Source organism: Stenotrophomonas sp. STEN030 (assembly GCF_056759995.1).
The window spans coordinates 1-41261 of the sequence record NZ_JBRREB010000042.1; the positions used below are offsets into that span (position 1 = coordinate 1).

Consider the following 41261-nt stretch of genomic DNA (forward strand, 5'->3'; position numbering starts at 1 on the left):
ATGCTCGGCATGGGCATTACCGGGAAAGCCTCTGCCGAGCATGGCTCGGCACTACGGTTGGGATTGCTTGTAGTGCCCCTGCCGAGCATGGCTCGGCACTACCGGTGCGTTGCAATGCCGACGGATCAGTACACGTCGCGGCGATAACGTCCGGCGATGCGCAGCGCTTGATGCGCTTCGGCGCCAATCGCGTCGATGATGACCTTGTCCACGGCCGGGGCCATGCCTTGCAGGCTGCCGCAGACCAGGATGGTGGCGCCGTCGTCCAGCCATTGCCGCAGTACATCGCTGTGTGCGGAAAGTGCGTCCTGCACGTAGTGGAACTGGCCATCATCGCGGCTGAAAACCGTGTCCAGTCGCTCGATCGCGCCTTCACGCTGCCACTGCTGCAGCTCGGCACCGAAATGGAAATCGTGGGCTGCGTTGCGTTCGCCGAACAGCAGCCAATTGCGTCTCGCACCGGCATCGATGCGGGCGCGCAGATGCGCGCGCAGGCCGGCGATGCCGGTGCCGTTGCCGATCAGGATCAGTGGTGCGTCATTGCCCGGCGGATGGAAGTTACTGTTGCTGCGCAGGCGCAGGTCAATGCTGTCGCCGATAGCGGTGTAGTCGCAGAGCCAGCCGCTGGCCAGGCCGGGTGTTCCGTCCGGGCGCAGTTGTCGACGCAGCATCAGTTGCAGGCTGCCTTCGCCCGACATTGAAGCAATGGAGTATTCGCGGTGCGGCAGTGGTTTGAGGCTGGCGGCCAATGCGTTGGCGTCGCGGCTGTCGGTGCTGTCAGGAAGATGGGACTGGGCGAGGGCGTCAACCAGCTTGCGGCCGTCAGCGAGCACGCTTGCAGCATCGAAACTGTTTGCCTGCAGCCACTTTGTCACCGCATCAGCAGACTGGCGTGGGCCGATCTCGGCAATATCACCGGCTTGCCAGGTCGGCAGCTTTCCATCCGCGGGCTGCAGCTGCAGGTGGAACACCTTGCCGCCCACGCTGTCGGGATTGAGCACTTCGCGCCTGCGTAGCAGCCATGATTGATAGGCCGGCGCGCTCCAGTCGGTGGTATTGGCCGCTTCGCCGCCAAGCTGGCTGAGCAGCTGCTGCCAATGGCGCAGTGCGTCGGCATCGGCGTTGTCTACTTCCACCGTATCGAACAGCGGTTGTGCGCCGTGCGTGCGCAGCCACTCATCGAGTTGATGGCCGAACGCGCAGTAGTGTTCATAGGTTTTGTCGCCCAGTGCCAGTACCGCGTATTGCAGCTGCGGCAGCTTCAGCGGCTGCGGCATCACCCGGCTGAGGAAGGCGAGTGCATGGTCGGGCGGATCGCCTTCGCCGGTGGTAGCAGCGATGAACAAGGCCTGGCGGCTGCTGCCGAGCAGGGCCGCATCGACCTGGTCGATTGCGCGCAGTTTGGTCTTGTGACCGGCGGCGCGCAGATGCGCGGCGGTGCGTTGTGCCAGCTGCTGGGCAAAGCCGGTCTGGCTGGACCAGACCACCAGAATCGGCGGCTCCTTGCTGTCGCCGCTATCGTCATCGCGCTGGCGGGTGCACCACCACAATGCGAAGCAGGCCGCCGCATAGATCGCCAACGCTGCCAATGCCATCCACCACTGCGGTGCCAACGGCGCGGCCGGCCACCAGCTCTCGCCCAGATGCAGGCGCAGCAGCAACAGCGCGATCAGCAGCAGGCCGAGGCCAACGGCGAGATTGCCGAGCAGGGAGCGGGTGGAGCGATTGGGGGTCATTGCGTGCTGGCGTCCAGGTAACGCTGGAAGGCGGGCGTCATGGTTTCGACCAGGCCATTGCTGCTGCGGGTGATGAAGCGTGCAGCCAAGTCATGGTCGTTGGCAAAGGCCAGGCCTTCATCGGCACCCATGACCGTGAGCGCAGTCGCCCAGGCATCGGCGAGCGTGGCGTCGCGCGCGATCACGGTGACTGCTGCAGCGGCACGGCTGACCGGCGCATGGCTGCGTGGGTCCAACGTGTGGCTATAGGAGACACCATCGCGTTCGAACTGGTGCCAACGGTCGCCGGAGGTGGCTACTGCCAGATCATCGAGTGCGAGCACGCGCGGTGGGTAGTCCGCGCCGGCATCTTCTTCGGGCGCGGATTCGACTAGTACGCGCCAGGGTTGGCCGTCGGGTTTCAAACCGTAGCCATGCAGTTCGCCGCCGACTTCGACCAAGGCAGCGCTGATGCCGATGCGGCGCAGCCAGCGACTGACCAGATCCACGCCGTAGCCTTTGGCGATGGCAGATAGATCCAGTTGCAGGCCGCCGGGTTGCAGCGCGCTTTGCATTTGTGGGTCCAGCTGCAGTTTGTTCCAGCCGCAGCGTACGGCGACCTCGGCCAGCTGAGTGGGATCGGGGACGCCTTGTGCGGCGGCATCTGCACCAAAGCCCCACAGTGCGACCAAGGGGCCGATAGTGGGATCGAAGGCGCCAGCGCTGCGCTCGGCGATGTCGCGCGCGGTGACCAGCACGTTCCAGAAATCATCGGGCAGTGCATGCCAGCTGTTGGCGGCGGCACGGTTGTAGCGGCTGATGTCCGAGTCGGCTTCCCAGGTGCTCATCTGCGCGACCACGCGGTCCAGTTCGGCCTGGATACCGGCGTGCAGCGGATGCAGGTCGCGGCTGCGCGAAGCTACCAGCTTGACGCTCCAGCTGGTGCCCATGGTGTGGCCGCCAAGGGCGGCGATGTCGGAGTTGGAGGACATCGGTATCAAAAAGCCGGCTGGGGCAGGTGTGTCTTCTCCCGTTTACGGGAGAAGGTGCCCCGAAGGGGCGGATGAGGGGAGCTTTTGCTTTTTCATGCCGTCAGCGAATTTCAGCAATGCGGCTCCGGCCTTGCCCTCACCCCAACCCCTCTCCCGCTCGCGGGAGAGGGGCTTTGAGCATTACTGCGGCAGCACTTCCAGCGTGCCTACGTAGCTCAGGCGGCGGACGCTGGCTTGCGGGATCGAGGTCTTGTTGTCCTCGGTGCCGGTTTCCAGCCAGTACATGCCAGCCTGCGGCCAGGTCACCGAGAACTCGCCGTTGGCGTCGGTGGTGACCTTGATCTCTTCCTGGGCGTTGCGGTAACGGGTGCCGCCGCGGGTGATCTCGACTTCCAGACCAGCGTGCGGCTTGCCGTCGACCAGCAGCTTGAACTTGGCCTGCTCACCGGCGAACAGATCGTTCGGGTGGCCCAGGGCAACCAGCTCCATGCCCTTGCCGGTCGGCTGCAGCGCGGTGTCGTTCGGCTTGCCGTTGGTGACGAAGGTTTCGATGCGGCCGGCGGTCTCGGAGACCTTCAGGTCCTTGGCGTCCTTCGGCACTTCGGTGGCGAAGGTGGCGGCGTTACCGCGCCAGCGCTTGGGCTTGCCATCTTCCTGCCAATTGGCCGACAGGCCGGCATTGACGGTGGCCAGGCGGTAGGTGCCCTGCTGGGTCAGCTCGACGTCGAACACGCTGCGGTACTTGCCGGTGGCTGCGTTCTGCGGCTGCACGGTGCTGCCGTCCGGTGCGGTGATCACCAGGTTGTCCAGGCGCAACGGCACGTGGTTGAAGTAGAACAGGTCGTTGGACACGGCCGCGTCCACGGTGATCCACGGGTTGGTGCCGGCAATCACGGTCTGCGAGGGCTGCAGCCAGGCCTTGTGGGCGGCGGCGGAGAACGGCAGTACGGCGGCGATGGTGGCAGCAAGCAGGAGGGAACGCTTCATCGGTTGGCTCCGTTGGTAATGGGGATCAGGGCTTGACGGCAAGGGTGACGGTGCCGAGTTCGGAGGTGCCTTGGGCACGGCCGTTCTGCGCGGCACGGGCCGGCCAGGTGAAGGGAATCTTGACCAGTTCGCGGCCACCGACTTCGCGTGCGGCTTCCACCACCAGCGAGTACTGGCCGGCGGGCAGGGCGCGCAGCTGCGGCTGGCGGTCGCTGAAGCTGAGCTGGTGCTTGCCGACCGGGCGGGTCGGGCCGGTCACGCCATCGACCGGCACCTGCAGGGTGCGGCCGCTCTTGCGCCACCACTGGCGCAGGTCCGGCAACCACTTGGTGCCATGGCCTTCGGCGGTGTCCTTGAGTTGGTACCAGACCGACAGGTTGGCGGCGACCTGCTGGTCGGCACCTTCGATCCACACCGCGACATACGGGCGGTGGTACTCGGCAACGTTGAGCTTGGGTACTTCGACGTTGACGTCGAGGCTGGCGGCGTAGGCAGCGGGAGCGGTGGCAATCAAACCGCTCAGGGCGATGGTCAGGGTGACGCGCATGGTGCGACTCCGGAGAGAAAGACGGTCAATGGATGAGGAGCAGGGCGATCAGCAGCGGAATCAGCAAACCCAGGCCGACCAGCGGCCAGGTCATGCGCCGCTGCCGCGCATGCAGATGCAACAGGAACAGGCCGGTGATGCAGAACACCAGGCAGGCCACCGCGAACACGTCGAGGAACCAGCCCCAGCCCGGGCCCGCATTGCGGCCCTTGTGCAGGTCATTGAAGTACGAGACCCAGCCGCGACGGGTTTTTTCAAACTCCACCGCACCGGTTTCGCGGTCGATGCTCAGCCAGGCATCACTGCCGGGGCCAGGCATGGACAGATAGATTTCTTCCGGCGACCACTCGGCCTCGCGGCTGCCGATGGACACTTCCAGACGATTGGACAACCAGTCGGCGACGCGCGCTGGCAGCGGCGCATTGCCGTCTTCGCGCTCACCCAGTGCCTTGAGCACGGGCGCTGGCAATTCCAGCTGTTGGTTCTGAACCTGTGGCTTGGCTTCGATCTTGGACGCGTGGTTCAAGGTGATGCCGGTGAGGGAGAACAACAGCATGCCGATCAGGCAGACAGCCGAGCTGATCCAGTGCCACTGATGCAGGGTGCGCAACCAGAAACCACGGCTGGCCTGTTGTTGCACGGTGGTGGCGGTGCTGCGGTCTGCGAACACGGGAATCGGGATTATTGAAGGATGACGATTAGAGCACTAATGAGAATGATTCGCAATTTGTGAAGATGCTTCGCCCCCTCCCTTTGCCGTAGGCAAGGGGAGGGGGCGAGGAGGGGTAGCTGTTGATCTGGCTGTTGCTCTGGTTCCTTGGCTTCAAGCCAGAAGCGAGATCAAAAGCTACCCCTCCCCAACCCTCCCCTTCACTGCGTGAAAGGGAGGGGGCGGTGCTGCTTGTGCTGGTAACGCTTCACTACGTTCGGCGTTGACACGGGGACGCAGAAGCTGAGAGCTACCCCTCCCCAACCCTCCCCTGTGCTGCGCACAAGGGAGGGAGCGCAGCGCTTAGAAGCTCAGGTTCACGCTCAGCCAGAAGCTACGTGCCTTGTCCTTGTTGTTGTAATCGTCCTCGAACAGCACTTCGTTGGTGGCGTCACCGTAGATGCCGCTGCCGTCCAGATCGTTGAACACGGTCTGGTAGGTGGTGAAGTCGCGGTCCAGCAGATTGTTGATGCGGGCGTTGATCTTCATCCACTGGGTGGCCTGGAACGAGGCACCGAGATGGAACACGGTGTAGTCCTTGTAGTACAGCTCCTGGCCGGTGATCGCACTGACACCGCGGTAGCGCTTGGAGCGTGCTTCGCTGGTCACGAACAGGTTGAAGCGATCGCTTACCTGCCAGTCGAAGGTGGCATTGGCCATGTGCTTGGCGCTCAGGCCAAGCGGACGGCCCTTGTCGGCACCGCTCTTCTGCTCGCTGTCGGTATAGGTGTAGTTGGCGCGCAGGCCGAAGCGGTCGCTGATTTCCCAGCGGCCGGCGACTTCCGCACCCTGGATCACCACTTCATCGATGTTCACCGTCTTGGTGCTGGTGGCGTAACCCAGATCGGCGTATTCGCCGGTGCTGGTGCAGGCCAGCGACAGGCCTGTGCCGCAGGGCTGGGTGGAGATCTTGTCGTCGAACTTGTTGTGGAACAGGGTGGCATTGAAGTTATGGCCATCCGGGTGCTGCCAATACACCGCCAGCTCGGTGCTGGTGCTGGTTTCCGGCTTCAGGTTCGGGTTGCCGAACATCGGCGAGGTGCCCTGGCCGCCAAAGCCGGTGACGCCGTCATACAGCTGGGTGGTCTTGGGGGTCTTAAAGCCGGTGCTGACACCGCCCTTGACCGTCCACTGCGGATTGACGGTGTACACGCCATACAGGCGTGGGCTCAGGTGGTCGCCGAATACTTCATGGTCGTCGAAGCGCAGGCCGTAGGTGATGGCCAGCGGCTCGATCACGGTCCAGGTGTCCTCGGCGAACAGCGAGTACATGTTGTGCTCCTGCTTGCGGCCCGGGTCACCGACTTCGGTACCGAACACGCCGTCGGTCAGCTCGCCGCGGATGATCTGGGTACCGAACACGGCGATGTGCTCACCGGCTGCCTGGAACGGCATGTCGATCTTGGCGTCGAAGGTGTACTGCGCACTTTCCAGCACGCGCTTGGGGCGCGGCAGGAAGGTGGAGCCGGCCAAAGCGCGGCGATCGGCCAGGCTCATGCCTGCATAAGGACCGGTGCCATCGACCATCTGCAGCAGGTGCTCGCGCTCGGCCACGGTGAATGGCATGGTGCGGCCTTCGTTGTTGGTAGCCACGTGTGCCAGCGAAACGAAGCTGTTGCCGAAGCCCCACTTGCCTTCGTGGGTCAGCGCCCAGGCGTCGCGGGTGAATTCCTGGGTGGGGCCGTAACCGGCGCGCGGGTTGGCGCGGCGCGACCAGGTGCCACCATTGTTGCGGCATGCGTTGGCATTGGCGCCGGCGGCGCCCAGACAGAAGTTGCCAGCGGTGAAGATGCTGCTGATGCTGTCAACGGTGCCGACCGGGTATTCCTCTTCGCCGTTGTCGTTGATCTTGATCGAGTTGTCGTATTCCTGGCGCGAGGTGTCGTAGTCCAGGGTGATGGTCTGCGCCTCGGTCGGGGTCCACGACAAGGTGATGCCGCCGGCCTTGTTGGTGTTGTCCACGGTCTTGCCGCCGGCACCAAAGCCCAGTGCTCGGTTGTGCTGGTTGCCGGCCGGGTCGGTCACCGAGGAGTACACGGGATTGGAGGCATCTCGGTCATACCAGCTGGCGCGCGCGCTGAGGTTGAGCTTGCCCGGCAGCAGCGGGCCAGTGACAAACAGGTCGGCGGTACGGTCATCGCCGAACTGGTCATCGGTCTCAAAGCTGCGCGCCAAGGTGGCCGAGCCGTGCCAGCTGTCCAGGGTGCGCTTGGTGATGACGTTGATCACGCCGCCCATCGCATCGGCGCCATACAGGGTGGAGGCGGGGCCGCGGATCACTTCGATGCGCTCGATCGCATCCAGCGGCGGGATGTGGTTGAATTGGTTGCCGCCGAAGTTGTTCGGGTAGATGTCGCCGTGGTTGTTCTGGCGGCGACCGTTGATCAGGATCAGGGTGTAGTCCGAGCCCATGCCGCGCATCGAGATGCTGCCCTGGCCGGTCTTGTCGCGGGTTTCGCCCACGTCCACGCCTTCCAGGTCACGCACGGCATCGAGCAGGGTGATGTACGGGCGCTTGGCCAGTTCTTCCTGGGTGATGACCGAGATGCTGGCCGGTGCATCGGTGATCTTCTGCTCGAAGCCGCTGGCGGTGACGACGACCTTGTCCAGCGTGGTCGGCGCATCGTTGGCATGGGCGCTGGCGCTGATGGCGCCGAGCACGGCGAGGCTGAGCAGGTGGCGGGAAACGGACACACGGTGACGCTGGCGCAGGGCCATGGGAATACCTCGATCAAGGAATGCAGGTTGCAGCCGTCATCACCGCAGGCGCTCACGCGTGCAGGGACGAGCTGGGAAGAAGAGAGGGGTGAAGCGGAAACGACTACGCGCGGAGCGTCAGCTCAACGGTGGCGCTTGCCCACGCTGTTGGCGCGGACTGGCCAGTGCATGGCCGATAACCGGCTCGGATGCAGGGAAGACCGTGCGGATGGGGCTGAAGTCGTCCGCTGCAAACAGCAGCTGCTGGATGCTGGGCAGGGGCTGGACTGTGCGCGGTGCACGCAGCTGTACTACCCGGCGAAGCTTGGCCGGGCTTTCTTCTTCCAGGTGGCGTTCGCCGCCTTGACGTTCTTCAGCCGGCGCCGAAGCATGGCCGTTCTGGGCCAGACCGAGCCGAGAAAACTGGGTGCCGCTCTGGCATAAGGCAGCCAGCAGCGACAACAGCAACAGCATGCACAAAGCCAGCGGACGCAGGCTGACAGCGCCGGAAACGGCGTTGTTCTGTGCGTGCTGGCGCTGTGGTTGCTGCATTCGTATCCCCGGATTGCGGACGCGGCGACAGGGGCCGGCGTTCGCGGTGCGGCATTGTAGATACGATTCGTTAACTTTTGCAAATGAGAATTGATACCAACTTGACGTTTATCAAGTCCTTTTCGGCATGCGCTTCTCCAGGGGAGCTGCTGTAGCCCGGGTAAGGGCAGCGCCCCCCGGAGCGTGAATCTCCCGGACTTTCAGACTTTCGCCAACAGCCCCGGGTGCGCTGCGGTTACCCTCGCTACGGCTCTGTTCGCCCTTTCAGCTGAGTCCGGTGCTGTGCCGGCCCTGACCTTCAGGTCTCAGCCCATTGCCGCAGCAGGTTGTGATAGATCCCGGTCAGGCTGACCAAGGACGGGTGTTGCGGGCAATCCTGGGTCAGCTGCTGGATGGAGGTATCCATTTCCCACAGCAGGCGCCGGTGCGCATCGTCGCGGACCATGCTCTGCACCCAGAAGAACGAGGCCAAGCGCGCGCCGCGCGTTACCGGCTGCACCTTGTGCAGGCTGCTGGACGGATAGACCACCAGGTCACCGGCCGGCAGCTTCACTTCGTGTTCGCCGTAGGTGTCGCTGATGATCAGCTCGCCACCGTCGTAATCCTCGGGCTCGCACAGGAACAGGGTGCAGGAGATGTCCGAACGGATATGCGTGCGTTGTGCGCCGAGGCCGACGCTCATTACCGAGCCGTCGACATGGAAGCCGTACTCGCCACCGCCGGTGTAACGATTGAAGCGAGGCGGCAGGATGCGCAGCGGCAACGCCGCAGCGAAGAACAGGGGATTGCGTTCCAGCGCTGCCACTACATGCGAGCCTAGCTCTGCCTTCAGCGGTGAAGCATCGGGCAGCTGCAGGTTGCGTTTGACCTGCGCACCTTGATGGCCAACGGTCTCGCGGCCATCAGCCCAGTCGGCCGTTTCCAGTGCACGGCGGAAACCGGCGACTTCCTCGGCGCTGAGTACATTGGGTATGTGCAGCAACATGGCGGTCTTTCCGAAAAGGGCGCAGGGGAGTGTAAGCCCCTGCGCCCATCTGATCAGAAGCGGAAGTCCGCGCTGAACATGAAGGTACGCGGGGTACCCGGGGTGTAGCGGTAACCGCTCTTGTTGATCGCGGCGACGTACTGCTTGTCGAACAGGTTGTAGGCGTTCAAGCGCAGCACCAGGTTGTCGTTGACTGCATAGGACGCCACGGCGTCATACACGGTGTAGGACTTGACGAAGGCCGGCGTGCCCTTGGCACCGTCGGTGCCGCGAAGCATCTCGCCGGAGTAACGCACGCCGCCGCCGATGGTCAGGCCGAACGGGAACACGTAGCTGGTCCAACCGGTGAAGGCATCATCCGGAGTGTAGGTCAGGTTGTTGCTGCCATTGGCAGTCACCAGGCTGCCGGTGTCGACCTGGGTGTTCATGTGGGTATAACCAGCAGAGACCGACCAGTTGTCGGTGATCTTGCCGACGGTGGAGACTTCAATGCCTTCCACGGTCTTCTGGCCGTTCTGGAAGTAACCATCGGCGGCGCTGCCGGTGATCTCGTTGGTGACTTCGGTACGGAACAGGGCAACGTTCAATGCCAGTGCGTCATCCAGGAACGCCCACTTGGTGCCCACTTCGATGGTGCGGGCTTCCTGCGGATCCATGTTGATGTTGTTGACGTTGCCAGCGGTTTCGTTGAGCTGGAAGTTGTTGCCGCCCGGGGGCTGCTGCGAAATGGCGTAGTTCGCGTACACGCTGACGGCGTCGTTGGGCTTGTACAGCGCACCGACCTTCCAGTTGATCAAGGTGTCCGAATCATCGAACGACGGCATCGCGATCAGGGTGCCGACCGGGCGACCGGCGCAGTTGGCGGCGGTGCACAGCGCCGTGCTGCTGTACTCGGTCTTGTAGTGATCGGCACGCAGGCCAGCGGTCAGCATGAAGCTCTCGCTGAACTTCAGGGTGTCGAACACGTACAGCGAGGATGTGGTGGTCTTGCCGTCGGTGTGGACGCCGGTGCGGCGGGTGGTCAGGCCGGTTGCATTCCAGTCCGGGTTGTACAGGTTTGCCGGGCCCCAGCCAGCGCCAACGGTGCCGGCCTTGCCCCAAGACTTCTGCTGTTCCTGGGTGAACTCCACGCCGGTGCTGACGTTGTGCTGCACGCGGCCGGTGACGAAGTCGATGCGCAGGTTCAACTGATCGGTCAGGATCGTGTTTTCCTGATCCTTGTAGGTCAGGTTGCTGCGATTCATCGTGTAGGTGGACAGGTCATTGATGTCTGTCCACTTGATGTTGCCGGCCTGCTGGTTGGCAGCGGTACCGCCGGTGGACATGAATGCCGTCAGCAGATAGTCCTGTTCGGTCTTGCCCCAACGCGCGGTGTTGGTCAGCTTGAACGTGTCGGAGAAGTCATGTTCGAAGCGGAAGGTCGCCTGCTGCGAGGTCACGTCATCGTGGTCGTAGCGGGTGCCGTAGAAGTTTTCCGGGTTCACCGGATGGCCGGCCAGCTGCTCCAGGCCCGGCTGCGGGGTCCAGCCCGGCAGGCCGATGGTCGGCACGAAACCGTCGGGGATGTTGTCCTGCTTCAGGTACTGCAGGTTGAGGAAGTAGCGGGTGTCGGTACCCAGGCCGAAGCCGAACGACGGCGCAAAGCCCCAGCGCTTGTTGTTGACGTGGTCACGGCCGGCCACATCGCTGTCCTGCCACATGGCGTTCAGGCGCAACGCAGCAGTGGCGCCCAGGGTCTGGTTCCAGTCGGCGGTAGCGCGCTGCTGGCCATCGGTGCCGGCGGTGAGGCTGCCTGCGATCGCATCGCGCAGGTTGGCCTGCTTGCTGATCATGTTGATCGCGCCGGTGGGCGCGGTGCGGCCGATATCGGTACCGGCCGGGCCTTTCAGTACTTCGACCTGCTCGGTATTGAACACGTCGCGCGAGATCGAGCCCAGGTCGCGGATGCCGTCGACCAGGATGCTGCTGGAGCTGTCGAAGCCGCGCATGTAGACGGTATCACCGGTGCTGGTGTTGCCGTTCTCACCTGCATAGAAGGTGCCCACGCCGGCGCTGTTGCGCAGTGCTTCGGTCAGGGTGGTGGCACCCTGCTGATTGAACAGGTCGCTGGTGATCACCTGGATGGTCTGCGGGGTGTTCTGCAGGGTCTGGGTGTACTTGTTGGAGGCGGACTTCTCGGCCTTGAAGCCGTTCATTGCATGCACCTCGACCTGGTCCAGGGTCTTGGCTTCCTGGGCGCTGGCCAGGCCCGGCAGGGTTGCCAGGCTGAGGCCGGTGATCAGGCTGGCAGTGGTCGAGGCCAAGGCGCTGATACGTGGCGCGGTGCTGCTGTGCTTGCGGCTTTTGATATGGGTCATGGTGATGATCGGTAGTGAAAAGGGAGAAGTAAGACGACCGCCGCGGCCTGTTGGCGCGGAGGTAGGGGAACGGATAGGTGGGGCGAGCCATGCGGCACGGCGCAGGCCTGGAACGATGAGCAACAGAACGACGGAACGCAGAGCGCGTCCGTTTCAGCTGGTCAGGCGCGCGGCGGGGCGTGGCCGGGATTGAGCAGCAGATAGGGCGCCAACGGATAGCGTTGGGCGCGTTCAACCGCGTGCTGCAGCAGCGTGTCGCTGGCGGCAGTCACGAAGACGCGGCTGGGGGTAAACATAGCGAGCGGAACCGGGCTGGACAGCATTGCTGCCGGGCGCGGCCGGGTCAGGCGGGAGGACTCGCCGCCGGATTCGCTGATGGCGGCCATCTCCAGCGGCTGCTGCGGATGACCGGGTTCAGGCGAAACCAGTACCTGATCGAACGCTTCCATAGCCAGCGGCGCGATGACCACGGCCTTGGCCTGGAATGCCACGGCCCAGACCAACAACATGCCGAACACCAGCATCAACCAAGGCAGGCGCTGCCGCACGGTGGCGACAGTCAGCGTTTGAGCCTTGGTGGACGGGTAGGACATGGGGAAAAGCGCAGACCGTTAATTTCGCGTTATCGCGGCAGATGCGCATCTTATTGAGAATTGTTTGCGTTTGCAATGCCGATATGCTTGGTACAGCGAGGTCTTGCCAGGGTACAGGTGCAAGGCCGTTGCCCGGGAGGGATGACCGCTGAAGGCGGTGCCAGCTGAGTTGTCGCAGGAGCGCGGCCGGGTCTGGAAGCCCCGGGGCGTGTGGGCAAACGCAGGGGAGTCGCGGTGCGGACTCCCCGGATTCGGGGCGGGCGGTCGGCTGGCTCAGTCGCGGTCGTCGCGTGACCAGATGCCGCCGTGTTCGCGCTTGACCGGGAACTTGGGCACGGCCGTATAGGCCGGAGCGCACAGGGCGCGGCCGTCGCGGATGTCGAAGCGGGCACCGTGCAGGATGCACTCGATGCTGCCTTCGTCCGGGTCCAGGGTGCCGGAGGACAGCTCGAACTCCTCATGTGTGCACTGGTCTTCCAGCGCGTACAGCTCGCCGTCGAGGTTGAACACCACGATCGGTGAACCGGTGACTTCATCGAAGCCGGTCTTCAGTTCGCCCGGCAGCAGCTCTTCGCTGGCGCAGATGAAGGTCCAGGTCTCGCTCATGCGGTGGCCCCGAGCGGCTTTTCCAGGATCTCGAACTGTAGGTCATCGCGCTTGGGAATGCCGAAGCGTTCATCGCCATACGGGAACGGCTTCTTGATGCCGGTACGCACGTAGCCGCGGCGTTCGTAGAAGGCGATCAGTTCGTCGCGGCAGTCGATCACCGTCATCTGCATGCTCGGTAGCTGCCACTGTTCGGCCACATGCTGTTCCGCGCGCTGCATCAATTGCTTGCCGATGCCGCCGCCCTGGGCGTTCGGGCTGACCGAGAACATGCCGAAGTAGCCGTGGCCGTTCTCATCGGCGACATGGCAGCAGGCCTGCAGCTGGCCGTCCTGCTCGGCGAGCAGGATCACGCTGCGCGGGCGGTCGAGATCACCCTGGATACCGGCGGCGTCGATGCGCTGGCCATCAAGGATATCGGCTTCGGTGGTCCAGCCGACGCGGGAAGCATCGCCACGGTAGGCGGAGGTGACCAGATCGATCAGGGCCGGGATGTCGGCGGCGGTAGCATTGCGGAAAGTAAGTGCGTCCATGCTCACATTCTAGTCCCGGCGTCTGCAGCCGAACAGTTCAGCCGCTTCTGCCGGGGGCTGAAGCTACTGTCTGGTGGACTGGTCCAGGAACTCGCCAACGCGCTTCCACAACGCGGTGCGGTTGGCCGGGTCGACCACCCCATGGCCCTCCTCATCAAAATATAGTTCGACCGGTGGACGCCCGGCCAGGCGCAACATGCGTGAAATGCGCCGGCTGTGCTCGAAGTCCACGCGTTGGTCCTCCCTGCCATGGGCAAGCATCACCGGAATGGACAGCTCGGTATAGCGATAGAGTGGGGAGGTGTCGCGGATCGCAGCGGCATCCTCGTCCGGGTTGCCCATCATTTTCTCGGCCAACTGCCGTCCCTTCTCGCTGCGTGCAGTATCACTGGCGGTGAAGAACAACGCGCGGTCGCTGATGCCGGCGATGGAGACCGCACAACGGAAACGCTGCGGCCAGCGGACGGCAGAGACCAGCGCCGAGTAGCCACCATAACTGCTGCCGACCACGCACATCCGGGAGGCATCAAGCGGGTAGCTGGCCAGCGCAAGATTGATTGCCGCATCGATGTCGTCCTCGATGCGGGTGCCGTAGTTGCGGTGTCCTGCTTCACGGAAGGCGCGTCCATATCCTTCTGAGCCGCGGAAGTTGACGCGCAACACGGCATAGCCGCGGGAGGCGAGGAACTGCACTTCAGGATCGAAGTGCAGGCTGTCGGCAACCCCGATTGGGCCGCCATGGGGCAGAACTACCAGCGGGCGTGGTTGCTGCCCTGGCGGCAAGGTAAGGAATGCCTCTACGTCCAGGCCATCGCTGGATTTGAATTTCAGTACCTGGGTGGGCGCGAAAGTACGGTCCGCCAACCAGGGATAGGCTTGCGCCAGCAATGAGGCACGGCTCTGGCGCGTGTCCAGGTGGTACAGCTGAGACGGCGCGTCGGCACCGTCGACTTCCACGACCATGCTGCTGCCGTCGCGGCTGCGTCCGACCAGCTGCACGGCCTGGCCCGGGAAAGCGTTGCCCAGCTGCCTGCCAATGCGGGCATCGTTGTCCTGGAAATAATCCGAGAGCAATTGGCCATCACGATAGAACTCAACGCCAATGGGGTTGCGCTTGTCGTCGAAGATCGCCGCTTGCACGTCGGTGCCCTGCTGCGAATACAGGGTGCGCGTGATCGAGCGTGTGGCCACGTCATATTCAACAAGATCCCGCTGGCTGCGCTTCTCGTCGGTCAGCGCGTAGATCTTGCTGGCATCCGCGGAGATCGCGATCGGGTCGAAGTCGAGTTCGTCCGACAGCACCATGACATCGCGGAACCCATCTGCTTGGCGCTGTACCAGCACGTAGTCTTCGCCGCGCTGGACAATGCCCAGACGCAGCTCGCCGGCACCATCGGCAAACCACCAGGTGTCATCGTTGAGGCCTGTGTTCAGGCGGGTGCGCATCAGCGGGCGGAAGTCCTCGACGGCTACCTGGCTGGCGGCCTGGAGTGGGTGGACCATCAACCTGCCATCGCGCGCCCTGCTTGCGAACAGGATGTAGCCGGGCTTGCCGGGCAACAGATCCAATACCTTGCCTTCGCCAGGAACCATATAGCTGGCATAGCGCGGTTTGCCGTCGGCAGCGGTAGTGATATGCAGCACGGAGACCCGGTTCAAGCCGTTGGACAGGCGCACCGAGGTCAGCAGTGTTTCATCGTCGGCCCAGCGGAATGAGGCCAGCGGCATGTCGCTGCTTCCCAGCCGGGTCTGGATGCTGGACTTGAGGTCGATGATGTCCACCGCCCAATGCTTGTCGTCCTGGCGCACCTGCATGGCGAACAAGGTGCCTGCAGGGTTGAGGCTGGAGGCCAGTATCTGTGGGTCCTGCCAGTAGGGATCAATCGCGGGCTTGTCCTTGTCTTTGTCCGCTGCCGGCTTCTTGGTTGCCGCTGCGGTATCGACTTCGGCCGGGAAGGTCCTGGCTCCCGCCTGTTCTTTGTAGAAGGCCGGGAACGGGTCCGAGTAGTGACCGGCATAGGTGAAAGCAAAGCGTGCATACAGCGCAGGATGGGTGCGCTGCAGCCAGTCCATCGCTGCCAGGCTGCGGTTGGAGCGGTGAACGTCCGCACGCCACATCGAAGTGGGGCGGAACACCAGGTCGCCCGGATAAACAATGGTGCCGGCATCGACCTGGAACGCCAGCTCTTCTTCATCCTTCAGCAGGTAGCGGAAGCCATTGAAGGGCTGCAGCTCACGCCACACATAGCGCCCAGCGCTGGCGACATAAAGACGGTAGTTGTGGCCGGCCTGCAGGCGCGACATGACACCATCGCCCCAAACTTTGCCATCGCGATTCAGGCGAACCGAATCCAGCTCGATATTGGTGTCCACGGCGGCCAGAATCAGTGCCTCACCAGGTTTGAGCACGGGGATTTCGCCGGGTTTCACCGGATCAATAGCGGCCCAGCTGGCCGTGGGCCAGCACAGGCAGGCGAGTAGCAGCCAAAGGCCAGCTCGTGACAATGACAAGGTGCGTCCGTGCTTCATTCCAACCCCCCGTTTTCGGCTTGCAAGGCTGGCATGGCATGCAGCTGGAGACAAGTGTTGTCGGGAGGTCTGCTTGAGCCGGAGATGTGCTCCCTACCTGTCGGCAAAAGGGATGAAGAAGGTCTGTTTGCATGCCACTGGCGTGCGGCCTGATTGAAGGGATTGGGGAAAGGCAGAGCTTTGGGCGGTTGGATTTTCAGCTTCGCGGCTTGTGCCGTTCCTGCAAGCGCAAGGCCGGTTGTAGTGCCGAGCCATGCTCGGCAGAGGCATCACCGATGGCAAGGATGCAATGCAACGCACGCTCTACGAGCTTCGCGGCTTACGCCGCTCCCACAAATGCGGGCTTCGCGGGAGCCCTCAGCGCATGAAGAACTCCACCGGGAACGACAGCTCCAGCGGTGCTTTGCGTGCTTCCGGCACCGCGGGCAACGGCGTGGCGCGGCGGAAGGTATCCAGTGCGGCCTGGTCGAGCATGGCCGAGCCGGAAGTCTGTTCCAAGGCCAGGGACAGCACCGAGCCATCGCGGGCCAAGCTGACGCGGATGTGGGCGACGCCTTGTTCGCGGCGCGCGCGGGCGGCATTCGGATAGCGCCGATGGCGCTCCAGCTTGGCCATGACCCGGCCTTCCCAGCTGTCCTTGCCGGGGTTTGCTGCGCTCGGCCCGGGCGGTAGCGGCGGGGTCAGCGGGGCGGCGGCGATCGATGCTTCCTGTTGTTGCGGGGCCAGCGCCTGCTGCACCGGTTGTGGTGGCGCGGGCGGTGGAACTACCCAGTTGGCGTTGGCACGCGGTGGCGAGGGCGGCAGCGGGCGCGGCGGTTCCGGCTTCTGTTTCTCCGCCGAGGCCGCAGCGGAAGGTGCTGGCGCGACGATTTCTTCCAGCGGCTGCTCCGGTGCGCGCGGTGGCAGCATCACCAGTTGCGTGCGTTCGGCCGGCTCCATGAAAGGGGGATCGATTGATGGCGCGCGACTCCACAGCAGCAGCGCGAACAGACCGATGTGCAGCAACACGGTGACGGTTGCAGCGATCGAGCGGATACCGCGCTCTTCCGATTCCGGGGACGGGACGTCGGCCACGCCACGCGGCAGCGGCCGGGTCAGCAGATACAGCGCACAGCCCCCCATGCCGACCGCAACCGCCAGCCACAGCAGCAGCGATGGATGCGCGAAGTACCAGAACATCACAAAGCCCAGTGCCATGCCACCGCAGGCAAAGGCTTTGGCGCGCTTGGACATCGCGCCCTGCTCGCGCCACAGCCGCAAAGGCGGGCCGAATTGCGGGTGCTGCAGCAACCAGCGCTCGAAGCGCGGCGAAGAGCGGCCAAAACATGCTGCGGCCAGGATCATGAAAATGGTGGTGGGCATCACCGGCAGCAATGCGCCGATGATGCCCAGTGCCACCATCAACATGCCCAGCAACAGATAGCCCACGCGCACGGCGCGGTTGCGCCGTGGCGGGGTTGGTGCGGTGCTCAGCGTTGCCTCCATCTCAGTCGGCAAAGCCCTGCTCGACATAGCCATGCACGCGCTGGAACGCGGCAGTGGCACCAGCCACCAGACGTTGTTCCTGCTCGGCATCCAGGGCATTGCCATCCAGCGCCTCGGTGAAACGCCGCCAATGACGCGCGCGCCCGTCCGGGTGGCCGGCCAGGTGGCGCGCGCCGTGATCGGCATCCAGGCCGATCTTCGCAGCCAGCTTGAACAGGATGGCTGCGCCGAGGTTGGAGCCTTCGACCACGTACAGCCAACCCAGTGCGGTGGCCGGGTCGATATCGCTGCTCAAGGCTGAATGATCATCGGCAGGCAGGGCTTCACCCAGATCCAGCAGGTCCTGCTGCAGTTCCTGCAGGCGCTGGCGCTCGGCCAGATCCGGTAACAGGCCCTGCAACGCTGGCAGCGAGTACAGCACCGCGAGGTCACGATGGAAGCGGTACTGCACGCGCAGGAAGCGCCGGTAGTTGTCCAGCGAGGCGAACGGTTCGCCGCGCATGATGCGTTGGTCCAGCCGCTCGTGGGTGCCATGGGTGGCGGCCTTCAAGCGTTGGCTGCGGCTGATTTCCAGCAGCATTGGGGAAGCGGACATATGCTGTTCCTCAGAAATTGACGGTGAAGCCCATGCGCACGGTGCGACCCGGTGAGGGCATCAGGCCCAGCGTCATCGCGTCCATGTAGTAACGGTCAGTAAGGTTGTCCACACTCAGGTCGAGCGCGACGTGGTCGTTGATTCGGTAGTTGGCGAACACGTTGACCAGCACGTAGGAGCCCCAATCCACCACCGGAATGATGCTGCTGGCACGTGGCAGGGTCGGGCGGTTGCCGGTGTAGCTGACCCGGCTGCCGGCGGTCAGTCGCTGGTCCAGCTGATGCGTGCCCAGCGTCAATGCACCGGAGGCACGCGGCGGGACGTGGTTGCTGGCATAGCTGTCGGTGACGCCGCCCGGATAGCAGGCCGGTGACTTGGTCGGATAGGCACGGTCGCTGTGGCAGAAGTTGGTGTGGGTGTAATAACTGCCAGACAGTTCACTGAAGAAGCGCGGCGTGCGGTACTCGGCGGTGATCTCGTAGCCCTTGAAGTCGGCGTTGTCGATATTTTCGATCACCGGTGCCGATACCCAGCCCTGCAATTGCACGGTGGTCCGTGTCAGGTAATCCTTCACGTGGTTGTCGAAGTACGCCAGCTTCAGGCGTGCCTGGTCGCCTTCGGTGAACAGACCATCGCGCAGCAGATTGATGCCGTACTCGCGGTTCTTGGCGTGCTCAGGGCGCAGGTCCATCGCAAACATGCTGGGAACCGGGCCGGAGCTGGTCTCGAACAGACCGGGCATGCGCAGTGCTTCGGCATAGCGGGCGTAAACCTGCACGCCCTCGAGCGGGGTGAAGGTGATCGCCGCGATCGGCGTATTGCCGCTGGCCTTGCCCTGCAGATGCACGTCGGTATAAGTGATGGGGCGGGTCTGTGACGGCACCCGGGTGACCTCGCGGTCGTAGCTTTTGTAGCGGGTGTGGCGCACCGCGGCGTCGAGCTTCAACCAATCGGTCGGCACCCATTCGGCGCTGGCGAACAGGCTGCTCTCCTCGCGCTTGGCATTGTTGCTGCTGAAGCTCTGCTTGGCGCTGATCGGATGCACGTCTTCCTTGCCGTGGGTGAAGCCGTATTGCAGGGCGACGTCGCCCCAGGCGGTGATGAAACGCGAGGTATTGGTGGCGTCGACGCCCCAACGCTCGGCCTGGCGATAGGTGGTCTCGATATAGGTGTACTCGGGTGGCAGCGTCGGGAACGAGTAGACGTTACGGATGGTGTTGTCCAGGGCGGTCCGCCAGGCATTGGCCTTGAAGTCGATCAACTCGTTGGCCGGCTGCCAGCGGTAGCGCGCGGTCCAGGTGTCGGCATCGACGTCGCTGAGCGCGGATTGCAGTGCGCCTTCACCGCGCAGGATGGCCGACGGCATCAGCTCGCCGTAGCGGCTCTGGTATTTCATGCGGCCCACTTCCAGCGCCTGGTCGGGGCTGGGCTTCCAGGTCGCCTTGAACAGCCAGGATTGGTTGTCCACCGAGGTGTTGAGCACTTCTTCGCCGGCACGGAAACGGTTGAGGCCGCTGAAGCTGATGTTGGTGTAATCAGTCCACCAGCCGAAGATGTTGGTCACGCGCTCGTTGCTGAAGATCGGCTGCGGGGCGTCCGGACCGCCTTCGCCGGCGAAGTAGTTGCCGGTCTTGCGGCGTGCGAATACACCTACCACTTCAAAGTGCTCCCAGCGTTTGGCGGCGGCAACGCTGCCGCTGCCGCCGGTCGGCTTGCCGGTGGAGGGGCGGTCCATGCCGGTGTCGTCGGCAAATTCGGTGGGCAGGGGCTTGGGTGTGCAGATTTCACCACCACCGCAGTCGGTGACGAAGCGACCACCATTGCGCAGGCCGCCGGTGGTGAAGGCCGGTGGCGGTGAAGTGGAGTTGTCGCTGAAGCTGCCTTTCAGGCGGATGCCCCAGTCCTTGTCGCCGGTGATGATGTCCTCGGCATTCAAGGTGCGCATGCTGACCACGCCACCGATCGCGCCGACGCCTTCGGCACCGCCGGTCGGGCCTTTCTGGATGTCGATGCCGCCAATCATGTCCGGGTCGATGTAGCTGCGCCCGGCCACGCCGGCATAGCCGCGGTAAACGGTGACCTGCTGCTGGCTGCCGTCGATCAGCACCGGCACGCGGTTGAAGCCCTGCATGCCGCGGATGTTCAGGTCCAGCGCGCCGGAGTTGCGGTTGTCGCCGTTGATGACGCCGGCCACGCCCTTGAAGATGTCGCCAGCCTGGGTGCCGCGCGAACGCTCGATCTGCTGCAGCGACAAATGCGCACCGGACTGCGCGGAGGTGTAAGGCGTGTCGGCCGGGTTGCGGCTGTCATCGCCCAGCTGGGTTCGGTTTCCCTGGTCACCCTGCACCCGCAGCGTGCCGATGCGTTCCACGCCGTTGGCCGGCGCGCGCTGTACGGTCAGCGCGCCGCTGGCGGTGGTGGCCAGCTGCAGGCCGCTGCCCTGCAGCGCCTGTGCAGCGGCCTGTTCGACCGAGTACTGGCCATTCACGGCCTTGGCCTGCTTGCCCTGCAGCAGTGCCGGGTCCACCGACAAGGTGCGGCCGGCGCTGGCGGCGATGCGGTTGAGGCTGGCGCCTAGCGGGCCGGCGGCGATCTGGTAGTCGAGCACTGCCGCATCAGCGGCTGTGGTTTGCGCGTGGGCCAGCGGAACGGCGCAGGCCAGCGACAAGGCCAGGGCAAGGCAGGAAGGGCGAAGCAGGGGGGAGGCGGACATCGATACGGCTTCCGAAAGAGGGTTTCGGATAGGGATGTGTATCGAGGGCGAAAAACCGGACACGCTCACGCTATTTTTTTTCGATCAGAGTGACCGGGCCGTAGGAGCGGATCAGCAAGGGCAGGGTTTCGGCCAGCGCGGCCAAGGTGCGGTCACTGTCATCCAGCCCGAATACGCCCTGCACGCGCAGTGCCGCCGCCTCCGGCGACACCCGCAGGAAACCACTGCGGTAGGAGCGCAGACGCTCCACCAGTTCCAGCAGAGGCGCGTTGTCCAGGCTGACCCTGCCGTGCAGCCAGTCGGTCAGCTGCAGTGGATTGCTGCCGAGTGCGGTGATGCCGCTGGCATCGATGCGTGCGCCTTCCCCGGCGAGCAGGCGCTGGCTGTGGCCGTGCTGGTCTTCGATCAGTACGTGATCGCTGAGTACCGCAACCTGGGTGGATGCCTCGTAGCGCTCGACCATGAGCTTGCCGCGAAGCAGGCTGAGCTTGGTGTGCAGGCTGTGCAGCAGCAAAGGGCGAGGATCGGCGGCGATGTCCAGCAGTGCCCGCCCGCGCCGCAGCCACAGTTGGCGCTGGTTGGCAGCGAAATCCAGATCCATCGCGCTGCGTGCGTCGAGGGTGAGGGTGCTGCCGTCATCCAGTGCAAAGCGGCTGCGCTGCCCGGTGGCGGTGCGCAGGTCAGCGCTGAGTTCGCGCAGCGGGAACTCGCGGTCGGCCAGCAGCGCTGCACCGCCAGCGGTGAGTGCGAAGGCGGCCAAGGAGCGTAGCGCGACGCGCCGCGAAGGGCGGAGCAGCAGTTCGCGCGCCTGTTGATCCTGGCCCGGATGGCGCTGGGCAACCTCGCGCAGGCGCTGGAAGCGCCCCTGGATTTCCTGCAGCTGCTGCCAGGCTTGGCGGTGCTCGGCCGAGGCGTCCAGCCAACGTTGGAGTTGCTGCTCACTGTCGGCATCGGCGCTGCCGGACTGCAGCAGCACCATCCAGTCGATGGCGGCTTGCATCGCCGCTTGCTCGCTCATCGGCCCAGGTCCGTGTGCTGCAGATCCTGCAGGCAGCAGGTCCAGGCTTGGCGCAGATAGCGGCCTACCGTACGCACCGATACGCCGAGCTGCCGCGCGATCTGCTCGTGGCCCATGTCATCGAGCTGGCTGTAGAGGAAGGCGGCGCGTGCCGGTGCTGGCAGCGATTGCATGCTGCGGTCGACCAGCAGCACCGTCTCCAGCAGCAACGCCCGCTCTTCGGGGGAAGGCGAGAACGCCTCGGGGCTGTGTCGCAGTTGTTCCAGCCAGGCTTGTTCCAGATCACGGCGCCGGCGCAGATGGAACAGCAGGCGCTTGGCGATGGTGGTCAGGAACGCGCGCGGCTCATCGATGCTGGTCAGCGGCGTGCGCGAAGCTGCGACCTGGCTGAAGGTCTCGGCGGTGAGGTCTTCTGCATCCCAGCGGCAGCGAACCTGCCTGCACAGCCGTGCCAGCAACCAGCGGTGATGGTCGCGGAACAAGGTGGCAAGAAGGGAGGACGACGCGGGGTTCATCGTTTGTGCAAATGCGAATTGTTCGCATTATTGCATGTGTGAGCAGTGCTGTGCAGCGGTGATTTTCTGCTGGGTTGCGGGAGCGGCGTAAGCCGCGAAGCTGACAAATTGTCAGATTGCGGTATCAACGAGAGCTGCAGCCACGCCTGCTTCGCGGCTTACGCCGCTCCCACAATCATTCCGCCACTCAGTGTTGCGTCGTAGCCCCTCTCCCGTTTACGGGAGAGGGGTTGGGGTGAGGGCGCTTCTGCTGTTGGGATTTTGATCCGAGGTGTTATCGGCTTCACGGCTTACGCCGTTCCCACAAACACAAAGCCGCAGCTCAACCCAGCAGGGTGCGCACTTTCTTCAACGCCGTCATGAAGGATTCGATCTCTTCATGCGTGTTGTAGAACGCCAGCGAGGCGCGGCAGGTGGCCGCTACGCCGTAGTACTGCAGCAGCGGGTGTGCGCAGTGCTGGCCGGAGCGCACGGCAACGCCTTGCAGGTCGAGCAGGGTCGCCAGGTCGTGCGCATGCGCGCCTTCGATCTGGAACGACACCACCGCAGCCTTGTTCGGGGCGGTGCCGAAGATGCGCAGGCCTTCAACACGCTGCAGTTCTTCGGTGAAGTGAGCCAGCAGTTCCTGTTCGCGGGCTTCGATATGTTCGCGACCCAGCGCCTCCAGGTAATCCACCGCCACACCCAGACCGATGAAACCGGCGATGTTTGGGGTGCCGGCTTCGAATTTGTGCGGGGCATCGTTGAACACGGTGCCGTCGAAGCTGACTTCCTTGATCATCTCGCCACCGCCGAGGAACGGCGGCATGTCCTGCAGGTGCTCACGGCGAGCCCACAGCGCGCCGGTGCCGGTCGGGCCGCACATCTTGTGGCCGGTAACGGCATAGAAGTCGCAGCCGATCGCTGCCACGTCCACGCTAAGGTGCGGCGCGGCCTGCGAGCCGTCGATCACGGTGACGATGCCGCGCTTGCGGGCTTCGCGGCAGATCTCGCGCACCGGGTTGATCGTGCCTAGTACGTTGGATACATGGGTCAGCGCCAGCAGTTTCACTTCCGGGGTCATCGCTGCATGCAGCGCGTCCAGATCGAGGCTGCCATCGGGGCTGATCTCGGCCACGCGGATGCTGGCGCCGGTACGCTCGGCGACCAGCTGCCACGGCACGATGTTGGCGTGGTGCTCCATGCGCGATACCAGGATCACATCGCCAGCCTTCAAACGCGGCAATGCCCACGAGTACGCGACCAGATTGATCGCAAAGGTGGTGCCGCTGCACAACACCAGCTCATCGCTGCGCACGTTGAGGAAGCGTGCCAGCTTGGTGCGTGCGCCTTCGTAGGCGTCGGTGGCTTCGGTGCCAAGCGCGTGCACAGCACGGCTGACGTTGGCGTTGTAACGGCGGTAGAACTCGTCCACCGCGCCGATCACCGACAGCGGCTTCTGCGCGGTGTTGGCATTGTCGAAATACACCAGCGGCTTGCCGTTGACTTCGCGCATCAGCAGCGGGAAGTCGGCGCGCACGCGCTCCCAGTCGGGGGCGGTGGCCGGGTGGTGGATCGGACGCGGGGAACTGAGATTCATGCCATGCCTGCCTGTTGCAGTGCCTGGTCCAAGTGGCGGGCCAGCTTTTCGGTGAGGACGCCTTCCACGGCTGCCAGCGGTTCGTGGCAGAACGCCGCGCTGAGCATGGCGCGCGCCTGTTCGGCTGGCACGCCGCGCGTGCGCAGGTAGAACAGCGCATTGGCGTCGAGCTGGCCAACGGTAGCGCCGTGCGCTGCCTTGACCTCGTCGGCATCGATCACCAGCGTCGGCTGGGTGTCGATCTCGGCATCGGCCGACAGCAGCAGGTTCTTGTTGGACAGGTTGGCGTCGGTGCCATCGGCGCCCTCGCGGATACCGATGCCGCCATGGAAGACCACGCGGCTGCGGTTCGCGGCAACGCCGCGCCAGACCAGTTCGGCGCTGGTGTTCTTGGCGATGTGCTCGATGCCCAGACGGGTATCGATATGGCGACGACCGGTACCCAGCAGCACGCCATTGGCGGTCAGCTTGGCGTTGTCACCCTCCAGACGCACGTTGAGCTCATGACGGCTCAATGCAGCACCCAGTTCCAGGTCGATGCGGCGGTACTGCGCATCGCGCGCCAGCACCGCATCGGTGCGCAGCAGCGAGGTGGCACGTGCACTGTCGGCCTGTACGCGGGCATGTGACAGCACCGCATCCTGGGCGACGTGGACGTGCACCAGAGTGTTGTCCAGGTGCGCGCTGTCGCCAGCCTGCAGGTGATGCTCGACCAGACCGAACACGGCGCCACGGCGCAGCTCGATCAGGTGGCGGTGATGCCAGGCGTGATCGCTGGAATCAGCGGCGCTGATGAACACCAGATGTAGCGGCGTTTCGCTGATGATGCCGTCGGCGACCTGTACAAGCACGCCCTCATCGGCGAGTGCGGCATTGAGTTGGGCGAACACCTCATCGGCGCGCTCGAAGCGACGGCCGAGGAAACGCAGTGCCTCGGGCTCTTCGGCCTGCACGGCAGACAGCGTACGCACCTGCACGCCTGCATCCAGCGACGACAGATCGCTCAACGCAGCGCTATGTCGACCATTGACGAAGACCAGGCGCGGCGACGGGATGTCAGCCAGCAGCGCGGTATCGATGTCCGGGGCCTGCAGCGGTGCAGCGGTGAAGCTGCGGCGCTCAAGCTGGCGCAGCGAGGTGTACTTCCAGGCCTCGTTGCGGGCGGCGGGCAGGCCGGTCTTGAGCGCGGCCTCAAGAATCGACTCCCGTTCGGCGATTTTCGTTGAATCCCCGCACATGGATGTGCGGGCTGTTGCGAAGGATTCGCGCAACGACTCCAGAAGAGCGCTCATTACTTGGCCGCCTCGCGGACCACGCGGTCCTTCAGGAAGTCATAACCGTGCGCTTCCAGCTCCAGCGCCAGTTCCGGGCCACCGGTCTTGACGATGCGGCCGTCGGCCAGCACATGCACCACGTCCGGCTTGATGTAGTCGAGCAGACGCTGGTAATGGGTGATGACCAGGAACGAACGCTCCGGCGAACGCAGCGCGTTGACGCCATCGGCGACGCTCTTCAGTGCATCGATGTCCAGGCCGGAGTCGGTTTCGTCCAGGATCGCCAGCTTCGGCTCGAGCACGGCCAGCTGGAAGATCTCGTTGCGCTTCTTCTCACCACCGGAGAAGCCTTCGTTGACGCCACGGTGCAGCAACTCGTCTTTCAGGTGCAGCACGGCCAGCTTCTGCCGGACCAGCTTGAGGAACTGCATCGAGTCCAGTTCTTCTTCGCCGCGTGCCTTGCGCTGTGCATTGAGTGCGGCACGCAGGAAGTAGGTGTTGTTGACGCCGGGGATTTCCACCGGGTACTGGAAGGCCAGGAACAGGCCGGCAGCGGCGCGTTCTTCCGGGGCCAGTTCCAGCAGGTCGCCATCTTCGAACTGCACGCTGCCAGCGGTGACGTCATAGCCGTCGCGGCCGGACAGGACATTGCCGAGGGTGGACTTGCCGGCGCCGTTCGGGCCCATGATGGCGTGCACTTCGCCCGGCTTCACTTGCAGCGACAGACCCTTGAGGATTTCCTTGTCGCCGATGCTTGCGTGGAGGTTTTCGATCTTCAGCATGAGGGTGCGTTCTTCAATATGTGGGGTGCGGGGCGATCAGAGCTCGCCTTCGGCGCGATCGAGGAAGGTGGCGCGCAGCCACTGGGTGCGCTTGCGGGTCAGTTCAGCCTTGTTGGCCGAATACAGCATCGGGTACATCGAGCCGTACAGGACACGCGGGTTCTCGTCCTTGCCAACCGGGTAGCGCGCTTCGATGTCCGCATCGCGCAGTGGGATCCACAGGCGCTGGGCGGCGCGCAGCTTGTCGATGGCGACCTGCTGGCCCTGCAGCTTCTGCATCACCTGCCGGTACACGGCGTTGAGCTCGGCGTCGGCGGCGGTGGCTTCCGCCGCCGCACACTCGTTGATATCCAGCTGGGTGCGGGCATCGTCGCAGGCCTTGCCCGGTGACGCGGCAGAGGCTGCGAACGGCAGCACGGCCAGCAGGAGCAGCGGCAGGCGGCTCATCCGACCGATCCTTCCAGCGATACTTCCAGCAGCTTCTTGGCTTCCACCGCGAACTCCATCGGCAGTTCCTTGAATACCTGCTTGCAGAAGCCGTCGACGATCATCGACACCGCGTTTTCCTGGTCGATGCCGCGGGCGCGGCAATAGAACAGCTGGTCGTCGGAAATCTTGGAGGTGGTGGCCTCGTGTTCGACGGTGGCGCTGGGGTTCTTCACCTCGATGTAGGGGAAGGTGTGGGCGCCACATTTCTTGCCGATCAGCAGCGAGTCGCACTGGGTGTAGTTGCGCGCGCCTTCGGCGCCGCGATCCACGCGGACCAGCCCGCGATAGGTGTTCTGGCCACGCCCGGCGCTGATGCCCTTGGAGATGATCTTGCTCTTGGTGCGCTTGCCGATGTGGATCATCTTGGTGCCGGTATCGGCCTGCTGACGATGATGGGTCAACGCCACCGAGTGGAATTCACCCACCGAGTCGTCGCCCAGCAGCACGCAGGACGGGTACTTCCAGGTGATGGCCGAGCCTGTTTCCACCTGGGTCCAGGTCACCTTGGCACGTGCACCACGGCATTCGGCACGCTTGGTGACGAAGTTGTAGATGCCGCCGACGCCGTTCTCATCGCCCGGGTACCAGTTCTGCACGGTCGAATATTTGATCTCGGCATCTTCCAGCGCCACCAGCTCAACCACCGCGGCGTGCAGCTGGTTCTCATCACGCATCGGCGCGGTGCAGCCTTCCAGATACGAGACGTATGCCTTGTCTTCGCAGATGATCAGGGTGCGCTCGAACTGCCCGGTATTGCTGGCATTGATGCGGAAATAGGTGCTCAGCTCCATCGGGCTGCGCACGCCGGCCGGCACGAACACGAAGCTGCCGTCGGAGAACACCGCCGAGTTGAGCGCGGCGAAATAGTTGTCGCCAACCGGCACTACCGAGCCCAGGTACTTGCGTACCAGTTCCGGGTATTCGCGGATGGCTTCGGAGATGGAGCAGAAGATCACGCCCTTGTCGGCCAGTTCTTTGCGGAAAGTAGTACCGACCGAGACCGAATCGAATACCGCATCCACCGCTACGCCGGCCAGCTTCGCCCGCTCATGCAACGGCACGCCGAGCTTTTCGTAGGTGTCCAGCAGTTCCTTGGGCACTTCGTCCAGCGACTGGTACTTCGGGCCCTTGGGCGCGGAGAAGTAGCTCAGCGCCTGCAGGTCGATCGGCGCGATCTCGAGCTTTGCCCAGTCCGGCTGGCGCATGGTCAGGAAGTGGCGGTAAGCGTCCAGGCGCCACTGCGTCATCCACTCGGGCTCTTCCTTCTTGGCCGAGAGCGCACGGATGACGTCCTCGTCCAGGCCGGGGGGGAACGATTCGGATTCGATCAGCGTGACGAAGCCTGCGTCGTATTTACGACCCAGCTGCTCATGGATTTCACGGTTCGGGCTGTCGACGGTGTCGACCGGTTCGATGATTTCGGTGGCCATTAGGGCTGCCTACGGTTGTTCAGGAGACGACGTCGGCGCTGATGCGTCGACGGTCGGCAAGCGGTAAGGGGTGCAGCATCTGCGCGAGGGTGACGCCGCGCAGGGCATCGGAAACCACGTCATTGATAAGCCGCCAGTTGGAGCGCACACCGCACTGCCCGGCAAGGCCGCACTGGCTTTGTTCCTGGCTGCACTCGGTGATGGCCAAGGGGCCTTCCATCGCTTCCAGGATCTCGATCAGGGTGATCTCGGAGGCCGGGCGGGTCAGCCGGTAACCGCCGTGCACGCCACGCAGGCCTTCCACCAGACCAGCTTGGGCCAGCGGCTTGAGCAGCTTGCTGACGGTGGGCGGCTCCAATCCGGCGGCTTCAGCCAGATCGGTCGCGCTCAACACTTCGGCTGGTCGTGCGGCTAGCACGGTCAGGACGACGGTGGCGTAATCGGTGAGCTTGGTGACGCGGAGCATTGCGGGGGCGGGGAATCAATGTGGACCAAAATTGTACGCTTTCTCGTCGGGAGGGCCAAGTTTTGCTGTTCAGGTGGTGAAACCCCAGTCAATCGTGGGCTGCAGCTGGTCCCTCTCTCCTCGCGGGAGGGGATGCCGAAGGCGGGAGCGGGGGGCGGGGCAGCCGCTGGCTCAGATACCCTTGGACTGCATTGAGTTTGGTCCGCAGCCGTTATCGGCTTCGCGGCTGACGCCGCTCCTACAAGGAACGGGTGTCCGCAGCGGCGTGCGCTGGGTGTCTGGCTTTTGCCGGATACCAATCCCCGCTTGGGTTGTCCTTCCCGATGGGCGAGAATCACCGCCTCACTCAAGTCCCGGCCATGTACATGCCCAAGAAGATCCAGGCGCGCAAATCCTCCATCCACGGCAACGGCGTGTTCGCCGTGGCCGCAATCAAGAAGGGCGAGCGTGTCATCGAATACAAGGGCAAGCGCCGTACCCATGCCGAAGTGGACGCAGACGATGCGGGTGATGTGGAAACCGGACACACCTTCCTGTTCACCCTGAATGACGATTACGTCATCGATGCCAACTACAAGGGCAACGATGCACGCTGGATCAACCACAGCTGCGATCCGAGCTGCGAGGCGATGATCGAAGAGGCCGAAGGCGACGACCGTACCGCCGACAAGGTGTTCATCGAAGCCATCCGCGATATCAAGGCCGGCGAAGAGCTGACCTACAACTACGGCATCACCTTGGCCGAGCGTCACACGCCGCGCCTGAAGAAGATCTGGGAATGCCGTTGCGGCTCGCCCAAGTGCACCGGCACGATGCTGCAGCCGAAGCGCTGAGCGGGCGTACACAGGAAATGCAGGGTTGATCTCCGGCAACCGGATCATCTTCACGCTGCGCTGGTGGTTCTCAGCAGTTGCTTGAGCTCCGCCTGGACTCCTTGGAAATGGGGGGAGCTGAATCGACGGCTCCCTCCATCTCCTTGTTGAACACCTGTTCGGCGCAGGCCGGAGCTAGCAGTTGAACAGGCGGCCGTAGCGAGGCGCGTCCAGTTTTCTGCCGGCCGCTTTGGCCGAGGCCCACAGTAGCACCTGGTTTGCAGTCAATAGCGTGCTCTGCGTGTGGGACTCAACCGCCTGGATTATGCCGACGGCACGTTGTCCATTCCCCGCAATGAATACAACGTCAGGAGAACTGCGTTCGATCACCTTGCACACCCATGCATACATGTTCTCCTGCGTGATGTGTTTTTGTCCGCTGGTGATTCCCGCGGGAGCGTGATGGACAACGCTGAGGCCAGCAGCCTCGAAGTAGCTGCGGCTCAAGCCATCGAGGGCGGAGTCGAACCAGGGGGGATTCACAATAGCCAGTCGTTTTGCTCGCAAAACCTTGGCCGCCAGTTGTACAGCGTTGCAGGTGGATACCATCGGGATGCTGGGCACGCGCAGTTGCAGGCGTCGCAGCAACGCACGTTCTCCAGCGGGTCCATGTTTGTAGGCGGAACTGGTGAAGGCCAAGGCAATGGCGTCCAGTGGCGACTGACCCAGGTCCTCTACAAGCGCGTCAAGTACAGGGGGCTGGGTGAAGGATTCAACCGGCCCATGCGGAATCTTCGGGTCCATTTCGCCCCTGTTTCGCATTGCTGAGAACCTCAGCCGGGCCCCGTGGATGGTCGCGGCACCGGTAGCCATTGCCTGCATTTCCGCCTCTGGCCCCACATCGGCGTGAGGGACGACGACACCAATGCGAAGCCCATGGTTCCAACCATCCTGGTTGAAGCCGATCTGCGATAGTGACATGAGAATCATCCTTGCTTTGGTGCGTCAGGGCCGGGGCTTGTGGCTGGCAGTTGCGGTGATATGGTTCTATTCGGGGGTACTGTCAGGGAACTATTGACCATGTCGGGATGGTGAGCGGCGATCAGCTGGATGATTTCGCCATGCTTCGGGGCATCAAGCACGTATGGAACGCCCAGATACTGCATGGTTTCACCATTGCCATTGTCGTGATTGATCGCATCGCCGCCTCCGTTGAAGTCCAAGGGCCGGAAGCCATACAGCTTGCAGAGATTGCGGTTGAACGTTGGCGAAACCTTTAGCCAGACACCTTCGATCAGTATTTCGGCATACCAGTGCAAGAAAACGTCGCCGGCGACCAAGGCGCTTATTGCCGGTGAGGAGACATGGTTGCGCACCTTGGAGGCGAGCAGGCGACTGTAAATACCCGCTTCACGACAGGCAGAGGTGAACAGGATCGCCTTGTGCAGACAAAAACCCCGGCCGCTCTCAATGATGCGTGCCGGATTGAGCGAGGCTTCATCCATGGCGACGTTGAATATTTCGTAGTTGATCTGGTCCCTGACGGCGTAATAGAGGCGACAAGCCTTTTCCGAGGATGTGCGTGCTTGTGCGCAATGCGCTTCGACGAATCTGCTCAGTGCCTCGCTTGTCTGATCAAGCATGTGCCTGACCCCTGTTTGATTTAGCTTTCGCCGTTGCCTGGACGCCAAGCAGGGCAGCAATACGTCCCCGTTGTATATCGTTCGTGCCGGAATAGGTGCTGCTGGCCAGCGCATTGCATACATCGTTGCTGAGCCCGGTTGCTGACAGGAAGCCCTGGCCGCCGTGGATGTCGAGTGCATCGATCGCGGACTTGAGCGAGCTCTCGCTGACGAATACCTTGGCGATGGCGATGTCCATGGTTACGTCCTTTCCCGCGGCAAGCTTGTCGGTAATCGAATGCAACCAGTTACGGGAGAGCTCGTAGTTGATCTTCATGTTGGCGATCTTGTTGCTCACGGACTGGAAGGAGCCGATGGGATGGCCAAACTGCCTGCGCTGGCGCGCAAACCGGCGGGTTCTCTCGATCCGCTTGTGCATCTCTCCGGTGATGGCGCTGAAGCAATAGAGGATTTCGTGCTTCATCACATGGCTCAGGATCATGAAACCGGCACCTTCCCGGCCAAGCATCTGGCTGCGATGGATCTGGCAGTTCTCTAGATGAAGCGTCCCCAAGGGTGACGTCGCAAGGCCCGCCTTTGCCAATGGTGGACCCCGCCGGAGCCCGGGGTTGTTGCTGTCGACCAGAAAGGCGCTGACGCTGTCAGCGTGTCGCCCGGGTCGGGTCTTGGCATATATGACGATGACATCGGCAACCGGGCCGTTGGTCACGAACGCCTTGCTGCCATTCAATACGTAGGACTCCGCGTTCTGTTCAGCGCGAGTGGTCATGCCGAGTGCATCCGAGCCCGCTTCGGGTTCGCTGATCGCGTGAGCGCCGATGAGGTTGCCAGCGCCAAGGTCTGCGAGGTAGCGTTGCTTCAGTTCGCTTGAGCCGAAGTTGAGCAATGGGATTATGGTGCTGGCCAGATGCGTTGCCGCGGAAAAATTCAGACCTGGCTCGCCTTGTCCCTCACCAAGTCTTTCAAAACTACGGACAGTAGCCTGTAGTCTCTCCGCAGCACTGGTAGCTTCGTTGATTGCAGCGCTGAACAGGCCGCTGTCTGAGAGGTGGCGCCATTGCTCGAATGGGAAGGGTTGATTTTCGTTGTGCAGTGTTTGCGCTGCGCCAACGTAGGCATGTATGTCATCCATGGACATATTGTGGTTGCTCCTTGCTCAGTACTGGGAAAAGCCGCTTTCATCCAGAACGTGGTGTTCCTTCCCATCCAGCGCGGGATTGAAAATGCTGATCAGTTCCAGATTTTCATGGTCGCTGGCGCGCAGCAGATGCGCGTCATGTTGATCCAGCGCATAGATGGTGCCTGGCCGGATATCGAGCACCTTGCTTCCGTCGGCAGAGCTGACCTCACCGCTACCGCCGATGCAGTAGCATGCTTCGAGATGGCGGCGATATTGCAGCTTTGATTCAGTGCCTGCATTGACGATGGTGTGGGCAACGGTGAATCCCATCTTGTCAGCGGCTGTCAGCAAGCGATGGCTGGTGCCGTTGCCCCACTCGACGGGGGTGATTTCGTTCTTCTTGCGTTGAAACATGGTGGCTTCCTTTCGTTGGGAGCGGTTTGGAGTCAGGTAGCGCTGGAGGAGTGGAGTTTGATGAAGTGGCCGATCTTTTCGACCGTCGCAAAGTCCGCAGGAGCCAGGTCGATGCTTGCAGTACTGATGTCGAATTCACCTTCGACCCAACTGACCAGTCTCACCAATGAGAGGCTGTCGATCAGGCCGGTTGCAACGATGTCGTAATCATGAGGGAGGTCTTCGAGGTCGTCCGCAACCAGTTCTTCGATGATGAAATTGGTTATTTTTTTAATGAGAGGCATCTTTCTTCCTTGGCGAGAAGAGCGAGGTGATGGCGAACCGGTCCGGTTTGCCGGTTGAGGTTGTCGGCAGCTTTCCATCGGTGCTACGGAAGGTGCGAGGGATAGCGGTATGGGGCAGTCGTGATGCACAGAAGCGACGTATCTCCAGGGCGTCGAGCGACTGGCCAGGCTGCATTTGCAGTACCGCGTGCAAGGTCTTGCCGGTTACTTCGTCGTCTTGGTGGATCGTTATTGCCTGAACGACGCCCGGATAGCCGGACAACACCGCTTCCACGTCCAACAGGTTGGTGCGTACGCCGCGAACCTTCACGATGAAGTCCTCGCGACCGAGCAGCAGGATTTCCCCGTCTTGGTTCAGCCGTACCCTGTCGCCAGTGCGAAAGTAGGTGCGTCCATCGCCGGTGAGTTGGACGAAACTGTCGAGGTTGAGTTGCGCGTCGGTGTATCCGGAGGACATGAACGGCGTCGATGTGTAGAGCAGGCCTTCGCGTACCTGGTCGCCAGCGTCGCGATCATCCTTGTCCAGAATCCGGTAGTGCACGCCACCGATCGGCTGTCCAATAGGCAGGGTTTGCTGACGAGCGAATGATGCTGCGGAGCAGCTGTAGATGAAGCTGTTGTTGGTTTCTGTGCTTCCGTAGATGTTGTGGAAAATGGAGGTCGGGAAAAGCACGGCGAGCCGCTCGCGCAATGTTCGACTGGCTGCATCGCCGGTGCTGATGAGGTGGTCCGGGCACTTTGCAGTGCTGGCAGAATGGTGTTGGTCGGCGTACTCGGCGAGCAACTGGTAGAACATGGGGACCGCCTGGATCAGGCTCGGGCTTCTGCCAAGGACCAGTTCGCCAATATGGGCCGGGTCGGTTGCCTTGTCCGGATTGGTCAGCAGGATCGTAGCCCCGCTCACAAGCGTTGCCCATACTTCAAGCAGACTGAGATCAAAGTTGAACGGTGCGTAGCTGATAACACGACTGCCCCGGCCAAGGTCGAAGTGCTTGATTCCCCACCGCAGGAAGTTTTGCAGGCCGTCGGCAGAAATGCTCACCACCTTTGGGGTCCCGGTTGTGCCTGAGGTGGTCAGCAGTGTGGCAGTTGTTGTGTCGAGTGCAGCTACTGGCGGGTTTCCCGAAGCAGCCACGGCGCGGACTTGGCAACCCTGCGGGCTGGCCGAGAGTTCGGTCGAGATGTGATTGTTGAAGTAGATTGTTTCCCTCGCGCTTGTGCCCATTCTTGGTGACATCAATAGGGGGGTATGGCCGAGGGAGGCGACAGCGACCATCAAGGCGATGGTTTCGTGAGAGCTGGAAGCAATGACGGCGACGCGGCTGCCGGGGTAGAGGTTCTGCTTTTTCAGGATTTGCCGAAGGTCTTGGTGGCATTGGTTCAACTGCGCATAGCTCCAGCTGTGGTCACTGCTTTCGATGGCAATGCGGGTCGAGCTGGATCTGGCGGTGATGGCGGAGATCAGTGATTGCAGTTTCAACGCGTTTCCTGACTATGGAAATGTACGTGCCGTTGTGGGTGATGCCGTGCTGTCGGGCCCCGCGGTGCGTGGTTTTGAATGTGGGCGGTCAATGACAATCCCCCCAGTTGCCGCGCAGCTGTTACGTGTCCGTTTGCATCGACACAGGCGTTTGATCGGGTGCTGGCGGACCCTGCTTGGAGCGGAGTTCCTGAAACAGCAGAAATGGATTCAATCGATTTGCGACAGTGAGTTTCTCCAGCTTGATCGGCGGATACCACCGGTGTGGGGGTGACGCCTGATATTGATCGTTGCGATAGTCAAAGCCGTGGTGAGCCGCTTCATTGCGGTCTACCGCGAAATAGATCGACGTGATCCCGGAATGGGCAGCCGCTATCAGGCAAAGTGCGCAGGGTTCTGCGGTGGTCAGCAAGGATGCCGCATGAATCCAGGGTCGATCGAGGTGGTCACAGGCGTCGCGAATGGCTTCAATTTCGGCATGGGCGGTTGGATCACTACGCTGGTTGACCCGGTTGACGCCGCGGCCGACTATTTTCCCGGTTTGGTCCACTACCAATGCCGCAAATGGTAGGCCGCCACCAGCAACGTGGTTGACTCCGTTTTCAACGGCGAGTGCCATGTGTTGCAGAAAAATGGCTTTGGTTTCTGTTTTCATCGGCCTTTTGCCTGTCAGCTGAAGACATTGCCGCGCTGGCGCGGCAATGCCGTAATCAGGTAAGTGCCGGGCTGGGCTGTGCGCGATCAGAAAGTTTCAACCAGACAACGCCGATGATTATCACCGCCAACCAGAAAGCTTGGGTCGAAGTAAGTGCTTGGTTGAGCAGGATGCCGCCAAGCAATGCAGCACCCACCGAGCCGATACCCGCCCAGACCGCATAGCCGATCCCGACTTCAATCGATTTGAGGGCCATGCTTAGTGCATACAATGTAAGCAGGAAGAATATAATTGCGGAGGCTGACCAGCCGAGTCTGGTAAATGCCTGGCTGCCAGCGACGCTGAGCGCATAACCTATTTCAAACAGGCCGGCCAACAACAGCATGGTCCAAGCGCGGCTCTTGCTTTGCTCATCTTTCATGATTTTTATTTTTCCTTCGAAATATTGGATGCGTGCTGGATCAAGCGGCACCGCTGAGACGTAGGCCGACAACTCCGCCAATCACAAGTCCGGTTCCAATTACCTTCTTCCAGTTCAGGCGTTGTCCGAAGAACAGGATTCCAAGGATCACGATCCCTACACCGGCAATTGATGTCCACAATGCGTAGCCAACACCTACGTCAAAGGTCAGCAAGGCCAAGCTCAAAAAGTACGTGGCGATAGCCCCAGCGGCCAGGGTGATCGCCGTCCAGCGGGCATTGCTGAAACCATTGGCTTTTCCCGCCGCAATGGCAACAGCAATTTCAAAAACAACCGCCAGCCCAAGATAAAACCAACTCATTAATCTGCTCCGTTCAGTTCGTGGGGCTTGAGTTTGTTTTGAAGCCAGGGGTGGCGCAAATTGCGAATTCTGATATTGGCGGGTTTGGGGGTTATCTGGTGATTTCCTGCTTTATTTTCAGGGTTAATCTGACAGGTATTCGCCCGCGAAAGGGGCGCGGCTGTTGCGCGCAATCGGTTTGTAGGAAACGGCGACCTGATGGTTGCCTTGCGGGGATATTTGATCGGCACATGCCGCTGCACCGCGCATGTCGGGTCGGCTGACAGGAGCACTTGCGAAGGCGATTGCCCGAGCCAATGCGGGTTGTTTTGCCCATGCATGGTCAAGCTGTCGTGGGCAGGGATGGCCGGCACGATCCGGTGTTGCCGTTGGCGGCGTGAAGCGTTGGGGGCACAGGTCTGGAACGAAGTCGCCGGACCGTTTTTGTGATGGGCGGCGACGACAGCGAGGTCGTTCAGCCGAGAGCGGCGCAGCACCCCTTCAAGGCGAGCCACATTCGGCTCGCCTTGGACAAGTTTGGCGACGTGGCGTCAGCGGCCCAGCAAACCCTGCGGCACGAAGCTGCCCAGGTTCTGGTTGAAGTCCACCGCGATGCGGCCGTTCTGGATGCCGACCGATTTCACCTGCAGTACGCCCATCACCTTGGCGATGGCCGGGTCGATCTTGTAGATCGGCTCGCGGCGTGCGTAGTCCGCCAGCCAGCTGTTGAGCAGGCTGCGGGTGCTTGAATCCAACTCACCACCACCAGCACTGGGGCGGAAGCCATCAACGGTGGGCTGATCCAGATGAAAACCCTGGGTCTGCGTGTCATAACGCAGGCCGCTGCTGATCTGTACATCGCCCACCGGCATCGACGAGCCGCCAGCGGCCATGGCCAGGTTGAAGCCCAGGTCCAGGCGGCTGCCCTGTGGCAGGGTCAGGTGTGGCTGGCTGACGGTCAGCGCCAGCAGTCCGCCCAGTGCCTTCTGAGTGCGCGGGAAGCTGCCGTCCAGGTATTGCTGCACATCGGCGGCGCCAACGGTCAACTGCTTGCCGTTGATCTGCGGTGCGGCATGGGCGCTGCCGGCCATGGCGAGCAGGGCGATGCAGGGGAGAAGCAGGGAACGCAGATTCATCGGGTGTACTCGGTGATGGCAGCAGGTTGGACTAGCAAGATAACCGGATCGGGTGAACGGCTAATTAGCAGGCTCGGTCCAATTGGACGGAAGTGCTGCCCGGCTGGTCTCCGCGCCACTGCGACGGATGAGCGGACCGGTACGATATCAACGCTTGAAGTGCTGTTTTCCGGTCGCGATGCTCAGGCGAGCGGGCCGATATTACTCTTGGCCTGCGCAAGCGACTTCCGCTCCCCTACGACGACGTTGGAGGTCTGCAGGGCCGATCGGCTTGCTGCCAGCGCCTTACTCCGCCGGCGTCTGCAGCTGCTTGAGCTTGTGCAGCAACTGGCCTAGCTCCGGCTGCAGCGCGCTCAACAGGCTGTCGGGCTTGGCTGCCGATTCGGCCAGGGTCTCCAGCAGGCCGGTGACAACCACCACGCCGGCGTCCTCATTGCAGGACAGTCGACGTAGGCCTTGCGCGGATTCCAGCTGGCGCATCCAGTTGTATTGGCTGCGTTGTTCGAACTCGATCGAGCAACGGCCGCTGCACTGCTGGCCGTCAGTCTCGATCGGAGTGACGGAGATTCGGTAGCGATGCTTGCTGATGGACATGGTGGACACTACGTGGGGAAGCGGTGGGAGTGGCCACCATAGGCCCGCTCCGGCGCCGGTACGAGGCGTTGGACCATGACGCTGTGTTCCAGTGTTTTTCCCATGCCACAGGCGGAACGCTGCGGCCCATGGGAACGTTTTCCATCTTCCGTTGAGCCAAAAAAAACGGGACGGCAGAGCCGTCCCGTTCATTCGCCAAGGGGCGCGCTGATTACAGCGCAGCGTCCTTGAGCTTCTTGAGCGGACGCACCTTGAGCTTGGTGGTGGCCGGCTTGGCGGCAAACCACTGCTCTTCCTTGGTGAACGGGTTGATGCCCTTGCGCTTCGGCTTGGCAGCAACGCTCACGGTGGAGATCTTCAGCAGGCCCGGCAGGGTGAAGGAGCCAGCGCCCTTCTTGTTGACCGAGGCGGCAACGGCGCCTTCCAGAGCGGCGAACACAGCGCGCACGTCCTTGGCAGCGACCGAGGTGGCTTCAGCGATGTGGGCAACCAGACCGGACTTGGTCAGTGCTTCCTTGATCGGCTTCAGTGCGGCCGGCTTTGCGGCAGCCTTGGTTGCAGCCTTCGTAGCTACTTTCTTCACTGCCTTCTTCGGGGCAGCCTTTTTAGCGGTCTTTGCCATGATTTCCTGTTCCGTGAACGGTTGGTTGTTGGTCGTGCCGACCCCGTCGGCAAGCGAAATGTAGGGCATGAATTGCGTGACGCCAATAGGTAATCGAAGAAAAAGCCCATAAAAATTGGTTCTGGACGTATTTGGACAACAAATTGGTGCTGGAAGTCATGCAAAAACCGGGCAGGACTGCGATCAAACGCGGTGTTGCCCGCGCTCGGCGGGCACGCCGTTGCGCCGCTGGCTGCGGCGCACAAACCGCTAACACGCTGTGGTTTAGGCTGGCCGGGTCATCCACCACGAGGAGTTCGACCATGGGTATTTCGCGTCACGCCACCGCACACTGGGAAGGCGATCTGAAGACCGGGCAGGGCCGCTTGAGTACGCCGCAGAGCGGTTTGATGGAGAACACCCGCTATGCGTTCAACAGCCGCTTCGGCGATGAGAAGGGCACCAATCCCGAAGAACTGATTGCTGCCGCACATGCCGGCTGCTTCACCATGGCGCTGTCGGCCAAGCTCAGTGAAGCCGGCTTTCCGCCGACCTCGTTGGACACCCGTGCCGATGTCGACCTGTCGATGGAGGGCGGCCCGCAGCTGTCGCAGATCCGGCTCAAGGTAAAGGCAGTGGTGCCGGGCCTGGACGAGACCCGGTTTCGCGCAATTGCCGATGACGCCAAGCAGAATTGTCCGGTCTCCAAGGCGTTGAGCGCGGTGCCGATCAGCCTGGACACCGAGTTTTCGGCCTGATTAGCGCTTGATTGATGGCCGGCCCGGTTGGCGTGCAACGCTGGCCGGGCTGGTTCAGGATCGTTTCACCCGTCGCGCCTGAGCATCGCTCATCCCTTGTCCTCATTCCCGCCGGAGTGGTTGCTGCCATGAGTCGATCGCTAGCTGTTGCCGCTGTCCTGATTGCCGGTGGGCTGGTGGCCTTCAATGCCTCCGCGCAGCGTTACGACGACGGTCAATACCGCCCCAACGGTTCTTACGATGATGGCCAGTACCGGCCGGACCCGCGCTATGACAATGGCCAGTACCGCGGCGGCGACAACGCCGGTAACGGTGCGGTGTACGACTACGCGCGGGTGGTGCGGGTGGATCCGGTCATCGTCAACGGCAGCCAGGGCCGCAACGAGCGCTGCTATGAGCGCAACGATGGCGGTTATGTGGATAACAACAATGGTTATCAGGCCGGCGGTTATGGCAACAACGGCTACGGCAACAACAATGGCTATCGAAATGACGGCTATGACCAGCGTGGCTACGACAACGGCCAGTACCGGCAGGGCAACGAAAGCGGTCGCCAGTGGGCGACAGTGATCGGCGGCCTGGCTGGTGCGGTGCTCGGCAGCCGTATCGGCGGCGGCGATGGTCGTTACCTGGGTACCGCCGTCGGCACCATTGCTGGCGGCGCTGCCGGTCGCGCCATCTACGAGGCCAGCACCCGCCCCACCTACCAGCGCGGTGACGTACGCGTGTGCGAGCCCACCGGTTATGGCAGCGAGAGCGAGCGGGTGGACGGTTACGACGTCACCTACGAATATGCTGGCCGGCAGTACCGCACTCATCGCGATTACCACCCGGGCGAGCAGATCCGCGTACGCGTGGATGTAAGCGCCGACTGAGCGCAGCGGGCGTTTCTGCCCGTATGAGGTGCATGGCACGGTTTGTCAGGCTGGACCGATGACGGCATAGTCCACGCATTCCGTTGCGGAGAGTGCCTGATGCGTCGTATTGCCTGTGTAGCCCTGTTGCTCCCTTGCCTGCATGCAATCCCGGCCCAGGCCGAGGTCAAGCTGTTGGTGGCCGATACCATCCGCACCGGCGACCCGGCGCAGCCGGTGGTCGGCGCAATGGCCTGGGACAGTGACAGCGGCAAGGTATTGGATGTGGGCAGCGCCGATGCGCTGCTGCAGTTGTACCCGCAGGCACCGCGCATCGACGTGGGCGCCGCGACCGTGGTGCCGGGGCTGATCGATGCCCACGCGCACATCATGGGCCTGGGCAATACCTTGATGCAGGCCGACCTCACCGGTGCGCGCAATCGTGGCGAAGTGTTGGAGCGGCTGAAGGCCTTCGAGAAAACCCTGGCCCCCAGCGAATGGCTGCTGGGTCGTGGCTGGGACCAGAACCGTTGGGACAACACCGATTTCCCCACTGCCGCAGATCTGGATGCGGCGTTCCCGCAGCGGCCGCTGTATCTGGAACGCATCGATGGCCATGCCGGCTGGGTAAACAGCGCGGCCATCCGCATTGCCGAGAAGACCGGCAAATCGCTGTCCGGGGACTGGCAGCCGGAAGGCGGGCGCATTCTTCGCGATGCCGCTGGCAAGCCTAGCGGTGTACTGGTCGATGGCGCGGCCTCGCTGGTCTATTCGCAGATCCCGGCATTGGACGATGCCTCGCGCGAAAAGCGTCTGCAGGCAGCATTGCAGGCGGCGGTCAGCAATGGTCTGACCGGTGTGCATGACATGGGCGTGTCGCGCGAGGACCTGACGCTGATGAAGCGTCTGGCCGACCAGGGCAAGCTGCCGTTGCGCATCGACGCCTATGCCGATGGCAACAATGAAGCGCTGGAGGACCTGTGCAAGACCGGCCTGTACGCCCATCCCGGTGGCCGCCTGCAGATGCGCGGGGTCAAGCTGTACATGGACGGTGCGCTTGGCAGCCGTGGCGCGGCCCTGCTCACCGCTTATAGCGACGACCCGCATAACCACGGCTTGCTGATGACCTCGCCGGAGGAATTCGAAGTTGCGGTGCGCAAGGCGGATGGCTGCAAGGTGCAGGTCGCCACCCACGCCATCGGTGACCGCGGCAACCGCATCGTGCTGGATACCTACGAAAAGGTGCTGGGCTCGCACAAGGGCGCGGATCACCGCTGGCGCATCGAGCACTCGCAGGTGGTGTCGCTGCAGGATATCCCGCGTTTCGCCAAGCTCGGCGTGATCGCCTCGATGCAGCCGACCCACGCCACCTCGGACATGGGCTGGGCCGAGCAGCGGGTCGGGCCGGAACGCATCCTCGGTGCCTATGCCTGGCAGCGCTTCCTGCACAGCGGTGCGCGGCTGGCCTTGGGCTCGGACTTTCCGGTGGAGCAGGTCGACCCGCGTCTGGGCCTGTATGCCGCCGTCACCCGCCAGGACCGCGACGGCCAGCCGCCGGGTGGCTGGCAGCCGGAGCAGCGCCTGAGCGCCGCTGAAGCGCTGCGTGGTTTCACCAGCGATGCAGCCTGGGCGGGCCATGATGAAGCGCAGGTAGGCAAGCTGCAGCGCGGGCTGCGTGCGGACTTTGTGGTGCTGGATCGCGACCCGCTGAAAGTCGCTGCCGACCAGCTAGACGACCTGAAGGTGCTGTCGACCTGGGTTGATGGTGAGCCGGTTTACAAGGCGGCTACGCCGGAGAGCTGAAGCCCTTGTGGTTTCGGTAGTGCTTTCCACTTGAACAGCTGAGTCACCCGAAAACCGATGCCAAACGCTTGGCATCGGTTTTCCTGTTTTGTGGGCGCGCCCACACCCGCGAAGCGCGCTGCCCGTCCGTTTGCGGTGATGTTGGTGACATCATTTTTGCGCTCTTCTCGGCTGACACCGCTCCCACAAGATCTCCGT

At 62.9% G+C, this 41261-nt stretch carries 41 protein-coding genes; 4 read left to right on the top strand and 37 right to left on the bottom strand.

The features are described from left to right. Positions 1-125: 125 nt before the first annotated feature. From ACVOLR_RS14535 to ACVOLR_RS14650, 24 genes are all read right to left on the bottom strand, one after another. Positions 126-1736, bottom strand: a complete 1611-nt coding sequence (locus ACVOLR_RS14535; protein WP_481537054.1) for a sulfite reductase subunit alpha — start codon at positions 1734-1736, stop codon at positions 126-128. Continuing rightward, positions 1733-2713 carry an FAD:protein FMN transferase gene (locus ACVOLR_RS14540; RefSeq protein WP_481537085.1) on the bottom strand — a complete coding sequence of 327 codons (981 nt, stop codon included), beginning with the start codon at positions 2711-2713 and terminating at the stop codon, positions 1733-1735. Before ACVOLR_RS14540 ends, ACVOLR_RS14535 begins: the two co-directional genes overlap by 4 nt. 174 nt (positions 2714-2887) lie before the next feature. Beyond that, the gene (locus ACVOLR_RS14545) at positions 2888-3694 is read right to left on the bottom strand and encodes a DUF4198 domain-containing protein (protein WP_481516418.1); all 807 of its coding nucleotides are present in this window, start codon (positions 3692-3694) and stop codon (positions 2888-2890) included. A gap of 25 nt (positions 3695-3719) precedes the next feature. Then, positions 3720-4241, bottom strand: a complete 522-nt coding sequence (locus tag ACVOLR_RS14550) for a DUF2271 domain-containing protein (RefSeq protein ID WP_313170411.1) — start codon at positions 4239-4241, stop codon at positions 3720-3722. A gap of 25 nt (positions 4242-4266) precedes the next feature. Next, positions 4267-4911, bottom strand: a complete 645-nt coding sequence (locus ACVOLR_RS14555) for a PepSY-associated TM helix domain-containing protein (protein ID WP_481537055.1) — start codon at positions 4909-4911, stop codon at positions 4267-4269. A 342-nt stretch (positions 4912-5253) separates the two neighbouring features. Next, positions 5254-7668: a TonB-dependent receptor domain-containing protein gene (locus ACVOLR_RS14560; protein WP_481537056.1), complete on the bottom strand. Its 2415-nt coding sequence runs from the start codon at positions 7666-7668 to the stop codon at positions 5254-5256. A 117-nt stretch (positions 7669-7785) separates the two neighbouring features. Further along, positions 7786-8199, bottom strand: coding sequence for a hypothetical protein (locus ACVOLR_RS14565; protein ID WP_481537057.1), 414 nt, complete (start codon positions 8197-8199; stop codon positions 7786-7788). 298 nt (positions 8200-8497) lie between these two features. Beyond that, positions 8498-9184, bottom strand: coding sequence for a Fe2+-dependent dioxygenase (locus tag ACVOLR_RS14570; protein ID WP_481537058.1), 687 nt, complete (start codon positions 9182-9184; stop codon positions 8498-8500). Between the two features lie 53 nt (positions 9185-9237). After that, entirely contained in the window at positions 9238-11541 is a 2304-nt protein-coding gene (locus tag ACVOLR_RS14575; RefSeq protein ID WP_481537059.1) for a catecholate siderophore receptor Fiu, read from the bottom strand. Positions 11542-11702: 161 nt separating this feature from the next. Next, positions 11703-12134 carry a hypothetical protein gene (locus tag ACVOLR_RS14580; protein ID WP_481537060.1) on the bottom strand — a complete coding sequence of 144 codons (432 nt, stop codon included), beginning with the start codon at positions 12132-12134 and terminating at the stop codon, positions 11703-11705. 273 nt (positions 12135-12407) lie between these two features. Next, positions 12408-12740, bottom strand: coding sequence for a non-heme iron oxygenase ferredoxin subunit (locus ACVOLR_RS14585; RefSeq protein ID WP_282272227.1), 333 nt, complete (start codon positions 12738-12740; stop codon positions 12408-12410). Next, entirely contained in the window at positions 12737-13273 is a 537-nt protein-coding gene (locus tag ACVOLR_RS14590) for a GNAT family N-acetyltransferase (protein WP_481537061.1), read from the bottom strand. Before ACVOLR_RS14590 ends, ACVOLR_RS14585 begins: the two co-directional genes overlap by 4 nt. 63 nt (positions 13274-13336) lie before the next feature. Beyond that, positions 13337-15682 (bottom strand): alpha/beta hydrolase family protein, encoded by a 2346-nt coding sequence (locus tag ACVOLR_RS14595; protein ID WP_481537062.1) that lies wholly within the window; start codon positions 15680-15682, stop codon positions 13337-13339. A 477-nt stretch (positions 15683-16159) separates the two neighbouring features. Then, positions 16160-17299, bottom strand: a complete 1140-nt coding sequence (locus ACVOLR_RS14600; protein ID WP_481537063.1) for a TonB family protein — start codon at positions 17297-17299, stop codon at positions 16160-16162. After that, positions 17289-17882: a biliverdin-producing heme oxygenase gene (locus ACVOLR_RS14605; RefSeq protein WP_481537064.1), complete on the bottom strand. Its 594-nt coding sequence runs from the start codon at positions 17880-17882 to the stop codon at positions 17289-17291. The genes ACVOLR_RS14600 and ACVOLR_RS14605 overlap by 11 nt, the downstream gene beginning before the upstream one ends. Positions 17883-17892: 10 nt before the next feature. Beyond that, the gene (locus tag ACVOLR_RS14610) at positions 17893-20595 is read right to left on the bottom strand and encodes a TonB-dependent receptor (protein ID WP_481537065.1); all 2703 of its coding nucleotides are present in this window, start codon (positions 20593-20595) and stop codon (positions 17893-17895) included. Between the two features lie 70 nt (positions 20596-20665). After that, a complete protein-coding gene (locus ACVOLR_RS14615) occupies positions 20666-21613 on the bottom strand; it encodes a FecR family protein (protein ID WP_481537066.1) in 948 nt (315 codons plus the stop codon). Beyond that, positions 21610-22128 carry a sigma-70 family RNA polymerase sigma factor gene (locus tag ACVOLR_RS14620; RefSeq protein WP_481537067.1) on the bottom strand — a complete coding sequence of 173 codons (519 nt, stop codon included), beginning with the start codon at positions 22126-22128 and terminating at the stop codon, positions 21610-21612. The genes ACVOLR_RS14615 and ACVOLR_RS14620 overlap by 4 nt, the downstream gene beginning before the upstream one ends. 322 nt (positions 22129-22450) lie before the next feature. Further along, a complete protein-coding gene (locus tag ACVOLR_RS14625; RefSeq protein ID WP_481537068.1) occupies positions 22451-23707 on the bottom strand; it encodes a cysteine desulfurase in 1257 nt (418 codons plus the stop codon). Then, a complete protein-coding gene (sufD, locus tag ACVOLR_RS14630; RefSeq protein WP_481537069.1) occupies positions 23704-24999 on the bottom strand; it encodes a Fe-S cluster assembly protein SufD in 1296 nt (431 codons plus the stop codon). The genes ACVOLR_RS14625 and sufD overlap by 4 nt, the downstream gene beginning before the upstream one ends. Next, complete coding sequence (sufC, locus tag ACVOLR_RS14635) at positions 24999-25763, bottom strand: Fe-S cluster assembly ATPase SufC (RefSeq protein ID WP_481537070.1); 765 nt, start codon at positions 25761-25763, stop codon at positions 24999-25001. Before sufC ends, sufD begins: the two co-directional genes overlap by 1 nt. 36 nt (positions 25764-25799) lie before the next feature. Continuing rightward, a complete protein-coding gene (locus ACVOLR_RS14640) occupies positions 25800-26210 on the bottom strand; it encodes a lysozyme inhibitor LprI family protein (RefSeq protein ID WP_481529809.1) in 411 nt (136 codons plus the stop codon). Continuing rightward, positions 26207-27682 carry a Fe-S cluster assembly protein SufB gene (gene sufB / locus ACVOLR_RS14645; protein ID WP_481516064.1) on the bottom strand — a complete coding sequence of 492 codons (1476 nt, stop codon included), beginning with the start codon at positions 27680-27682 and terminating at the stop codon, positions 26207-26209. Before sufB ends, ACVOLR_RS14640 begins: the two co-directional genes overlap by 4 nt. A 19-nt stretch (positions 27683-27701) precedes the next feature. Beyond that, positions 27702-28148, bottom strand: coding sequence for an SUF system Fe-S cluster assembly regulator (locus ACVOLR_RS14650; protein ID WP_057627263.1), 447 nt, complete (start codon positions 28146-28148; stop codon positions 27702-27704). A 365-nt stretch (positions 28149-28513) separates the two neighbouring features. On the opposite strand from ACVOLR_RS14650, the gene ACVOLR_RS14655 reads away from it, so the two are divergent. Next, positions 28514-28981: an SET domain-containing protein gene (locus ACVOLR_RS14655; RefSeq protein ID WP_303749196.1), complete on the top strand. Its 468-nt coding sequence runs from the start codon at positions 28514-28516 to the stop codon at positions 28979-28981. A 174-nt stretch (positions 28982-29155) separates the two neighbouring features. Here ACVOLR_RS14655 and ACVOLR_RS14660 read toward each other — a convergent pair whose 3' ends face one another. The 13 genes from ACVOLR_RS14660 to ACVOLR_RS14720 all read right to left on the bottom strand — a co-directional run bounded on the left by ACVOLR_RS14660 (position 29156) and on the right by ACVOLR_RS14720 (position 37669). Next, positions 29156-29941, bottom strand: coding sequence for a maleate cis-trans isomerase family protein (locus tag ACVOLR_RS14660; RefSeq protein ID WP_481537071.1), 786 nt, complete (start codon positions 29939-29941; stop codon positions 29156-29158). A gap of 5 nt (positions 29942-29946) precedes the next feature. Continuing rightward, the gene (locus ACVOLR_RS14665) at positions 29947-30603 is read right to left on the bottom strand and encodes a transglutaminase-like domain-containing protein (RefSeq protein ID WP_481537072.1); all 657 of its coding nucleotides are present in this window, start codon (positions 30601-30603) and stop codon (positions 29947-29949) included. Further along, entirely contained in the window at positions 30596-31741 is a 1146-nt protein-coding gene (locus ACVOLR_RS14670; RefSeq protein ID WP_481537073.1) for an acyl-CoA dehydrogenase family protein, read from the bottom strand. Before ACVOLR_RS14670 ends, ACVOLR_RS14665 begins: the two co-directional genes overlap by 8 nt. Positions 31742-31759: 18 nt before the next feature. Then, positions 31760-32137: an ectoine synthase gene (locus tag ACVOLR_RS14675; RefSeq protein WP_481537074.1), complete on the bottom strand. Its 378-nt coding sequence runs from the start codon at positions 32135-32137 to the stop codon at positions 31760-31762. Between the two features lie 32 nt (positions 32138-32169). Beyond that, positions 32170-32421, bottom strand: coding sequence for a phosphopantetheine-binding protein (locus ACVOLR_RS14680; protein WP_481537075.1), 252 nt, complete (start codon positions 32419-32421; stop codon positions 32170-32172). Continuing rightward, positions 32408-33901 (bottom strand): AMP-binding protein, encoded by a 1494-nt coding sequence (locus ACVOLR_RS14685; RefSeq protein WP_481537076.1) that lies wholly within the window; start codon positions 33899-33901, stop codon positions 32408-32410. Before ACVOLR_RS14685 ends, ACVOLR_RS14680 begins: the two co-directional genes overlap by 14 nt. 121 nt (positions 33902-34022) lie before the next feature. Then, the gene (locus ACVOLR_RS14690; RefSeq protein WP_481537077.1) at positions 34023-34556 is read right to left on the bottom strand and encodes a nucleoside deaminase; all 534 of its coding nucleotides are present in this window, start codon (positions 34554-34556) and stop codon (positions 34023-34025) included. A 55-nt stretch (positions 34557-34611) separates the two neighbouring features. Continuing rightward, positions 34612-35058, bottom strand: a complete 447-nt coding sequence (locus ACVOLR_RS14695; RefSeq protein WP_481537078.1) for a DMT family transporter — start codon at positions 35056-35058, stop codon at positions 34612-34614. Further along, positions 35018-35338 (bottom strand): DMT family transporter, encoded by a 321-nt coding sequence (locus tag ACVOLR_RS14700; RefSeq protein ID WP_481537079.1) that lies wholly within the window; start codon positions 35336-35338, stop codon positions 35018-35020. Before ACVOLR_RS14700 ends, ACVOLR_RS14695 begins: the two co-directional genes overlap by 41 nt. Continuing rightward, positions 35338-35832: a hypothetical protein gene (locus ACVOLR_RS14705; protein WP_481537080.1), complete on the bottom strand. Its 495-nt coding sequence runs from the start codon at positions 35830-35832 to the stop codon at positions 35338-35340. The genes ACVOLR_RS14700 and ACVOLR_RS14705 overlap by 1 nt, the downstream gene beginning before the upstream one ends. A 36-nt stretch (positions 35833-35868) precedes the next feature. Continuing rightward, the gene (locus ACVOLR_RS14710) at positions 35869-36453 is read right to left on the bottom strand and encodes a YceB family lipoprotein (RefSeq protein WP_481537081.1); all 585 of its coding nucleotides are present in this window, start codon (positions 36451-36453) and stop codon (positions 35869-35871) included. 285 nt (positions 36454-36738) lie between these two features. Then, positions 36739-37047 carry a DUF3861 family protein gene (locus ACVOLR_RS14715; protein WP_481537082.1) on the bottom strand — a complete coding sequence of 103 codons (309 nt, stop codon included), beginning with the start codon at positions 37045-37047 and terminating at the stop codon, positions 36739-36741. Between the two features lie 211 nt (positions 37048-37258). Then, positions 37259-37669: an HU family DNA-binding protein gene (locus ACVOLR_RS14720; RefSeq protein WP_481508646.1), complete on the bottom strand. Its 411-nt coding sequence runs from the start codon at positions 37667-37669 to the stop codon at positions 37259-37261. Positions 37670-37971: 302 nt separating this feature from the next. Here ACVOLR_RS14720 and ACVOLR_RS14725 point away from each other — a divergent pair, with 302 nt between their 5' ends. From ACVOLR_RS14725 to ACVOLR_RS14735, 3 genes are all read left to right on the top strand, one after another. Then, on the top strand, positions 37972-38406 hold the full coding sequence (locus ACVOLR_RS14725) for an OsmC family protein (protein ID WP_313494450.1): 435 nt from the start codon (positions 37972-37974) through the stop codon (positions 38404-38406). 128 nt (positions 38407-38534) lie between these two features. Continuing rightward, complete coding sequence (locus ACVOLR_RS14730; RefSeq protein ID WP_481537083.1) at positions 38535-39281, top strand: glycine zipper 2TM domain-containing protein; 747 nt, start codon at positions 38535-38537, stop codon at positions 39279-39281. 99 nt (positions 39282-39380) lie between these two features. Then, positions 39381-41063 (top strand): amidohydrolase, encoded by a 1683-nt coding sequence (locus ACVOLR_RS14735; RefSeq protein ID WP_481537084.1) that lies wholly within the window; start codon positions 39381-39383, stop codon positions 41061-41063. Positions 41064-41261: the final 198 nt, after the last annotated feature.

Coding starts and splice junctions, on each gene's coding strand:
- ACVOLR_RS14535 (WP_481537054.1), bottom strand. CDS start 1,736: ATGACCCCCAATCGCTCCACCCGCTCCCTGCTCGGCAATCTCGCCGTT.
- ACVOLR_RS14545 (WP_481516418.1), bottom strand. CDS start 3,694: ATGAAGCGTTCCCTCCTGCTTGCTGCCACCATCGCCGCCGTACTGCCG.
- ACVOLR_RS14550 (WP_313170411.1), bottom strand. CDS start 4,241: ATGCGCGTCACCCTGACCATCGCCCTGAGCGGTTTGATTGCCACCGCT.
- ACVOLR_RS14560 (WP_481537056.1), bottom strand. CDS start 7,668: ATGGCCCTGCGCCAGCGTCACCGTGTGTCCGTTTCCCGCCACCTGCTC.
- ACVOLR_RS14565 (WP_481537057.1), bottom strand. CDS start 8,199: ATGCAGCAACCACAGCGCCAGCACGCACAGAACAACGCCGTTTCCGGC.
- ACVOLR_RS14570 (WP_481537058.1), bottom strand. CDS start 9,184: ATGTTGCTGCACATACCCAATGTACTCAGCGCCGAGGAAGTCGCCGGT.
- ACVOLR_RS14575 (WP_481537059.1), bottom strand. CDS start 11,541: ATGACCCATATCAAAAGCCGCAAGCACAGCAGCACCGCGCCACGTATC.
- ACVOLR_RS14580 (WP_481537060.1), bottom strand. CDS start 12,134: ATGTCCTACCCGTCCACCAAGGCTCAAACGCTGACTGTCGCCACCGTG.
- ACVOLR_RS14585 (WP_282272227.1), bottom strand. CDS start 12,740: ATGAGCGAGACCTGGACCTTCATCTGCGCCAGCGAAGAGCTGCTGCCG.
- ACVOLR_RS14590 (WP_481537061.1), bottom strand. CDS start 13,273: ATGGACGCACTTACTTTCCGCAATGCTACCGCCGCCGACATCCCGGCC.
- ACVOLR_RS14605 (WP_481537064.1), bottom strand. CDS start 17,882: ATGTCCGCTTCCCCAATGCTGCTGGAAATCAGCCGCAGCCAACGCTTG.
- ACVOLR_RS14610 (WP_481537065.1), bottom strand. CDS start 20,595: ATGTCCGCCTCCCCCCTGCTTCGCCCTTCCTGCCTTGCCCTGGCCTTG.
- ACVOLR_RS14615 (WP_481537066.1), bottom strand. CDS start 21,613: ATGAGCGAGCAAGCGGCGATGCAAGCCGCCATCGACTGGATGGTGCTG.
- ACVOLR_RS14620 (WP_481537067.1), bottom strand. CDS start 22,128: ATGAACCCCGCGTCGTCCTCCCTTCTTGCCACCTTGTTCCGCGACCAT.
- ACVOLR_RS14625 (WP_481537068.1), bottom strand. CDS start 23,707: ATGAATCTCAGTTCCCCGCGTCCGATCCACCACCCGGCCACCGCCCCC.
- sufD (WP_481537069.1), bottom strand. CDS start 24,999: ATGAGCGCTCTTCTGGAGTCGTTGCGCGAATCCTTCGCAACAGCCCGC.
- sufC (WP_481537070.1), bottom strand. CDS start 25,763: ATGCTGAAGATCGAAAACCTCCACGCAAGCATCGGCGACAAGGAAATC.
- ACVOLR_RS14640 (WP_481529809.1), bottom strand. CDS start 26,210: ATGAGCCGCCTGCCGCTGCTCCTGCTGGCCGTGCTGCCGTTCGCAGCC.
- sufB (WP_481516064.1), bottom strand. CDS start 27,682: ATGGCCACCGAAATCATCGAACCGGTCGACACCGTCGACAGCCCGAAC.
- ACVOLR_RS14650 (WP_057627263.1), bottom strand. CDS start 28,148: ATGCTCCGCGTCACCAAGCTCACCGATTACGCCACCGTCGTCCTGACC.
- ACVOLR_RS14655 (WP_303749196.1), top strand. CDS start 28,514: ATGCCCAAGAAGATCCAGGCGCGCAAATCCTCCATCCACGGCAACGGC.
- ACVOLR_RS14660 (WP_481537071.1), bottom strand. CDS start 29,941: ATGTCACTATCGCAGATCGGCTTCAACCAGGATGGTTGGAACCATGGG.
- ACVOLR_RS14665 (WP_481537072.1), bottom strand. CDS start 30,603: ATGCTTGATCAGACAAGCGAGGCACTGAGCAGATTCGTCGAAGCGCAT.
- ACVOLR_RS14670 (WP_481537073.1), bottom strand. CDS start 31,741: ATGTCCATGGATGACATACATGCCTACGTTGGCGCAGCGCAAACACTG.
- ACVOLR_RS14675 (WP_481537074.1), bottom strand. CDS start 32,137: ATGTTTCAACGCAAGAAGAACGAAATCACCCCCGTCGAGTGGGGCAAC.
- ACVOLR_RS14680 (WP_481537075.1), bottom strand. CDS start 32,421: ATGCCTCTCATTAAAAAAATAACCAATTTCATCATCGAAGAACTGGTT.
- ACVOLR_RS14690 (WP_481537077.1), bottom strand. CDS start 34,556: ATGAAAACAGAAACCAAAGCCATTTTTCTGCAACACATGGCACTCGCC.
- ACVOLR_RS14700 (WP_481537079.1), bottom strand. CDS start 35,338: ATGAGTTGGTTTTATCTTGGGCTGGCGGTTGTTTTTGAAATTGCTGTT.
- ACVOLR_RS14710 (WP_481537081.1), bottom strand. CDS start 36,453: ATGAATCTGCGTTCCCTGCTTCTCCCCTGCATCGCCCTGCTCGCCATG.
- ACVOLR_RS14715 (WP_481537082.1), bottom strand. CDS start 37,047: ATGTCCATCAGCAAGCATCGCTACCGAATCTCCGTCACTCCGATCGAG.
- ACVOLR_RS14720 (WP_481508646.1), bottom strand. CDS start 37,669: ATGGCAAAGACCGCTAAAAAGGCTGCCCCGAAGAAGGCAGTGAAGAAA.
- ACVOLR_RS14725 (WP_313494450.1), top strand. CDS start 37,972: ATGGGTATTTCGCGTCACGCCACCGCACACTGGGAAGGCGATCTGAAG.
- ACVOLR_RS14730 (WP_481537083.1), top strand. CDS start 38,535: ATGAGTCGATCGCTAGCTGTTGCCGCTGTCCTGATTGCCGGTGGGCTG.
- ACVOLR_RS14735 (WP_481537084.1), top strand. CDS start 39,381: ATGCGTCGTATTGCCTGTGTAGCCCTGTTGCTCCCTTGCCTGCATGCA.